The sequence below is a fragment of the Vibrio rarus genome (genome assembly GCF_024347075.1).
Lineage (GTDB): Bacteria > Pseudomonadota > Gammaproteobacteria > Enterobacterales > Vibrionaceae > Vibrio > Vibrio rarus.
In genome coordinates this window covers 230685-288355 of record NZ_AP024901.1, presented here as the reverse complement: position 1 = coordinate 288355, position 57671 = coordinate 230685, and the positions used below count along the sequence as shown (strand labels likewise).

The 57671-nt window shown below is 42.5% G+C and carries 59 protein-coding genes and 1 pseudogene (2 of these 60 cut by a window edge); 30 read left to right on the top strand and 30 right to left on the bottom strand.

What is annotated here, in order from left to right:
- A protein-coding gene (locus OCU56_RS14395) for a transposase (RefSeq protein WP_261875417.1) crosses the window boundary here: on the bottom strand, window positions 1-746 show its 5' portion. It extends 232 nt beyond the left edge of the window; the window shows 746 of its 978 coding nt (coding positions 1-746); it begins with the start codon at window positions 744-746; its stop codon lies beyond the left edge, outside the window.
- Between the two features lie 220 nt (window positions 747-966).
- Here OCU56_RS14395 and OCU56_RS14390 point away from each other — a divergent pair, with 220 nt between their 5' ends.
- Window positions 967-1584, top strand: a complete 618-nt coding sequence (locus OCU56_RS14390; protein WP_261875416.1) for a beta-phosphoglucomutase family hydrolase — start codon at window positions 967-969, stop codon at window positions 1582-1584.
- A 51-nt stretch (window positions 1585-1635) separates the two neighbouring features.
- Here the strand turns inward: OCU56_RS14390 and OCU56_RS14385 are convergent, their stop codons facing one another.
- The 4 genes and pseudogenes from OCU56_RS14385 to OCU56_RS14370 form a co-directional block, all read right to left on the bottom strand.
- The gene (locus OCU56_RS14385; RefSeq protein ID WP_261875415.1) at window positions 1636-2109 is read right to left on the bottom strand and encodes an FKBP-type peptidyl-prolyl cis-trans isomerase; all 474 of its coding nucleotides are present in this window, start codon (window positions 2107-2109) and stop codon (window positions 1636-1638) included.
- Complete coding sequence (locus OCU56_RS14380) at window positions 2102-2746, bottom strand: DsbA family protein (RefSeq protein ID WP_261875414.1); 645 nt, start codon at window positions 2744-2746, stop codon at window positions 2102-2104. Before OCU56_RS14380 ends, OCU56_RS14385 begins: the two co-directional genes overlap by 8 nt.
- A 59-nt stretch (window positions 2747-2805) precedes the next feature.
- The gene (locus tag OCU56_RS14375) at window positions 2806-4110 is read right to left on the bottom strand and encodes an inosine/guanosine kinase (RefSeq protein WP_261875413.1); all 1305 of its coding nucleotides are present in this window, start codon (window positions 4108-4110) and stop codon (window positions 2806-2808) included.
- Window positions 4111-4331: 221 nt separating this feature from the next.
- Window positions 4332-4784: pseudogene (locus OCU56_RS14370) on the bottom strand (CreA family protein); the annotation flags it as partial.
- Between the two features lie 150 nt (window positions 4785-4934).
- Here OCU56_RS14370 and OCU56_RS14365 point away from each other — a divergent pair.
- The 3 genes from OCU56_RS14365 to OCU56_RS14355 all read left to right on the top strand — a co-directional run bounded on the left by OCU56_RS14365 (window position 4935) and on the right by OCU56_RS14355 (window position 6924).
- Window positions 4935-5486: a hypothetical protein gene (locus tag OCU56_RS14365; RefSeq protein WP_261875412.1), complete on the top strand. Its 552-nt coding sequence runs from the start codon at window positions 4935-4937 to the stop codon at window positions 5484-5486.
- Between the two features lie 174 nt (window positions 5487-5660).
- Window positions 5661-6317 carry an HAD-IA family hydrolase gene (locus OCU56_RS14360; protein WP_261875411.1) on the top strand — a complete coding sequence of 219 codons (657 nt, stop codon included), beginning with the start codon at window positions 5661-5663 and terminating at the stop codon, window positions 6315-6317.
- A gap of 115 nt (window positions 6318-6432) precedes the next feature.
- Complete coding sequence (locus tag OCU56_RS14355; RefSeq protein ID WP_261875410.1) at window positions 6433-6924, top strand: LabA-like NYN domain-containing protein; 492 nt, start codon at window positions 6433-6435, stop codon at window positions 6922-6924.
- Between the two features lie 303 nt (window positions 6925-7227).
- Here the strand turns inward: OCU56_RS14355 and OCU56_RS14350 are convergent, their stop codons facing one another.
- Window positions 7228-7914, bottom strand: coding sequence for a YoaK family protein (locus OCU56_RS14350; RefSeq protein WP_261875409.1), 687 nt, complete (start codon window positions 7912-7914; stop codon window positions 7228-7230).
- Between the two features lie 119 nt (window positions 7915-8033).
- Window positions 8034-8231, bottom strand: coding sequence for a DUF2986 domain-containing protein (locus OCU56_RS14345; protein ID WP_261875408.1), 198 nt, complete (start codon window positions 8229-8231; stop codon window positions 8034-8036).
- A gap of 242 nt (window positions 8232-8473) precedes the next feature.
- On the opposite strand from OCU56_RS14345, the gene OCU56_RS14340 reads away from it, so the two are divergent.
- The 3 genes from OCU56_RS14340 to OCU56_RS14330 all read left to right on the top strand — a co-directional run bounded on the left by OCU56_RS14340 (window position 8474) and on the right by OCU56_RS14330 (window position 11074).
- The gene (locus tag OCU56_RS14340) at window positions 8474-9565 is read left to right on the top strand and encodes a ketoacyl-ACP synthase III (RefSeq protein ID WP_261875407.1); all 1092 of its coding nucleotides are present in this window, start codon (window positions 8474-8476) and stop codon (window positions 9563-9565) included.
- 663 nt (window positions 9566-10228) lie between these two features.
- Complete coding sequence (locus tag OCU56_RS14335) at window positions 10229-10651, top strand: YeeE/YedE family protein (RefSeq protein ID WP_261875406.1); 423 nt, start codon at window positions 10229-10231, stop codon at window positions 10649-10651.
- 3 nt (window positions 10652-10654) lie between these two features.
- Window positions 10655-11074 carry a YeeE/YedE family protein gene (locus OCU56_RS14330; protein ID WP_261875405.1) on the top strand — a complete coding sequence of 140 codons (420 nt, stop codon included), beginning with the start codon at window positions 10655-10657 and terminating at the stop codon, window positions 11072-11074.
- 79 nt (window positions 11075-11153) lie between these two features.
- Here OCU56_RS14330 and OCU56_RS14325 read toward each other — a convergent pair whose 3' ends face one another.
- Complete coding sequence (locus OCU56_RS14325) at window positions 11154-12071, bottom strand: endonuclease/exonuclease/phosphatase family protein (protein WP_261875404.1); 918 nt, start codon at window positions 12069-12071, stop codon at window positions 11154-11156.
- A gap of 273 nt (window positions 12072-12344) precedes the next feature.
- On the opposite strand from OCU56_RS14325, the gene nrdD reads away from it, so the two are divergent.
- The 7 genes from nrdD (at window position 12345) to modC (ending at window position 19573) form a co-directional block, all read left to right on the top strand.
- A complete protein-coding gene (gene nrdD / locus OCU56_RS14320) occupies window positions 12345-14465 on the top strand; it encodes an anaerobic ribonucleoside-triphosphate reductase (protein ID WP_261875403.1) in 2121 nt (706 codons plus the stop codon).
- An 18-nt stretch (window positions 14466-14483) separates the two neighbouring features.
- The gene (nrdG, locus tag OCU56_RS14315) at window positions 14484-14954 is read left to right on the top strand and encodes an anaerobic ribonucleoside-triphosphate reductase-activating protein (protein WP_261875402.1); all 471 of its coding nucleotides are present in this window, start codon (window positions 14484-14486) and stop codon (window positions 14952-14954) included.
- A 154-nt stretch (window positions 14955-15108) separates the two neighbouring features.
- The gene (locus OCU56_RS14310; protein WP_261875401.1) at window positions 15109-16290 is read left to right on the top strand and encodes an amino acid aminotransferase; all 1182 of its coding nucleotides are present in this window, start codon (window positions 15109-15111) and stop codon (window positions 16288-16290) included.
- A gap of 35 nt (window positions 16291-16325) precedes the next feature.
- Window positions 16326-16973, top strand: a complete 648-nt coding sequence (locus OCU56_RS14305) for an ATP-dependent zinc protease family protein (protein WP_261875400.1) — start codon at window positions 16326-16328, stop codon at window positions 16971-16973.
- A gap of 62 nt (window positions 16974-17035) precedes the next feature.
- Window positions 17036-17800 carry a molybdate ABC transporter substrate-binding protein gene (modA, locus tag OCU56_RS14300; RefSeq protein ID WP_261875399.1) on the top strand — a complete coding sequence of 255 codons (765 nt, stop codon included), beginning with the start codon at window positions 17036-17038 and terminating at the stop codon, window positions 17798-17800.
- The gene (gene modB / locus OCU56_RS14295) at window positions 17790-18482 is read left to right on the top strand and encodes a molybdate ABC transporter permease subunit (RefSeq protein ID WP_261875398.1); all 693 of its coding nucleotides are present in this window, start codon (window positions 17790-17792) and stop codon (window positions 18480-18482) included. Before modA ends, modB begins: the two co-directional genes overlap by 11 nt.
- Window positions 18479-19573, top strand: coding sequence for a molybdenum ABC transporter ATP-binding protein ModC (gene modC, locus OCU56_RS14290; protein WP_261875397.1), 1095 nt, complete (start codon window positions 18479-18481; stop codon window positions 19571-19573). The genes modB and modC overlap by 4 nt, the downstream gene beginning before the upstream one ends.
- A gap of 105 nt (window positions 19574-19678) precedes the next feature.
- Here the strand turns inward: modC and OCU56_RS14285 are convergent, their stop codons facing one another.
- The gene (locus tag OCU56_RS14285) at window positions 19679-20113 is read right to left on the bottom strand and encodes a DUF3069 domain-containing protein (RefSeq protein WP_261875396.1); all 435 of its coding nucleotides are present in this window, start codon (window positions 20111-20113) and stop codon (window positions 19679-19681) included.
- 281 nt (window positions 20114-20394) lie between these two features.
- Between OCU56_RS14285 and OCU56_RS14280 the strand changes: the two genes are divergently transcribed.
- From OCU56_RS14280 to OCU56_RS14240, 9 genes are all read left to right on the top strand, one after another.
- Complete coding sequence (locus tag OCU56_RS14280) at window positions 20395-21378, top strand: Solitary outer membrane autotransporter beta-barrel domain (RefSeq protein ID WP_261875395.1); 984 nt, start codon at window positions 20395-20397, stop codon at window positions 21376-21378.
- Between the two features lie 149 nt (window positions 21379-21527).
- Window positions 21528-21809 (top strand): HlyU family transcriptional regulator, encoded by a 282-nt coding sequence (locus tag OCU56_RS14275; protein WP_261875394.1) that lies wholly within the window; start codon window positions 21528-21530, stop codon window positions 21807-21809.
- Between the two features lie 157 nt (window positions 21810-21966).
- Window positions 21967-23505 (top strand): Re/Si-specific NAD(P)(+) transhydrogenase subunit alpha, encoded by a 1539-nt coding sequence (gene pntA, locus OCU56_RS14270; RefSeq protein WP_261875393.1) that lies wholly within the window; start codon window positions 21967-21969, stop codon window positions 23503-23505.
- A 10-nt stretch (window positions 23506-23515) separates the two neighbouring features.
- Entirely contained in the window at window positions 23516-24895 is a 1380-nt protein-coding gene (pntB, locus tag OCU56_RS14265; protein ID WP_261875392.1) for a Re/Si-specific NAD(P)(+) transhydrogenase subunit beta, read from the top strand.
- 154 nt (window positions 24896-25049) lie between these two features.
- Complete coding sequence (gene vxrA / locus OCU56_RS14260; protein ID WP_390904877.1) at window positions 25050-26504, top strand: sensor histidine kinase VxrA; 1455 nt, start codon at window positions 25050-25052, stop codon at window positions 26502-26504.
- Window positions 26479-27141, top strand: a complete 663-nt coding sequence (gene vxrB, locus OCU56_RS14255; RefSeq protein WP_261875390.1) for a response regulator transcription factor VxrB — start codon at window positions 26479-26481, stop codon at window positions 27139-27141. Before vxrA ends, vxrB begins: the two co-directional genes overlap by 26 nt.
- Window positions 27141-28025: a DUF2861 family protein gene (locus OCU56_RS14250; RefSeq protein ID WP_261875389.1), complete on the top strand. Its 885-nt coding sequence runs from the start codon at window positions 27141-27143 to the stop codon at window positions 28023-28025. Before vxrB ends, OCU56_RS14250 begins: the two co-directional genes overlap by 1 nt.
- 22 nt (window positions 28026-28047) lie before the next feature.
- Window positions 28048-28203 (top strand): YoaH family protein, encoded by a 156-nt coding sequence (locus OCU56_RS14245; RefSeq protein WP_261875388.1) that lies wholly within the window; start codon window positions 28048-28050, stop codon window positions 28201-28203.
- A gap of 284 nt (window positions 28204-28487) precedes the next feature.
- On the top strand, window positions 28488-28895 hold the full coding sequence (locus tag OCU56_RS14240; protein WP_261875387.1) for a bleomycin resistance protein: 408 nt from the start codon (window positions 28488-28490) through the stop codon (window positions 28893-28895).
- Between the two features lie 424 nt (window positions 28896-29319).
- Here OCU56_RS14240 and OCU56_RS14235 read toward each other — a convergent pair whose 3' ends face one another.
- The 16 genes from OCU56_RS14235 to yciH form a co-directional block, all read right to left on the bottom strand.
- Window positions 29320-30756, bottom strand: coding sequence for a TadE/TadG family type IV pilus assembly protein (locus OCU56_RS14235; protein ID WP_261875386.1), 1437 nt, complete (start codon window positions 30754-30756; stop codon window positions 29320-29322).
- The gene (locus OCU56_RS14230) at window positions 30746-31381 is read right to left on the bottom strand and encodes an OmpA family protein (RefSeq protein ID WP_261875385.1); all 636 of its coding nucleotides are present in this window, start codon (window positions 31379-31381) and stop codon (window positions 30746-30748) included. The genes OCU56_RS14235 and OCU56_RS14230 overlap by 11 nt, the downstream gene beginning before the upstream one ends.
- A gap of 2 nt (window positions 31382-31383) precedes the next feature.
- The gene (tadF, locus tag OCU56_RS14225; RefSeq protein WP_261875384.1) at window positions 31384-31947 is read right to left on the bottom strand and encodes a tight adherence pilus pseudopilin TadF; all 564 of its coding nucleotides are present in this window, start codon (window positions 31945-31947) and stop codon (window positions 31384-31386) included.
- Window positions 31928-32452, bottom strand: a complete 525-nt coding sequence (locus OCU56_RS14220) for a TadE/TadG family type IV pilus assembly protein (RefSeq protein ID WP_261875383.1) — start codon at window positions 32450-32452, stop codon at window positions 31928-31930. The genes tadF and OCU56_RS14220 overlap by 20 nt, the downstream gene beginning before the upstream one ends.
- Before the next feature lie 11 nt (window positions 32453-32463).
- Entirely contained in the window at window positions 32464-33252 is a 789-nt protein-coding gene (locus OCU56_RS14215) for a tetratricopeptide repeat protein (RefSeq protein ID WP_261875382.1), read from the bottom strand.
- Complete coding sequence (locus OCU56_RS14210) at window positions 33252-34145, bottom strand: type II secretion system F family protein (RefSeq protein WP_261875381.1); 894 nt, start codon at window positions 34143-34145, stop codon at window positions 33252-33254. The genes OCU56_RS14215 and OCU56_RS14210 overlap by 1 nt, the downstream gene beginning before the upstream one ends.
- Window positions 34145-35080: a type II secretion system F family protein gene (locus OCU56_RS14205; protein ID WP_261875380.1), complete on the bottom strand. Its 936-nt coding sequence runs from the start codon at window positions 35078-35080 to the stop codon at window positions 34145-34147. Before OCU56_RS14205 ends, OCU56_RS14210 begins: the two co-directional genes overlap by 1 nt.
- Before the next feature lie 11 nt (window positions 35081-35091).
- A complete protein-coding gene (locus tag OCU56_RS14200) occupies window positions 35092-36381 on the bottom strand; it encodes a CpaF family protein (protein WP_261875379.1) in 1290 nt (429 codons plus the stop codon).
- 1 nt (window position 36382) lies between these two features.
- Entirely contained in the window at window positions 36383-37609 is a 1227-nt protein-coding gene (locus OCU56_RS14195; RefSeq protein ID WP_261875378.1) for an AAA family ATPase, read from the bottom strand.
- Window positions 37610-37618: 9 nt separating this feature from the next.
- The gene (locus OCU56_RS14190) at window positions 37619-38155 is read right to left on the bottom strand and encodes a hypothetical protein (protein ID WP_261875377.1); all 537 of its coding nucleotides are present in this window, start codon (window positions 38153-38155) and stop codon (window positions 37619-37621) included.
- The gene (locus OCU56_RS14185; protein ID WP_261875376.1) at window positions 38152-39498 is read right to left on the bottom strand and encodes a type II and III secretion system protein family protein; all 1347 of its coding nucleotides are present in this window, start codon (window positions 39496-39498) and stop codon (window positions 38152-38154) included. The genes OCU56_RS14190 and OCU56_RS14185 overlap by 4 nt, the downstream gene beginning before the upstream one ends.
- Window positions 39495-40331 carry a Flp pilus assembly protein CpaB gene (gene cpaB / locus OCU56_RS14180; RefSeq protein ID WP_261875375.1) on the bottom strand — a complete coding sequence of 279 codons (837 nt, stop codon included), beginning with the start codon at window positions 40329-40331 and terminating at the stop codon, window positions 39495-39497. Before cpaB ends, OCU56_RS14185 begins: the two co-directional genes overlap by 4 nt.
- Window positions 40332-40364: 33 nt before the next feature.
- Complete coding sequence (locus OCU56_RS14175; RefSeq protein WP_261875374.1) at window positions 40365-40787, bottom strand: A24 family peptidase; 423 nt, start codon at window positions 40785-40787, stop codon at window positions 40365-40367.
- A gap of 57 nt (window positions 40788-40844) precedes the next feature.
- On the bottom strand, window positions 40845-41087 hold the full coding sequence (locus OCU56_RS14170) for a Flp family type IVb pilin (protein WP_261875373.1): 243 nt from the start codon (window positions 41085-41087) through the stop codon (window positions 40845-40847).
- A 1391-nt stretch (window positions 41088-42478) separates the two neighbouring features.
- A complete protein-coding gene (locus OCU56_RS14165; RefSeq protein WP_261875372.1) occupies window positions 42479-42865 on the bottom strand; it encodes a tautomerase family protein in 387 nt (128 codons plus the stop codon).
- Between the two features lie 394 nt (window positions 42866-43259).
- Window positions 43260-43571 carry a stress response translation initiation inhibitor YciH gene (gene yciH / locus OCU56_RS14160; protein ID WP_261875371.1) on the bottom strand — a complete coding sequence of 104 codons (312 nt, stop codon included), beginning with the start codon at window positions 43569-43571 and terminating at the stop codon, window positions 43260-43262.
- A 154-nt stretch (window positions 43572-43725) separates the two neighbouring features.
- Between yciH and OCU56_RS14155 the strand changes: the two genes are divergently transcribed.
- Window positions 43726-44691, top strand: a complete 966-nt coding sequence (locus OCU56_RS14155; protein WP_261875370.1) for a tyrosine-type recombinase/integrase — start codon at window positions 43726-43728, stop codon at window positions 44689-44691.
- Here the strand turns inward: OCU56_RS14155 and OCU56_RS14150 are convergent.
- Both OCU56_RS14150 and OCU56_RS14145 read right to left on the bottom strand, forming a co-directional pair.
- Window positions 44675-45679, bottom strand: a complete 1005-nt coding sequence (locus OCU56_RS14150) for a D-alanine--D-alanine ligase (protein ID WP_261875369.1) — start codon at window positions 45677-45679, stop codon at window positions 44675-44677. The two genes, OCU56_RS14155 and OCU56_RS14150, sit on opposite strands and share 17 nt — an antisense overlap.
- A 30-nt stretch (window positions 45680-45709) precedes the next feature.
- Window positions 45710-46291 (bottom strand): SPOR domain-containing protein, encoded by a 582-nt coding sequence (locus OCU56_RS14145; RefSeq protein WP_261875368.1) that lies wholly within the window; start codon window positions 46289-46291, stop codon window positions 45710-45712.
- Window positions 46292-46493: 202 nt separating this feature from the next.
- Between OCU56_RS14145 and OCU56_RS14140 the strand changes: the two genes are divergently transcribed.
- Window positions 46494-48890, top strand: a complete 2397-nt coding sequence (locus OCU56_RS14140) for a bifunctional acetate--CoA ligase family protein/GNAT family N-acetyltransferase (RefSeq protein WP_261875367.1) — start codon at window positions 46494-46496, stop codon at window positions 48888-48890.
- Window positions 48891-49287: 397 nt separating this feature from the next.
- Here OCU56_RS14140 and galE read toward each other — a convergent pair whose 3' ends face one another.
- A complete protein-coding gene (galE, locus tag OCU56_RS14135; protein WP_261875366.1) occupies window positions 49288-50301 on the bottom strand; it encodes a UDP-glucose 4-epimerase GalE in 1014 nt (337 codons plus the stop codon).
- 241 nt (window positions 50302-50542) lie between these two features.
- Between galE and OCU56_RS14130 the strand changes: the two genes are divergently transcribed.
- From OCU56_RS14130 to OCU56_RS14120, 3 genes are read left to right on the top strand one after another with little or no spacing between them, the layout of a single operon-like run.
- Window positions 50543-51274, top strand: coding sequence for a 5-oxoprolinase subunit PxpA (locus tag OCU56_RS14130; protein WP_261875365.1), 732 nt, complete (start codon window positions 50543-50545; stop codon window positions 51272-51274).
- Window positions 51275-52009 (top strand): 5-oxoprolinase subunit B family protein, encoded by a 735-nt coding sequence (locus tag OCU56_RS14125; RefSeq protein ID WP_261875364.1) that lies wholly within the window; start codon window positions 51275-51277, stop codon window positions 52007-52009.
- The gene (locus OCU56_RS14120; protein WP_261875363.1) at window positions 52006-52944 is read left to right on the top strand and encodes a 5-oxoprolinase subunit C family protein; all 939 of its coding nucleotides are present in this window, start codon (window positions 52006-52008) and stop codon (window positions 52942-52944) included. The genes OCU56_RS14125 and OCU56_RS14120 overlap by 4 nt, the downstream gene beginning before the upstream one ends.
- Window positions 52945-53318: 374 nt before the next feature.
- On the opposite strand, the gene OCU56_RS14115 is transcribed toward OCU56_RS14120, so the two are convergent.
- Together OCU56_RS14115 and OCU56_RS14110 are read right to left on the bottom strand one after the other, a co-directional pair.
- Entirely contained in the window at window positions 53319-55775 is a 2457-nt protein-coding gene (locus tag OCU56_RS14115) for an ABC transporter permease (RefSeq protein WP_261875362.1), read from the bottom strand.
- An 8-nt stretch (window positions 55776-55783) separates the two neighbouring features.
- A complete protein-coding gene (locus OCU56_RS14110) occupies window positions 55784-56488 on the bottom strand; it encodes an ABC transporter ATP-binding protein (protein ID WP_261875361.1) in 705 nt (234 codons plus the stop codon).
- Here OCU56_RS14110 and OCU56_RS14105 point away from each other — a divergent pair.
- Window positions 56487-57083, top strand: a complete 597-nt coding sequence (locus OCU56_RS14105) for an arylesterase (RefSeq protein ID WP_261875360.1) — start codon at window positions 56487-56489, stop codon at window positions 57081-57083. The genes OCU56_RS14110 and OCU56_RS14105 overlap by 2 nt on opposite strands.
- A 69-nt stretch (window positions 57084-57152) precedes the next feature.
- Window positions 57153-57671, top strand: the start of a protein-coding gene (gene fabV / locus OCU56_RS14100; RefSeq protein ID WP_261875359.1) for an enoyl-ACP reductase FabV. The gene runs 675 nt beyond the window's last position; 519 of the gene's 1194 nt are visible here — the first part of the coding sequence; its start codon is at window positions 57153-57155; its stop codon lies off the right edge, out of view.

Below are 57671 nucleotides of genomic sequence, written 5' to 3'. Positions count from 1 at the left end.
TCATCAACTAAAGTTAAGTAATCTTGTAGCGAAAAGGCAATACCTGTAGGCTGATTCTCTTTTTCGTGGCCAATAAAGGGAAGTAAATTGGGTGGCGTTTCACCTTTTAGTGCACTTTGTATACGCAGTTGAATACTAGTGTGATCCGATTGTTGAGGCGTTTCGGCCATTTTCGCTCTAATTGGGTTTAAATCTACATAGGCCATGCAAGTTAATAAAGCTGCATCATCGAGCAGTGCTTGCGACTTAAAACGCCCCTCCCAGAACCGACCAGTGCAGTTATCTTCTTTATTTGCTCGCCTTGCAATAGGTTCGTTTAAGCATCGCATAAACCAGCTGATATCACATAACCTACTGCGATACACCGCAATGAGTCTCTGCAAGTTTTTGATTTCATGTGATTCTAATACATCTCCATTCAGATACTTCTTGGTTAGGTCATCCCCTTTAAATAAGGTATGCCATTGTTCAAGAATTTTTCTATCGCTCCATCTATTGGCCGTTTCGATATCAACTCGTAATATAACGTGTAAGTGGTTGGACATCACAGCAAATGCGGCAACGTCAATGGCAAAGATGGATTCAAGTTTGAGTAATAGTGACTGAACCCAATCACGTCGATGATCGTAATTAATGCCTGAGAAGGGGTCATTACCGCAAAGGTAAGCGCGTCGTACCACACGACTACAACAATGATAGTACAATGTATCTTCGATGCTGATCTGAGTTTTTCGAGGACGGGGCATAGTGTTTATCCTGCTTCGAGAACTGAGAATATTTTAGTCAATGATAAAGAAGATGACGAACTGCACTTAGTGTAGTTAAAGTGTGAAATTTATAATGGGTGTCTAGATTTAAAATGAGATTTAAAGTGTGGGTGTCTGCATTTTAAGTGAATGTTGTTTTGTCATGTTGGGTTGATATTGTATGGTTTGTTATTTTAATAATCTGAGGTAGGGGTGGTTTATGTTGCCAGAACTTGGGCGATACCAGGGTGTGATTTTTGATATGGATGGCACCCTTATTGATACTATGCCTGCGCATGTAGATGCGTGGCAGAGAACGGCTGATGAGTTTGGGTTTGAATTTGACCCTCAGTGGTTGCATAGCCTTGGTGGGATGCCGAGCCCTAAAATTGTATTAGAGGTGAATCGACGATTTGGCTTACAATTGGATCCAGTCCAAGTGTCTGGTTTCAAGATGTTGCAGTTTGCTAATAATAAAAACAAAGGTGAGCTTATTGAGATCACCTACCAAGTTTTATTGCAGCAAATGAAGCATAAAAAAGTGGCTATTGGCACTGGGGCACAGCGAGATAGTGCTGTGGATTTGCTAATGGCTCGAGGTGTGTTTGATTATTTTGATGCGGTGGTAACGGCAACCGATGTGGAACGGCATAAACCTTTCCCTGATACATTTTTGATGGCCGCAGAGCAGATGAATTGTGCTGCGCAACACTGCGTTGTTTTTGAAGATACTTTATTAGGCTTACAAGCGGCGCACGCTGCGGGGATGGATTGTTACCTTGTAACTGAGAACGGGTTTCTTTTTAAACCTTTAACCGAGTCTGCTTTTACTGAATAAACGAATACAGTGAGTAAAAAGGACTGTAAAACAGTCCTTTATGCTACGTTTCTATTTGATTTCTAGTAACTCGACATCAAAAATCAAAGTGGACGAACCCGGAATAGGCCCCGTGCCTTTTTTGCCATAAGCCAACGTACTTGGAATGTACAAGCGGAATTTATCGCCAACAACCATTAACTGTAAGCCTTCTTGCCAGCCGTGAATGACTCGATTTAATGGGAATTCAATAGGCTCTCCACGATCAACTGAGCTATCAAAAACAGTTCCATCAATGAGCGTGCCATGATAATGCACTTTCACTGTACTTGTTGGGCTAGGATGAGTATCCCCATTACCTTTTACTAAAACTTCATACTGTAACCCACTTTCGGTGGTGGTCACTTCATCACGCTGGCCATTTTCTTGTAAAAATGCCTGACCAATTGCAAAGTTATCTTGGCCCGCTTTATGGTTTGTCCAAACTCGGTAAATCATAAAAGCGGCCAATATGGCGACGATGGCAGGAAATAAAAACTTAGACATTGTTGGCATTATCCTTTTTAACTAAATAATTGATGGTGCTAATAATTGAGGGTAAGTCATTGTGAGCAGAAGTGATGACCATATATTTTCCGTTAACCACAAAGGTGGGGACTGAGTTGATCATAGCTTTTCCGGTAATTTGTTGGGCTTTATGCACCTGAGAGAACAACTGCTGTTGTTGTGCTTCACTAAGTTCATAAGGTGAAGTCATGCCTCTTGCTTGAAAAGCACTCACTAAGTTTTGTTGGGTTTGCTCTTTACTGAGATCGCCACTAGCGTGATACACATTAAACAGTGCCGTCATCATACCTTGATCAGGTTTACCTGATGGTGATTGCATTGCTGCTGCATAATAAAACAGGGCGGCGGCTTGTGCACTTTCGTTAAAGGTAACGTGTATTTTACCAATAGGTTGACCAATTCCCTCTTCAATTTCTGGAATGAATTTCTCCATTTGCAGACAATGGCCACAGGTTAAGGAGAACACTTCCACGACGGGTTGGGTTACTAAGTCACTGACATCATTGGCAAGCTCAGAGTAATGTGTGTTCAATTGTGGGGTTTGATTATCACTGCAAGCCGTCAGTAAAAATAAGGAAGCAAACAGTAGGCTAAAGGTTTTAATTATTTTTTTCATAGTCCATTCAGTCTTTGTTGTAGGGAGAGCGATAGGGATTATCGCCCTAGAGGTTGTGTTTATCTATCCCAGTAGGCTTCTTCCAGGCTATCTTCACGCTCTGGAAGTGCGCGAGAAAGGCGAGGTGAGTGCTGGGTTAAAAGTTCATAGCTAACACGGTTAGCGTATTTGCAAATTTGAGATAATGAAGAATAGGTTAAATATGTAGCACTGTGTTTTTTTGACGATGGCACGTTCGTTTTGTGATAGCTGTTGGCTGCAATATCATGCAATAAAGCGGACAAAGCACCATCTCCAGCACCATTGGTATTCTTAATTTTCAATGGCCCACCTAAATAAGGTGAAATATGGGAATAGATACGCACAGGGGTTGTGCAGTCGGTAAAACGCATGGCACGGCTGTATTCGTATTGATTAAACTCTGGAATATTACCTGGTAATAGGGTCATTTCTGTTTCGCGTTTACGATCATTTTCCGTATAACCTGCCATATACAAACCAACAGGGCCTGCGGTACACAAAACCAAATCTGCCCAGTTTAAAGCAGCATTCGCCGCCAGTAATGGATCTTTTTCCCCAGTTAGCGCCTCACCTTCTTCTTCATTCATCGCCAAAATAGTGACATTACTCTTAATGAAGCTTTGCCACCACTGGGCATTACCTTCAATCACATATTTAGTACCCAGCGTTAACACCACGGGAATGTGTCGCGCTTTGGCCAGTTCAACCGCTCGCTGAACGGCTTTTGGCATAGGGTCTTCTGGTTTTCCGCGCATTAGATAAGAGGAAATAACCAGAGCACTCGCTTTATTGAAAGCCGATTGCGGAATGCTTTCAGCCTGTAGTTGGTTCATATCACCTTCATTAATGGCAAAGGTGCGCTCTCCATCTTGGGTGATTAAGGTATAACAACGGCCAATAGAGCCATCGACTCTTTGTAAGTGATTTAAATTAACTCGTGAAGAGGTGTTGCATAAATAGCGGTATGCGTAACTGCCAACATCAATATTTTTCGACATCACGCCAAGTAGCACCGACTTACTGTCAGCCAGTACAGAATAGTTGTGTAGAGTATTGCCAATGGTATCGCCAGGGTGTTCGTGAGAGATGAGATCTTTCTCGATTAACTCTTGATACAGAGCGTCAGCCACATCTTGAGTGACGACTAGGGAGTGTCCTTTACTAAGAGAGTATTTACTTAAAAAAGCGTCATCAACTCGAGCTTCAATATCAACAATGGTTTGTCCAACGCCAATAATGGATGGCCTAGATAGCTTAGGCGTTTGGTGGATTTGATTCACCAATGGATCTCGAGAATGAATAGGGAAGTAATGTTTTGACTTTCTTTGACCAGGAAACTTCATAATGGGGCAATATAAAAAATGGATATGCAGAGTATATCACAGGGAATACTCTGCATATGTGCTAACTGATTAATTTATCTAAAGTTAGCTTATATATATTGCGGTTAATACGCCACATCGCTGTTTTTTTCAGCCGCTTCTCCAACCGTAGGGGGTGTCGGTGTAGTCTGCTGCGCCGGCGTAATGGTGTGATGGTGAGTGTGATTGGCCGAACCATCGGTTGATTTATAGGCTAGGGTATCCCATAGAGGTACAGTGGAAAGACTGTGTTTATAACTGCCAGAGGTCTCTTTTGTTGAATAAGAGATATACATGAGAGTTTGTGATGATTTATCGAAAATACGACGGATTTTCATTGTTTTAAAGAAGATACTTTTGGATTTTTTAAAGACAATTTCACCGGATTTCGAATCATCGATGGCCGCAATCATTTGTGGGGTAATTTCCCCTGTTTGTCTGCATGAAATGGCAGAATCTGAAGGGTCGGAGAGATCAAGGTTAGCCTCAATACTGGCCACATGACAGGTGACACCGGTCACAATAGGGTCAACCAGAATGTTGATTTTGATATCTTTCGTTGTGAACAAGCCTAGAGAGACGTCACCCACTTCATTATTATCACACCCACTAAGAGCAAGGGCGAGGATTGGAGCCAAAAGGGCTATTTTTTTCATTGCTGTTTCCGTCAAATTAAAAGGCTTACGCGTAATATAGAGTCTAACACATACCGACAATCTTGTTTAAATAAGCAATTGTTTGATAAAGAATTGTTCGTCCTATTATCCGGGTGTATCCTTAATGAAATTCCATAATGAGAATACCCTATGAGTAACACGACAACCCTGTCTGACGCAGAGCAAATTCAGCAACTGAAAAATCAATGGATGTTGTCTCAGATAGATGTAGATTTCCCCACTCGCGAAAGCCAATTAGGTAGTGCGTGTTACCTCGATGTGATGGAACAAAACAGTGCCATCATGGCATTTGAAGGCCCAACTGACCCAGCGTTAACCCCTAAGGGCAAACTGAATTGGCTTAAAGTGGATTTTCATAAATTAACCGTATTATTTAGTCAGTTTTATGCCAGTCACAGCGCCGTTGCAGAGGCTTCTCGTGACTATTTACAAGAGTTTTTAGCGCAAATTATTTTGGATGACAATTCAGGACATTCGTTATGGGTTGGCCTATCCGATAGCGCAGTATCAGGCTGTTGTATCGTTTCAGAGAAAAATCAGCATCTGTTGATCTCTGATTTATTGCTCAATACCGAATACGATTTAGCTCAAGAGGTGCCGTCTATCATCACAGGATACACCGCCATGGGGCATGGGGTTACTTGGCCTGTTATGGTTTGCCCAATTTCTCATATAGAGTGATCTAAGTCGTTTTATAGACAATTAAATACGATGCATTTAACAGTAAATTGTCATGCCTTTTCACTAATTTCAATGAGTTCGCTATAACAGAGTTTGCGATAAAAAAGTTCGTCAAAACAAATGTACCGCCAGGCAACATGGTTTAATCGGTAAAATACTGTGGAAAGATAAGCAATGAAATGTGTGATTTTTGATTGTGAAGGAACATTAGTTGATAGCGAAAAATTATGCTGCCAAGCCTTGGTTAGTGTGTTTACTAGCTTTGGCGCAACCCTCACTATGGAAGAAGTACAGCGTCATTTTAATGGTGGCAAGCTTGCGGATATTCTGATGGAGACTAGCCAACGCTTAGGCGTACAGGTTGATATCGACCAACTTGAATCCCTGTATAGAGAAAAAACCAAGGTGTTGTTTCAAGCAAAATTAGCCCCATCCCATAATGCCCATTCGGTGTTAAAAACACTCAATAAACTTGGTATAGAAGTGTGCGCAGTGTCCAATGGGCCTCGTAGTAAACTTGAATCTACATTGGAAATTAGTGGTTTAGCTCATTATTTCACAGGCGCTATGTTTAGTGCATTTGAAGCCAATAGTTGGAAACCTGAACCGGATCTAATTCAGTATGCGGCAATGCGTATGGGGTTTCGAACTAGTGAATGTTTATTTGTAGACGATACACTGCAAGGCGTTCGAGCCGGAGTGGCGGCAAATATTACTACATTGCATTATCGTCCCAATCCAATATCGCCCAACTGGAGCATTACTGGAGTTAGCCGTATCAATGACTTACAGGAAGTCTTGAGGTATTGTCCAGAAACCTCTGCCGTTTAGCCTCGCCAAACTGCTTTTAAACTTAGACACAAAACACTGCACTTATGGATAATAGTTAAAAAGACAGTGCGTAAATCACGTATACTCGAACTCCGTAGGAATTTTAGATTTTATTATGAGCTCATTAGTGTCGAAACCACGCGTTGCTATTTTTGCCGATGTGCAAAATATCTATTACACCACACGAGATGCCTACCAGCGTCATTTTGACTATAACGCGTTCTGGGCGTTAGCGATGGAATATGGGCACATTGATTCTGCTCAAGCGTATGCCATTGCCAGTCACGATCCTAAACAACGTCAATTTCATCACATTCTTCGTGGTATAGGCTTTCAAGTGAAGTTGAAACCTTATATTCAACGCGCAGATGGCAGTGCCAAAGGCGATTGGGATGTGGGCATCACCATTGATGTTATGGAAAAAGCCGAGCAAGTAGATACCATCATTTTACTGTCTGGTGATGGCGATTTTGAGTTGTTAGTGCAACATGTTGCGCAGCGTTATAACTGCAAGGTAGTGGTTTTAGGTGTTCGTCAGTTATCCGCTACAAGCTTAATTCAAGCCGCCACAGAATTTATTCCAATCAATAGCGCGCTATTGAGGTAACATCTTGTAAAGTAAAGTCTAGGTGATTAAAACTTAGGCTTTTAATGCCATACCAATCGTACTAAATAACGGGTCATTCTAGCTTGTTAAAATACTCGATAACTGCGTTAGAATTTTTGATTGTAGAATAACGACTTATTGAAAAATTCTGCCTTGTTTTCGAGCATTTTTCCTGCGCTATTTCTGATCACTTACTTAGTGTGATTAATGGAATGGACCCTCTCTACCTAATCGGCTTAAAATGAGCCATATTTATTGATGATAAAACAATAACAGTAAGAGAGGATCCATATATGGTATCACTTATCGAACGGAGCGTGAGCCGTGCAAATGTCGGTGTTGTTTAGAGTAAATTCGATAAGCAACCGCTATCAAAAAGCAGAGAACTGCAGGCAGTAACAAGGCGGTAAATTGATATTTCTGATAGAGGTCTACCCCCATAGAGCCACCGAGAATGAAACCGATGATAATATAGGCAAACAGCTTTGCCTTGCGTCTATCTAGGTTTTCCCCTTTTAATATCTTACCCAGCATCATTCCCAGATCGGTAAAAATCCCAGTAAGGTGTGTGGTTCGTATGATAGCGCCACTGTAGGTAGTGGCCATGGCGTTTTGCAGGCCACAGGCTATGGTTAAAAAATAGACGCCAATATAGAGGTTATTCGAGAGTAACCATATAGCTATAAATAGGCTCGCCGACTCCAGAAATAACACCCAATCGTAATATCGCCCCAACTTTAGTGTGCAGCCATGCAATAAATAACCAGCTATCGCTGAGCCAAGCATAAATGACAACAACACCCCAAGTAGGTGCAAGATATGGTTAAGGGAGGCATCAAACAGACTAATACCGAGTAGTGTTGCGGTGCCAGATAGGTGGGAAACGGCCTGATGCTCAAAGCCGAGTAAGCCGATAGCATTGATGAAACCGGCCACCAAAGCCAAAATTAAAGCCCCCATTTCGACCCATTTGGGCAGATGTGATGTCACTGTGGTTGTCCTTAGGCAATAAATGTTAGCCCTAGCGTGCGTTTAAACACAGGGCTGTTGAGCAAAATTAACAGAGTTCTATAAAGAGGAATAAATAGAGTGATTTAGCGCTCTGTAGATTATTTTTCTACTTCTGAGGATGTTTGTTCTGTTTCAACACATCCTTGCTCGGTCTCAGTAAGTTGCGCTGCATCTTGAGCTGCTTTTTCGCGATCCGCTTTAGAAATGTATTTCGGTTTATTGGAAGTATGTAATTTAGAGTTTTGTTTTTTGATTTTCTTTTTCAAGATTTGATTGATTTTTTTCTTGCGGTTCATTGCATAACCTTGTTTAGGTGTGTCTGAATGGGGCTAAGACTACCATAAACTGGCGGTTTGAGTGGTAAAAGTTACGAAAAGATCAATAGAAATTATTGGCATGGGAGCGATTGTTGTTACACCTATTATGTGGGTCACGCTTTACAAAAAACATAGATAAACCAATAAGCTAATCTCTATTCGTATCCCCATAATGGACGTATAATTAGTTCACTAATCATAAAGGTAACAAAGCAGGTTATATGGCACAAACGTACGCAGAAATATCCGGTTGGGGAAAGTGTTTACCTCCTAGTGTATTGAGCAATGATGATCTTAGTACATTTTTGCAAACCTCTGATGAGTGGATTAAACCGCGCACTGGGATCTCTGCAAGACGGATCAGCCATGTGCAAACCTCTGATCTGGCTACGGTTGCGGCAGAAAGAGCGATGGCGTGTGCGGGCATTGAAGCCTGTGACCTAGACTTAATTATTGTGGCCACTTGCTCACCGGATACATTGATCCCTAACATTGCCTCCAAGATCCAAAATAATGTTGGGGCTTTAAACGCTGCCGCTTTTGATCTTAATGCAGCCTGTACGGGTTTTGTTTATGGCTTAGAAACCGCAACGCGAATGATCCAAGCGGGCAGTTACAAACATGCTTTGGTGATTGGAGCGGAAAGGTTAAGTTTCTTTATCGATTGGACACAGCGTGATACCGCTGTACTGTTTGGCGATGGGGCAGGAGCGGTGGTGCTGTCACAAACCACTGAACCTGTTGGTTTACTGCAAAGTAAATTAGGCTGTGATTCACAAGCCCGTGATATTTTAGCTGTGCCTAGTTTTGGTACCGCGATGGATAGATTTGCCGCAGATAATGGCTATTTTAAATTTAACTTTGTTGGGCGCGAGATTTTTAAGCGCGCAGTTAAAGGAATGGGCAGTGCTGCACAACATGTGTTGCAAGACGCGCAATTGCCGACCTCTGAAATTGACGTAGTTATACCTCATCAGGCCAATATCCGAATTATACAAACATTGTGTGACTTGGCAGGCATTGAGCAACAAAAAGCATTTATTAATATACAAAACTACGGCAATACATCCGCCGCAACTGTGCCCATTGCGCTCTGTGAAGCGGTAGAGCAAGGGGCCATTAAGCCAGGTTCTAACATCCTTACCGCTGCATTTGGCGCAGGACTGACTTGGGGCGCCGGGCGTATTCGATGGGGAAAACGAGTCACTCCTATTGCACTTAGTGATGCAGAACTCCCCCCTTGTGACGAGTCGGCCTTACAGTTATTGCAACAGGCCATAGTGCATTGCAAAAACCCGCCGATGAGTGAGTAACAGCAGGGTCAGTTAATGCTTAGCCATATAGCGCTAATGACCAAACGCTAACTACCTAGAGGATCTTAGTGATTCTACAGCAACTCTTTATAGCCTAGTGATTGAAAAGCTAGGCTTTAATTTATCTAGTGGAATATCGCCTAGCCAATCCTTTAGCATTTTTATCAAGACACCCATTGTTAATTTACTCATTCTTTATCGAGACCCCCATCATTCTTTAATGAGATGCCCAATGTTACTTTTCATCGTTACTTCGTCCATTTTTTAACGAGACACCCATCATCCTTTAATGAGACACCCATTGTTACTGTTCGCCGTTACTTCGCCTATTCTTATTAAAAAGTGCTGTTGCGTTGTTTACTTGTAACAGGTCAAACAAACAGATCAACATTCCTGCCAGTAGAGTAAGGTTACCGCGTAACGCGAGGTGAGCTGTATAACCATTATTTTATGTATTCACTGTGGGATTCATCTATTTGGCTTAATAGGCGTCCCCCTTAATTAGTAATTGCTAAATTAGCATTGACTGATTATTGTGTTTGATTACACTGATTCATTATGAAGTTATGGGTTGCATGGTAGGAATGTATCCAACGCACTCAGGTATATCTGGTATTTTTAGCGTAATGGGCATCAAGTCCACTGCAAATAAAGGAGAGAAATGTGGAGTTTACAGTTCCTTGGGCATCGCTATTGGGCGGCATGTTATTAGGTGTGTCAGCCTCAGTGTTGTTATTGTGTAACGGCAAAACCGCCGGTATTAGTGGCATTGTGTCGGGTTTAATGAACAATGTTGCGGGTGATAGAAGTTGGCGTTGGTTATTTGTTGTGGGTATGGTGAGCGGAGGCGTCATCGGCTCACAAGTGTTTGATGCCTATGTGCCAACGAGCTATAACAGCCATCTTATCACTTTACTCATTGGCGGTTTGTTAGTGGGTCTTGGCAGTAAACTGGGTAATGGGTGTACTTCTGGGCATGGCATATGTGGCATTGGTCGCCTGTCAATGCGCTCTATTGTTGCCACTGTCGTGTTTATGTGTGTTGCCGCTATAACGGTATTTGTTCGATTACATTGGGTGGGGTAGGCGATGTTTAGATTCATTTCTTTAGTAAGCGGCCTATTATTTGGATTAGGTATGGCGGTGTCAGGAATGGTCGATCCTAACAAAGTCATTGCATTTTTAGACGTAGCAGGCCGTTGGGATCCAAGTCTTGCATTTGTCATGGGGGGAGCGCTTAGTGTCTTTTTACCTGTCTATTTTTTGCTGATTAAACCTCGTAGTAAACCGCTGAACACTGGCGTTTTTTCATTATCTTCCCGTCGTGATATTGATGCGCCATTATTGACCGGAGCGGCCTTATTTGGTGTGGGCTGGGGATTAGTGGGAGTGTGTCCAGGTCCAGTAGTGTCCTCTTTAGGGGCAGGAAACATGCAAGCATGGTTATTTTTGCTAGCGATGCTCAGTGGCTTTTATCTAGCCAAATTTATTCCGTTGGCGAGTAAATAATCGCCCACCTAAGCATATCCCTAATAAGGTGGAGGGTTATATGGTATGGCTTATGTCGTTACGACCTATAGTAAAAGGGTTATAGGGCTTCTTTTATCGTAAAAGACATAGGGCAGTGATCACTTAATTGATAGTTGAGCAAATCTTGTTTGGAGTAAAGGTGTTGCTTGGGCCGAGAGAAGTGAAGATCTCCACTGACCATTGCATGGTCAATTAATCGTTTAAATTGATGTGTTTGTTTAGGATGGCGGTTTGAGCGAATAACGCATTGTGCGGTGGAATATTGGGTGGCCAAGCGTACATTGTGTACTTGATGCGTTAATGCTTGCCATAACCAATCCCCTTTAAAGGCAAGATCATGGTTAAAATCCCCTAATATTATGTAGGATTGAGCAAGAGATTCCCTTTGCTTAATCCACTGATTGAGCTTCTTACCTTGGGTGGCTAACAGTTTGCATGAGCGTTGCTTGGTTCTTTTCCCAATACACCCGGCCTTTAAATGCACCGATAAGATATGAATGCCCTTGGCGTTTTTTGTGGGTTTGAGTTCAATATAAGTGGCAAACCTTAGTTTGCCATTTTTGTTGCTATTAAGATTGAGATCAGGGTGCTCCACCACGGTGATGCTTTTATCAATAGCAAAGCCGGTATATTGGTTAATATCAGAAAATTGCGTGGCGGCATTTCGTGATAAGGCCCGTTCAGAGAGAATGATCTGGTAGTTTGAGCCCACCACTTGTTGGATAGCGGCAACATCATTGACTTCTTGGAAGGCGAGTAGATCCGGTTGGATCTTAGTGAAGTATTTGGACAGTGCATTAAAGTCATCTAAGTGGCGTTGGCTTTGCGTAAATTGTGGATAACTATGGCTAGAGAGCCATGCCAAATTCCAACTGGCCAGTCGCAGCTGTGTTGCATAGGCACTGTTAGGCACACCAATAATCAGCAATATTAGCCAGCTAAATGCAAGGTTTATTTTTCTAAATTTTAATTGCAAAATTTAATATTCCAGTTAATAGCCCATCGTTAAAGCACTTCAAAAAATGCAACCCATACACAAAAAAAAAAGGCTTTTTTTTCGTTATGTGAGTAGCGTATTTTATTCGTAAAAGATCGTTCTCAAAATAATAAACTTGAACCTTATATTGATCTAGATCAAGAACATCTCGTGGCGCTTCTCGTTAAATACAGCCACAATATGTAGTGTTAATTCGTAAGTTAAATACCCTATATAGTGTATCTGTGCATATGCTGTGGGTAAGGAGAAATTGTGAAACCAGTTGTGTTAAAAAGAGATGGCTCTCTTGCCCCATTCACCAGAGATCGCATTGTGGCCGCTATTCAAAGTGCAGCGCCAGATGTTGATGAAAACTTATCAACTTATGCTGAAGGCGTTGCGTTATCTGTTGAGGGACAACTGGCGGATAGCCAAGAAGTGGATATCCAACAAATCCAAACATTAGTCGAAAATGAACTGATGCAAGGTTCTTATAAAGGATTGGCACGTTCATACATCGAGTATCGTCACGACCGTGATATGGCTCGTGAGAAAAAAAGTGCGCTCAACAAAGAAATCCAAGGTTTAATAGAGCAATCGAATGCGGATCTTCTTAACGAAAATGCCAACAAAGATGGCAAAGTGATCCCGACGCAACGTGATCTTTTGGCCGGTATTGTGGCCAAGCATTACGCTAAAACGCATATTTTACCTCGTGATATCGTGCAAGCTCATGAGCACGGTGAAATCCATTACCACGATCTTGATTATGCGCCATTTTTCCCAATGTTCAACTGTATGCTTATCGATCTTAAAGGCATGTTAACACATGGCTTTAAAATGGGTAACGCTGAGATAGACACCCCGAAATCTATTTCTACAGCAACGGCGGTGACAGCGCAAATTATCGCTCAAGTGGCCAGTCATATCTACGGTGGTACCACCATTAACCGTATTGATGAAGTGCTCGAACCTTATGTGATGCACAGCTACGATAAACACCTACAAGTGGCGAAAGAGTGGGATATCCATGATCCTAAAGCTTTTGCACGCTCACGTACGGAAAAAGAGTGTTACGACGCGTTTCAATCCCTAGAGTATGAAGTCAACACTTTGCATACCGCTAATGGGCAGACACCGTTTGTCACCTTTGGTTTTGGTCTTGGTGCATCTTGGGCATCAAAATTAATTCAAACCTCTATCCTTAAAAATCGTATTGCAGGACTGGGCAAAAACAGTAAAACGGCGGTATTCCCTAAATTGGTGTTTGGCATTAAAGATGGGTTAAACCATAAGCCGAGCGACCCAAGTTACGAAATTAAGCAACTGGCCTTAGAGTGTGCGACTAAGCGTATGTATCCTGACATCTTAAACTACGACAAAGTCGTGGAAGTAACAGGATCATTTAAAACGCCAATGGGCTGTCGCAGTTTCCTTGATGTGTATGAAGAAAATGGCGAGATGATCCATGACGGTCGTAATAACCTTGGTGTGGTGAGTCTTAACCTGCCACGCATTGCCTTACAAGCTAAAGGCAGTGAAGCGCGTTTCTATGAACTGCTTGATGAGCGCTTGAGCACGGCTCGTCGCGCTCTAGAGACACGCATCACTCGCTTAGAAAATGTCAAAGCACGCGTTGCGCCAATCCTATATATGGAAGGGGCATGTGGTGTACGTCTGCAACCTGATGATTCAGTTGCTGAGATATTCAAACATGGTCGCGCTTCTATTTCTCTAGGTTATATCGGTATCCATGAGACGATTAACGCCCTGTATGGTACCGAAGAGCATGTGTTTGATCAGGCCGCATTAAGAGAGAAAGCGTTAGCGGTGATCTCTTACTTGAAGAAAAATGTCGATCAATGGACTGAAGAAACCAGTTATGGGTTTAGTCTTTATGGCACCCCAAGTGAAAACTTATGCAGCCGTTTCTGCCAAATTGACACTAAAGAGTTTGGTGTGATTAAAGGAGTAACGGATAAAGGTTATTACACTAATAGTTTCCATTTGGACGTCGAGAAAAAAGTTAACCCGTACGACAAAATTGATTTTGAAATGCCATATCCTCACATTTCAAGTGGTGGCTTTATTTGTTATGGCGAGTTCCCTAACATGCAACGTAATGTTGAAGCATTAGAGAATGTCTGGGATTACGCGTACAGCCGCGTACCGTATTACGGCACTAATACGCCGATAGATGAGTGCTATGAGTGTGGTTATAACGGCGAGTTTGATTGTACAAGTAAAGGGTTTACTTGCCCTAACTGTGGTAACCATGACTCATCAAAAGTGTCTGTGACACGACGTGTGTGTGGCTACTTAGGCAGTCCTGATGCGCGTCCATTTAACTTCGGTAAGCAAGAAGAAGTGAAACGTCGCGTTAAACACCTTTAATAACAAGCAGAAGTCGTGATGAATTATCATAATTATTATCCGATAGATGTGGTCAATGGACTGGGTACGCGTTGTACCCTGTTTGTTTCTGGTTGCATCCATCAATGTCGAGGCTGTTATAACCAGTCCACTTGGTCTCCTAGCTCAGGGCATCTGTTTACCCAAGAAATGGAAGATCAAATTATTGCGGATCTTAACGATAGCCGAATTAAACGTCGGGGCTTGTCACTGTCTGGGGGCGACCCACTATTTCCTGGTAACCTTGATGCAGTATTAAAACTGGTGAAGCGGGTCAAAGCATCGTGTCCGGGTAAGGACATTTGGCTTTGGTCTGGCTATGTACTTAGCGAGTTGAGCGAACAACAACAAGAAGTTATGAGCTACGTCGATACTTTTATTGATGGCAAATTTGAAAAGGACCTTTTTGATGCTCGTTTAGAGTGGCGTGGCAGTTCTAATCAAGTGATTCATCGATTTACCTTGGATTAGAGCCTAAACGTATGGGGCAGGGTGTAACTTGTCTCATACGTGCTCAACATAAATGCTCTGTGTAGCCAGTTTAACCCTGATTAGCTATTTCGATTTTCCCCCGCAAGTGATAACGTGACACTCTCCAAATGAATTTCAAAGGGTTGTGACTTTCATGTTTTCAAATTTACCTGCACCTGTACAGGATCCTATCCTGTCTTTATCTCAAGCTTCTCGTCTAGATCAACGTGACACAAAAGTGGATCTGGGGATTGGCGTCTACAAAAATAGTGACGGTGTCACTCCAGTAATGCAATCGGTGCTGCAAGCGCAAAACATTGTGTTGCAACAGCAAACAACAAAAGCCTACGTGGGCATGGCCGGTGACGAAGAGTTTAATGCGGCAGCATTAAGTCTGGTATTACCTGATAGCGCTATTGCACAGCGTGCGACATCCATACAAACACCGGGAGCCAGTGGCGGCTTACGCATGTTGGCGGAACTGATTGCATTTTCTCATCCAAATGCCACTGTGTGGCTGAGCAATCCGAGCTATGTGAATCATCAACCAGTGATGGAAGCGGCCGGACTCAAAGTAAAACATTACCGCTATTTTGATGTAAAAACTAAGCAAGTAGATACCGCAGCAATGCTGGATGATCTTGCTAAAGTCAAAGCCAAAGACGTGGTTCTGCTGCATGGCTGTTGTCATAATCCCACTGGCGCAGATTTGTCTCCAGAGGCTTGGAAACAAGTGACTGAACTGGCGCACAAACAAGGCTTCTTACCTTTCATTGATATTGCCTATCAGGGATTTGGTGACGGTCTTGAGCAAGATGCGTTTGGGGTTAGGTATATGGCTGAGCACTTACCAGAGCTATTGGTGACCAGTTCTTGTTCTAAGAATTTTGGTTTATACCGTGAACGAACAGGCAGTGCCATTATTGTTGCCAAAAACGGGACTCATGCGGCAAATGCACGAGGCAAAGTACTACAAATATCCAGAACTTCTTATACTATGCCTCCGGCTCATGGGGCGTCTATAGTTAAAACGATACTGTTAGACAATGACTTAAAAGCAGCATGGTTTAATGAACTTGAGCAAATGCGTTTGCGTTTGGTGAGTTTGCGACACAACTTGTGCCTTGAACTGGAAAAACGTACTCAAACCAACGACTTCGACTTTATTAAACAGCATAAGGGCATGTTTAGTGTGCTGGGCTACACTTCCGAGCAAATGATTCGCTTGCGTGAAGAGTTTGCTGTATATGGTGTAAATGATGGACGAATTAATATTGCTGGCTTAAGAGAGCAAGATCTCAATTATGTTGCATCTGCCATAGCAAAAGTGCGATAAAATTATGACAACTTAAATATGACGAGGTGGATTGGATGAAACATTGGAAAATTTTAAGTATCGCTTTAGCCACAGGCTCTCTAGCCGCTTGTTCCACTACGCAGGATCAATCACAAAAGGATGTGAAGTTTGAGCCGCCGGTAATGGAACAAGAAACCGAAGAAGGCATAGAGGAAGTGGTGGAAAAAGACGAACCTATAATGGTGGAAGAGGAAAAAGAGGTGAAGCCTGCCGTTGCCGCTGCCACTAAAACAGCAGATGGTAAGTTGATTCTTGGCGAACAAGAGTGGGTCTATTTTCCTGAGTTTAAAGCCACCGCTAAAGCGCGCGTAGACTCCGGTGCTACCACTTCATCATTGTCGGCTGTTGAAGTAAAAGAGTTTGAACGTGACGGTAAACAATGGGTCAAATTCAAGCCTGCACAAAAAGGCAAAGTAGGCAAAGAAATCAGTTTGCCTGTGGTTCGTTTTGCTAAGGTAAAACAGTCCAGTTCCGATGCGCCAGATAAACGCCCTGTGGTTGCAGTGTGGATTCAAGTGTCAGATCTAAAAGAGAAAACTGAATTTACATTGGTGGACCGCTCTCATCTTGATTTTCCCGTATTACTGGGCCGCAGTTTTGTTCGTGATGTGGCCATTGTCGACGTGAGTCGTAAGTTTATACAACCAAAGGTGAGCAAGTAATTCATTATGAGTGCCTTCATTAGAGGGCATATTGACTTTATTTAATCATTACTTAGTACTTTATGCGTTGTATTCTGATTGTTTTATTGAGCCTTTATTCTTGGTCATCTTTTGCTAAATCAACGCAAACGGTGTATGTGTACGCGGCTTCGTCGATGACGCAAGTGGTGCAGCAATTAACTGCAGTAGCGGCAGAGCAAGGTATTGAGGTTAAAGGCGTTTTTGGTTCATCTTCCTCTATAGCAAGACAGATATCCAATGGGGCACCTGCGGATATTTTTATTTCGGCTAATCAACAATGGATGGCGTATGTAGAGCCTCAATATGGGGTTCAGCCGTCGCATATTATCGCCAGTAACCGTCTGGTGGCAATTACCGCTGACCATCTCCCTACCATACCTATTGAGGATCTTAGCAAGCCTGAACGTTGGCAACAGATTATTGGCCATGGCCGAATCGCTGTTGGTGAAACTCATACTGTTCCGGTGGGGATTTACGCCAAGGAGGCGCTGCAATCCATGGGGGTATGGCCTGTATTGCAACAGCAGATTGCGCCAATGAAAAACACTCGCGCGGTCTTGGCCATGGTGGAGCGGGGGCAAGTGCCTGTTGGCATCGTTTATGCCACTGACGCAAACTTGTCTACAAAAGTCAAAGTATTAGCGCCGATCCCGCGTCGCTATTATTCACACATCACCTACCCAATGTTGTTATTAAGTGATAAAGCACACGCTCACGAGGTTTACCACATTATGTTAAGCCCTTTAATGCAACAGAGGTTATCTGAACTAGGATTTAGCCCAATAGAGAACGCTAATGCTAACTGAGCTTGAGATCATTGCTCTCACCCTAAGTTTAAAGGTCGCGATAGTGGCCAGTATTTCGATTTTGCCTGTGGGCATCGCTTTAGCTTGGCTATTGGCTAAAAAAGAGTTTTACGGCAAAAGCTTGCTCGATGGGATCATCCATCTACCGCTGGTGTTGCCTCCGGTGGTGATTGGTTATGTGTTACTGATCTTGTTTGGTAAACAAGGGGCATTAGGACAGTGGCTCAATACCTACCTAGGCATTGATTTTTCATTTAGTTGGAAAGGGGCAGCATTGGCTTCAGCGGTGGTGGCGTTACCACTAATGGTGCGCTCAATTCGTTTAAGTATTTTGGCGGTAGATCGCAAACTTGAAGAAGCAGCCATGACCTTAGGCGCGAGTCCATTTAAGGTTTTTTGGCGAATTACCTTACCGTTGATCATGCCCGGAGTAATATCGGGTTTGGTGCTGGCTTTTGCGCGAAGTTTGGGGGAGTTTGGTGCCACTATTACCTTTGTTTCAAACATTCCAGGGGAAACCCAGACGATTCCTCTGGCGATGTTCAGCTTTTTGGAAACTCCTGGAGCGGAGTTTGAGGCCATGCGCTTATGTTTATTAGCGGTGGCAATTGCGCTTATTTCTTTATTTGTTAGTGAATGGTTGTCTCGTCGCTCTCAGCAAAAATTGGGGTTAATACAATGACCTTTCAATTCTCATTTCAACATCAATTTGCAGAGCAACACTTTTCTATGGCTGCGCACCTGCCAAATAATGGAGTGACTGCTGTGTTTGGTCGCTCTGGGAGCGGTAAATCTACATTATTGAATGTGTTGTCAGGGTTACTCGCCCCTCAATCGGGCAAAATAATTCTCAATGAGCGCCTGTTACTTGATAGTGAAAGTAAGTGCTATGTTCCGGTATGGAAGCGCAAAGTGGCGATGGTGTTCCAAGATGCACGCTTATTTCCTCATTTGTCCGTTCAACAGAATTTACTGTTTGGCGCAACCAATTCGGCCATCACCTCGCGCTTTACACAACTGACGACCCTATTAGGCATTGCCCATTTATTACAAGCAAAGCCGAATACCTTAAGTGGTGGAGAAAAACAGAGGGTGGCCATTGCCCGTGCCTTACTCAGTGAACCTCAACTTCTGTTAATGGATGAACCATTAGCGAGTTTAGATTTGCCACGTAAGCGTGAGGTTCTCAAATACTTAAATCAATTGTCTGCAACTATTGATATTCCCATCGTTTATGTCACGCATAGCTTGGAAGAGGTGATGCACTTAGCGGATCATCTTTTGGTGTTAGATAAGGGGCAAGTCGTCGACTTTGGTACAGTGGAAGAGGTTTGGAATGGGCCGAGTTTGGCATTATGGCAAGAGGGGGAAAGGCACAGTACGTTGCTCACCGCTACTGTCGCCGAACGTCATCCTAACTACGCCATGCGAAAAATGAATATAGCGCAACACTCCTTATGGGTGCCCGAACAAGACTTTACAGATAAAGTGGGTCAAAGTATGCGTATCAGAATTGATGCGCAGGATGTCTCTGTGACGCTGTCACCGAATTTGGTCGGGTCAATTCGTAATGTGTTGCCGGTGGTGATCACGGGTATTTCACCATTAAATAGCCATTCAAATTTGCTGACATGTTCATTAAATGAACAACTGTTATTAAAGTCGAATTTAACTCAGTGGGCGACCGATGATCTTGGCTTACACGTGGGGCAAAAGGTGTATGCACAAATAAAAGGGGTGAGCTTTACTCAGCAAAATCTGGCCAACTATTAACTTTCTAATGACCCATTACCTAGAGCAAAAAGTGTTGCAGTAGACGGCCTTATTATGGTGAACGTGCGCTCGAGCTGTTTTTGATCATCCCGAGCGCTGTGACGATTAGTCTTTTATAAATACGTTGTTAAAATCGCGCTTTAAGATAGGGTCGCGACGTGCTTTTTTCATCTGTTTACACATGTCTTTAATACAATTCATCAGCACTTGATCTAACATCTGTGCTTTGTAAGCATTGACCTCTTCCTCAGACATATCTTTAGGGATATTTAAGCTAGGAAACTCTTCTAAAAGCCCAACTCCGGCAAAAGATTGGCTTACTGAAGTGAGTGCATGAAACTGCTCAAAGTTATCAACCACATTTTGTGCGCTGGCAGGGAGTTCGTCCCAAGCTTTACGTACTTCTTCTTCACCTGCCTCATGTATGGAAACAACCATTTGGAACATTTGCTCTGGCACTTCATCAAAGATGATGACTTGGCGTAGTTCGGCTGAAACTTCACTTAGATCGATGGTTTGATCTTCAATTATTTCTGACATAAGGATATACCTAGTTGTAATGGTGTATTCATCGTAAAAAGTTACTTAAAAATGTCAAACTAAACAAAGCTATTGGGTGATGGATCTTATAAAAATAAACAGAGGTTCATCAATGTGGTGAAATTTCCAACATTATTAGGGTAAACAAACGGCATACGGTATGTAATCTAGTTTCATTGCGCTATATGCAAAGAAAGAACACAAAAAAAATTAGTGAAAGCTCGCCTTAAACTGGTTATTGTTTAGTAACAGTCTTAACGTTGCTTTTATATGGAGTATGCTTGAAACGTTACCTAGTTTTTCTTGTCACTATGCTGATATGTTTGACCTCTCATGCGGACCCTGTATTACGGAAGGTACTGGAGCAGAACTTTGCAACCGCGGTATTGCTCAGTGACAGCGAAGCTATCTCTTTTGGTTTCCAAGACTTTGACCCCAACAGTTTTATTACCACAGATAACGACAATATAGGCAGTGAAGAATCCTTAGAGCTGCGCAAGCAAATTGCTATTTACACTATTCCTTATACGATCAAATTACACGACGTTCCGCTAAAAGGTGACCAAGTTTTACAACAAAACATCACCTTTGTTGGCTCATACCTGAAAACAAAACGGGATATCGCCTTTGGTGACACAACAATAGAGCCAGAGGATACCAGCGTCGATCAAACGTTTACCTTATCGGGAAAATATTGGGTTAACTATCCTTTGACTGAAAATTTGAGCTTAAATTCGGGCTTAGATACCAACTTTATGCATTATCGCAATGATTACACTTACCGAAATTCCTTTACCCTATTTTACAAGGACCAATTAGAAGGTCGGGCCTTTAACACCAATGCGTGGGCGGTGACGTTTAAGCCAAGTGCCGAGCTTCACTACACCAAAGAGCAAGACTGGGGTCATTGGGAAGCCTTCACTGAGATGAAATACTTCTATGGCGTAGGTTGGGGCGAAGCCAACGAGGGCGACGTAGGTAACCCTGAGGGCTGGTATTGGATTAACGGCATTAAAGGATTTTATGATGTTACACACTGGGGTGGCTACGGGCAAACCCTATTCAGCAGTATACGACGTATTGATATAGGCAAAGATCTGCAAGAGCCAATGGGAACCACCAGTTATTATGAATGGAGTGCTGGTTGGTTGGTCAGTCCTCCCTATTTTAAAGATTTTATCGATAATATCGGTCTTGGTATCAACATCAATTATGGCAGCAGTTTAAAGGGGGGAACCATAGTTTTGTTGATCAATGAGCACTAGTGGTTATGTGTTATTTCCAGTCAGTCTTAAGGCATTATCTTTAAAATATTAAGACATTCATAGTTACAAATTTAAATAATTAACAGTGGCCTTTAAGTAGCCCGTAACATAGATTATGTAACGGTAAGCCTATTCATTTTGGAGTGTTTATGGGGTGGTTGAGTCGTTTATTTGGTTCATCAAATAATGAGAAAAAGCAAGAGGTTGAACCGGTAGAGTATAAGGGCTATTTAATTTATGCAGACTCTATTGCAGAAGGTGGTCAATTCAGAGTTGCTGGACGTATTACCTCAGGGGAAGGTGATGCACTGAAAACACATCAGTTCATTCGTTCTGATGTATTAGGCAGTAAAGAAAGCGCCAATGAATTAATGTTGAAAAAAGCGCAAATGTATATTGATCAAACGGGCGAATCTATTTTCGACCAATGATGCGAAAGAAAATTGTATACACGTTCGTAGATGGTGTTTAGTGAACTAAGACGCTTTTTGGTGTCATCGGCGTACGCTGATAAGCGTACCATTTGACCTTCTTAGCACGCACTAAAAACGGACTATGTTTTGTTTTGGTTAATTGTAGGGAATAACTATGCAGATTGGTGTACCTAAAGAAAGCCTGTCAGGTGAAACTCGTGTAGCCGCGACACCTAAGACGGTTGAGCAGCTAATAAAATTGGGATTTGATGTTTGCATTGAAAAAGAAGCGGGGGCGTTAGCCAGTTTCGATAATCAAGCCTATCAACAAGCAGGAGCCAGTGTTGTTGACCACACTGAAGTTTGGCATTCACCCCTGATCCTTAAAGTGAACGCACCATCAGAGGAAGAAATTGCCCTGATCAATGAAGGTGCAAGTATCGTCAGTTTTATTTGGCCGGCGCAAAATCCTCAGTTAATGGAAAAACTGTCCTCGAAAAACATCAATGTGATGGCAATGGATGCGGTGCCACGTATTTCTCGTGCTCAAGCGTTAGACGCATTGAGCTCTATGGCGAATATCGCAGGCTATCGCGCTGTGGTAGAAGCCGCTCATGAATTTGGTCGTTTCTTTACAGGACAAATCACAGCAGCCGGTAAAGTACCGCCAGCAAAAGTATTAGTGGCAGGGGCCGGTGTTGCCGGTCTTGCGGCTATTGGTGCTGCGGGTAGTCTTGGCGCTATTGTTCGTTCGTTCGATGTTCGCCCTGAAGTTAAAGAGCAAGTGGAGTCTATGGGGGCTCAGTTCTTGGAAGTCGATTTTCAAGAGCAATCTGGTGCGGGGGACGGTTATGCCAAAGAGATGTCTGAGGAATTTAACCAAAAAGCGCAGCAACTGTACGCCGCTCAAGCAAAAGATGTGGATATCATCATCACTACGGCATTGATCCCAGGACGCCCAGCCCCTGAATTGATCAGTAAAGAGATGGTGGATAGCATGAAGCCGGGTAGTGTGATCGTTGACCTTGCCGCTGCAAACGGTGGTAATTGCGCTTATACCGAAGCTGATAAAGTGATCACTACTGCCAATGGTGTCAAAGTGATCGGCTATACGGATATGGTGGGTCGTCTGCCAACGCAATCGTCCCAGTTGTACGGTACTAACTTAGTTAACCTGCTTAAATTGTTGTGTAAAGAGAAAGACGGCACCATCAATATCGACTTTGACGATGTTGTGTTACGTGGTGTGACCGTGGTTAAAGAGGGGGAAGTGACTTGGCCTGCGCCACCGATTCAGGTGTCGGCTCAACCGCAACCTACACCTAAAGCGACAAAAGTAAAAACAGAACCTAAAGTGGAAAAACCGTCATCGCCCATTAAAAAATTGCTGGGTTTGGTGGTTGGCATTGGGGCATTTGCTTGGGTGGCCTCTGTGGCTCCCGCTACCTTCTTAGCTCACTTCACTGTGTTTGTTTTAGCCTGTATTGTTGGTTACTACGTGGTGTGGAACGTCACCCATGCATTACATACTCCTTTGATGTCGGTCACTAATGCCATTTCAGGCATTATTATCGTTGGTGCCTTGTTACAAATAGGACAAGGAAGTGGCGTTGTCACTTTTCTCGCCTTTATCGCCGTATTAATTGCTAGCATTAACATCTTTGGTGGATTTACTGTCACCAAACGCATGTTAGAAATGTTTCGTAAAGACTAAGGAGTAACATATGTCTGCAGGATTAGTTCAAGCCGCATATATTATTGCTGCTGTTTTCTTTATTATGAGTTTAGCTGGGCTGTCGAAGCAAGAAACGGCCCGCTCCGGTAATTACTACGGTATCACCGGCATGGCCATTGCGTTGTTAGCCACTATTTTAGGGCCTCATTCTGATGGTGTGCCGTGGATTCTAACGGCCATGGTGATTGGTGGTGGTATTGGTATCTATTTCGCTAGAAAAGTGGAAATGACAGAAATGCCCGAACTGGTGGCCATTTTACACAGTTTTGTGGGAATGGCCGCGGTGCTTGTGGGTTACAATAGCTTACTGGATGCCCCTGTGCTGGCCACCCATGCCGAGCATATGATCCACTTGGTGGAAGTGTATTTAGGTGTGTTTATCGGTGCGGTGACTTTTACAGGTTCTATCGTTGCCTTTGCCAAATTGCGCGGTCTCATTTCTTCTTCTCCATTAAATTTACCTAATAAACATAAGCTGAATTTAGCCGCTATTATCATTTCAGCGTTACTTATGAAGTGGTACCTTGGCGGTGATGGGGCGTTATTTCCTCTACTACTAATGACGGTTATTGCCTTAGCATTTGGTTATCATTTGGTTGCCTCAATTGGTGGCGCAGATATGCCAGTAGTTGTGTCTATGCTTAACTCTTATTCCGGTTGGGCTGCCGCTGCCGCAGGCTTTATGCTCGCCAATGATCTGTTGATCGTCACTGGTGCTTTGGTGGGTTCATCGGGTGCGATACTGTCGTACATCATGTGTAAGGCGATGAATCGCTCTTTTATTAGTGTCATAGCCGGTGGTTTTGGACAAACGGTGTCGGTCTCGTCGAGCTCTGAGGCGCAAGGGGAGCATCGAGAGTCTAGTGCAGAAGACGTAGCGGAACTGTTGAAAAACTCAAAATCAGTCATTATTACTCCGGGGTATGGCATGGCTGTAGCTCAAGCTCAGTACCCAGTGCATGAGATCACGGAGAAACTGAGGGCGAAAGGAGTGAAGGTACGCTTTGGTATTCATCCTGTTGCAGGTCGCTTGCCCGGTCATATGAACGTGTTGCTTGCGGAAGCAAAAGTTCCTTATGATATTGTATTAGAGATGGATGAGATCAATGATGATTTCTCTGAAACTGATACAGTACTCGTCATAGGCGCAAATGATACGGTGAACCCGGCCGCCCTTGATGATCCAAGCAGCCCCATTGCTGGTATGCCTGTGTTGGAAGTTTGGGATGCTAAAAACGTGGTGATTTTTAAACGTTCAATGAATACAGGTTATGCAGGGGTACAAAACCCGTTGTTCTTTAAAACCAATTCATCGATGTTGTTTGGTGATGCTAAAGCATCTTGCCAAAAAATAATTGAACATCTCTGATCTAGTACGATTTTAGTCGAAAGAAAAGGGAGCTTACGCTCCCTTTTCTTTTGCCCGATCTCAGTGGATATGTGTCATTTCATTGTCAATTATGGCGTACGGTTTGGAATGGATAGCCGTTTACGAGTATAGTGAACAAATTGCAGTTTAAAACATGTTGTACTCTTTGAGAATTTTATTAATATTCATCAGCTTACTGGCTGTTAGCCCAGTTTCAGTAGCCAAAACATTACCCCAAAGGTTGGATTCTTTGGTGGGCTTGTTTGTGTTTGAAGAGGCAAAAGATGTTTATGATATGCAGGTTATTCAAGCAGACTTTCCCACAGCGTTAATCGACCCAAACTCGATGTTACCGCAAACCAGTAAATATCCGCTAAAAGACATACAGCTGTTATATCGTTTAGAGCAAAATTGTAAGGGAAAACTTCCGTTAAGCCCTGCAGTGACTGAGCCGCTAGTCTTTACACGCGCTATGTGTCGTGGAACGCAATTACCACTCAAATGGTTTGCTCGGGCGAATCCTATCCACCCCGGTGGCGGTACTTATGCGGCACGCTACGTGAAAGCCCATCCTGAGCGCTTTGAAGAACTGCAACCTTATATGCATATAAGTGAAAGGAAGTTTGCCAAGCCAAGTACTTTGCTCGGTCGATTACAGGTGATGCACAGTGATGGAATTGCCTCTTTGCTATCGGGCGCACCTATGTTTTTACAAGACAAAGAGTTCTGGTTACGTAAAGGTGACAGTTACTTTGTGTTTGATATTGATGTGTTAGCCCGTCATGCCAAAAAGGCTGAATTGACATTTCGTCCGGTATCGCAGGTCAATGAATGTTTTTTTGAACGAGGCAATATTTGTTGGCAACAGCACGATGATAATCACTTAATCAAATATTTGTTATATGTATTGGGGGCATTAAATGTCGTCTTAATCATTGGCTGGTCCTTGTATCGTTGGAACAGTAAAAGACAAGAAATGCGCAGCCGCATGCTAGTGCTACAAATATTAACCCATGAATTGCGCACACCTATTGCCAGTTTGTCGATGACCGTAGAAGGCTTTAGACGTGAGTTCGAACGTTTACCTGAGTCTGTTTACGATGAGTTTCGTCGTTTATGTGAGGATACGAGACGATTACGCCAATTGGCAGAAGCAAGTAAAGACTACTTACAGTCAGATAATAAACCGCTGGCTACTGAGTATTTGCCTTCTATGCAAGAGTGGTTGGAATATAAAGTAGAAAATTATGCAGGGGATGTGTCATTGATTCTTGAAAGAGACATTGATGCGCAAGTGAATATTTATTGGCTGGGTACCTGCATAGATAACTTAGTGAATAATGCGATTAAATATGGTGTTGGCAAGGTGAGTTTGAAAATATATCGCAACGCTGACACGCTGAAAATTGAGGTTCAAGATGAAGGGGACTTATGTGCGAAAGATTGGAAGCAACTACGCAAACCCTTTGTCAGTAAAGCAGGGTTAGGCCTAGGTCTAACGATTGTAGAATCAATGGTAGGAAGAATGGGCGGCAAAATGAAACTGGTTGGGCCGCCAACTAAATTTGTTATGGAGATCCCTTGTGGAAGAGACGTTACTGCTTGTTGAAGACGATAAAAATTTGGCCGATGGCCTACTGGTTAGCCTAGAGCAGGCGGGTTACACCTGTTTGCATTCAGAAACTATTGCTGACACGACTAAATTATGGGACCAAGCAGACTTGGTTATCCTAGACAGACAATTGCCTGATGGCGATTCAATTGCAAAATTAGCAGAATGGAAAGAGATTAAATCCGTTCCAGTGATTCTGTTGACCGCCTTGGTTACGGTAAAAGATAAAGTGTCTGGTCTAGACGCTGGCGCAGATGATTATTTGACTAAACCCTTTGCGGAAGCGGAGTTGTTTGCACGCATTCGTGCCAATTTACGTTCTCCAGGTGGCGAACCCGAAGCAAACGACTCTAAAGTCATTACGGAAAATTTGGTGATTGATAAAGCCACCCGTGAAGTCTACTACCAAGGTAATAGCATAGTGCTGACTCGAACTGAGTTCGATTTACTGACGTTTTTAGCCAGTAACCTTGGCCGTGTATTCACTCGTGATGAATTGCTTGATCATGTTTGGGGTTATAATCACTTCCCAACAACACGCACTGTGGACACCCACGTTTTACAATTACGCCAAAAACTAGCGGGTATTGATATCGAAACGTTACGCGGTGTTGGTTATAAGATGAAAAGCTAATGAAAGCTTGGTTAGCCCCGTTACTTTTGCTGCCGCTGGCCGTTGCACCCATGACGGCTAATGCGCAATGGTTTGAAGAAAGCAATATTATTACGCAAATGCACAAAAAATTATTAGAAGATGACCTTAGTGGCATGTTCGATTTAATGGTGCAGGTTTGGCAGCAGGAGTCTACAGAGCATATTGAGCCTCATTTAGATGCTTTGTTGAAACAAGCAACGGAAAAAGATTGTGGTAAAGGGTTGATTGCTGAGGGGTTACCCACTTGGATTGATTCTATTACCATTGAAAAGGTGGCGATACAGCGGCCGGGACGTTTATCCAACAAGCTGGGTTTGAGCATTTTGACCGAGCAAGCTTTAAAGTCTGTTCGATTAACCGCTTGGCCTGATGCGACGGTATCGAAAAATGTCATCGATCAAAGAGCCTTTGCACAAGTTACCGATGACAACCGTACTTTGCAACGTACGGAAGCGACATACAGTTTAAATAAACCTTTAAAGTCCGGTTTGTACCAACTGATTATCGAAGACAATCAGATGCGAAAGTGGACTCATTGGCTAATAATGAGTCATCCCGATCCTGTGCATGTGGTGCGTTGGGCTTCAAATGACAGTTGGGTGGTGGATAAAAAACGTTTACTCAATCGTTATTGCCCATTACCAGTACAGAAGGTGACGGTCTACGACTATAAAGATGGTCAGTATAATACAGTGTGGAATAAGTCGTATGAATCTAACTATCCTGTTAAGCTACCGTCCAATGCTTTGCCACCTGACCGTTATGTTGTGAATGTTTCAATGACACAGTCTCAATGGCAAGGCCCAATCCTGTTTCAAGATAAACGAATTATTAGTAAAACCATCGATTTTACAGAAGAGTAGGTCGTGATAATTAGGAGTTACCATGTTTGATGATTTACCCCCGTTGACCCATGAGGAACAACAAAAAGCGGTAGAGCGTATACAAGCTCTTATGGCTGAAGGGATCAGTACAGCGCAAGCCATAAAAGTGGTTGCAGAAGAAATAAGAGCTGAATTTAACAAGCAACAAGAGCAATAAGGCTCTTGTTTTTTACCTTACTGACGCACTATAACTAATGGTATTTATGTCATAAACCCAACCGTGTAATACCAAAACAATCAATAAGTCATAAGCTAATTTAACCATGAATTACTAAAAATCTTTATAAACCAATGCGTTGGTTGGTTTATATTTAGGCGATGTAAATCTTATATGAAATTAAATTACATGCTACTTTTTGCAATCATTAGCGCGTTTAAACAATAACAAAGATGATAATCTAAGTTTTTCACCGCTTATAAAAATGCTCTGATGAGGAATGAATGACGTTACGTGTCGTGCCAGAACTGTATTGTTTTGATGTAGAAGTGAGCAAACGTTTTTTTATTAACGTGTTGAGGTTCTGCGTAAAATACCAACGTCCACAAGATAAATTCGTGTTCTTAAGCCGCCAAGGTGTTGACTTGATGCTTGAACAAATTGACAGCAACAGCAGGAAATGGATAAGTGGTGAAATGCAATTTCCATTAGGCCGTGGCATGAATTTGCAATGGGATGTGGATGATATAGACGCCTTGTACCATCATGTCACACTAACGGAACCCAACTGCATTTATCTAGCAATTGAAGATAAGCCATACCAATGTGGCACTAAGCGGATAACACAACGGCAGTTTATAATTCAGAGTCCCGATGGATACTTATTTCGATTTTGCCAAGATCACATGTAGTTCGCAAAATTGGATTTACCGTTAACGCTACTCGATGCTTTACTCCTATGAATGAGAAAGAGCAGGGCACGGTTATTGGTAGGCATACAGAACTAAACATTTATGTCTCTATCGCTAAACGATTATTATCTTCGTTTCCAGTACCTTTAATGGTTGTAGAGAACTGACGGAGTTGATCATTACTTTGCCCAGCGCTACCATTTTTCGCTTACGCTATAAGTGCGTATAATGTATGTTATGTTAAATAAGATTTTTTATTAATTAAATTGGTGAGTAACCTATCAGCTTAAGTGCTGCCCACAACGTACTGGACAGCACTTAATAAAGTGACTCGTCGATGACTCATTACGCTGCCATCACTGCTGAGCATGATGGATACAATCCATAAACTCATATAACGGCTATGATTTACACCAAGATAGAGCTAATTAAGATGCCCTATTTCTTCACTGATTAGCTCCAAAATTTTGTCCTTGATCGCGTCCTTATTTTCGGCATCGTAAATATTATCTTTACCCACACAGTCTCTAAGCCCAGTATTACTGTTTACAGGATAATCAAAACCTATAACCGCAAGGCGAGCTTTGACTTCTTTATGAGTGCTTGTCCAATGACTGGTAGAGTGTGATGGATTATTAAAATGGTCACGAATTTTGTCACATAAACCAATATGATGTGAACCTGGGTTTGCCAACTTACGTGTTATCCCTTGGTGAGAGTCTTGTCCATCAGAAAGCAAAATAATCAGTCTACGCGGTTCATCAGCCTGCGGACTATCGGCAAGTTGTGCAGCTCGAATCAATCCCACATACGAAGCTGTACCGCTTCTAGGACTAAAGTTCTTAATTCCGTTATTAAATGTTGTAAAATTAGCTGTCATGGGCATATTATGAAAACTAGGGTTCGACGTATAACTACTTGGTTTATATATACATCGGTAGTTTTTACCCGCATCACTCCCCCAATAAGATAGATCAAAAATATGATCAATCGTATGTATTGCTACTGTTTGGCTGATACTACGAATACTTTGATTATGGCCATAAAGAAAGTTCTGATAACAAGTATTCGTTTTACTATGGTAATCATTTGAATGACGAGAACTGCCGTCATTTTGGTAAAAATAGTGTTGCGGATGGTATTGCTGGGTTAATTGCTGCACGTAGTTATTGTACCCAATAAACGCCACTTTATTCTTATGATTCCCCGACAAATTACTATTAAATTTTTGCAACTCATCAGTGATCTCTTTAATGATCTCAATCACCATCTTATATTTAGCTTGACCAGGATGGTAGTGAGTACAATGCCCATTTGGACAGGTACTTTTCAATGAACTAGCCATAGACCCTGAAAAGTCAGCCGCAAAAACAACATCTACGGCTTGAGATTGGTATTTACGCGCCGAATCTTCCGAAGCAACGTCATAATCGTTACCCATATCCACAAAAGTAGGATTGATAAACCACGCTTTCTGATTGATCTGAGCATTCACTCGATATTCAAAAAAACGTTTTGCATTATGATTGCGAGCTAAATTTTGCGTACATGCTGAGTTGTGTTCACAGGCAATCTTAGTGACATGCAGATGCACATCTTGATAATCAGGAATGTATGCTCGAAGATATCGCTTAACAAGTGCGTCATTTTCAGTGTTGTCATCACTGTTGTGAGCGGCCACCGCATAAGTAGCAACTTCAACCGCATCATTCAAACGAGCCTTCGTCTGTATCGCACGACCCCCTTCAATGCCCCAGACAAAGATCGACATAATGAAAGGGATCATAATTGCAAATAAAATGCCGGCATGCCCGCGCTGTGATGATGGGCTAAGTGGCGTACAACCTCGACTACTGTACATCAATCTCTACTCGGCGATTTTTCTCTCTGCCACTAGCAACAGCATTACTTGCAACAGGATCAGCTTCGCCTTTAGAACTCGCCTGCATTTTGTTTTTCGCTAAACCATGCTCAGACAAATACGCTAATACGGACTGTGAACGACGCAAACCCAACTCGTAGTTATACTGCTTACTGCCCGTGTTATCGGTATAACCTTTTAATAGTAAGTTTTTATCTCGGTTAGCGACTTTTTTTAATACTTGAGACAATATATAACGAGATTTATCCGTCAGTTCACTTTTATCCCATGAAAAATACACACGGGATAGTAACTCAGGTGTGTTACTTTTTTCAGTCTTTGAATGTGCCTCAAGGTACTCAATACACTGCTGGCTCAAGCCTGAGCGATCAAGAGAATCTGCTAGGTAATCCAATGCTGATGAATCTTGATTCGGTGACTCAATCTGCATGAAAGCCCCCTGAGAGACTCGAACCTCAGTCGCTTTCCCCACTGAGATTGTCTCCTTAAATTCTAAGTCACCTTGACCACAATAATACTCGGCTTGATGGGCTGCCATTGCTGTATTGGCCATCAAGCAAGTACTCAATAAAAAAGTAAAACGAATAAATGTATTTGAATGCATGATTAACGTCCCATAATGACAGAGCTAGAAGAAACAGAATTAAAAGTTTTACCGACCAAATCGCCAAACCAATTCTCAGTTTGATAACACACAGTGACTCGATAAAGAGTAAAGCGTCTCCCCCATGAACTTTTAAGGGATAGATTTTGCATGCTATGTAATGACTGTTTTAAAGTGCATCCTGCCGAATGCATAGACGCGTGTATTGTCGACAATGGTAATGCTTGTCCGTTTGAATTAAATCGTTGTTCTTCCACAACAAACCCCAGTTTATTCTCATCAAAATTGCCGACTGTTCTGGCTAATGAACGTTCAACAATACGATAAACATTGTCTACTTCAATAGGTGTTAATGGCACGATGTCATGTTGCGAACTAAATTGAGTTCGTTCTTTTAAAATGCTGACAGCTGAAAATGACATACGATCTAACTTGCCATGTGTAGCAAGCTTAACCACCAAATCAGAGGTAAACACCAAAAGAAGAGCGAACACAACGCCTACAATGGCAAACTCAACCGTAAAGTTCCCTGCTTGTGCACGATTTTTAGTAGTTAAATTGATCACGTTCATTCTCTTGAATTACCAACATTTCGCGACTAAACAGTTGCGCCCCAGGATTGAACACATCAAAAATTGTGCTCCCTTTGTACTCAATGTGGTAAATCGCAATAGGACTGTTATTTTGGCTATCACCACATTGTCTGAAAAACTGGTGAGGATGCGCAGGATCAAAACCACAATCTGGTGCTTGCGCCAATTTTTTATAGTCATGAATAAACGTAATCGACGCCATAAAGTCGTTTGGCTCAATAAAGTTGCTCCATAAGCTATCACTACGTTTAATTGCCGTTAAAAATGCCTTTTGATACATGGCACTGTACTGAGCCTGATTGCCACTATGAGTGTGTTTGAGTTTTTTAGCCGCTTGGGTAGCTTCAGATATGGCCAAATCACCTAATGACGATACATAGTTGACGTAACTCAGTTCAATCCAAAGCACTACCATTAGCCAAAAGAAGACAAAACCCATAGCAAATTCTATTGTCGCGATTCCCTTTTGCTTTCTCATATTGCTAAACATCACTTCGACACTTTAAAATCATTGATGCTATTGCTTTGCAGTTGTTGCAAATACTGATAAAGCTCAAATATTTTTTGTTCATCATACTTTTTGCTAAATAATTGCTTCAACTCTTCGTATTTATTTAATTTAGCCATAGAAATCGCAAGATTAGCTTTAAGTTGATCGTCTGCATCACTATCAAGATAAAACAGCATTAAACGGTCATATGCAGACTGGTAATCATCATTGAGCATGTCAATAACGGCTAAGTTATTCGCTATTTTTACATCATCATACATATAATGTTTAGCTTGAATAAAATCAGCCTTAGCCGATTTTAAGTCTCCTTGCGAAGCCTCTACAATCCCTTTTAAATTATAGATATCACCGGAAATATCTTCCGTAAGGTGAGAAGACTCTCCTTGGTATTTATTTATTTCCAGTGCTTTTTCTAAAGACTCTTTGGCCGAAATAAAATCAGATGCTTGGTAGTAAACGAGGCCATCAAGATAATAAATGTTTGGATTAGGTTTTGATTGTTTTTTAATCAACTCATTCAGATAATATCTAGCAGAATTAATATCGTTAAAATTAAGATAAGTTTGAACTAACTTAGTTTGCAACTGGGTGTTATTGGGATCTTTTTTAAGTTCATTTTTGTATAAATCTATCAACTTTTTATAGTTATGGCTGACCATATAAATCTTTTCACTGGTAGCAAATGCTTTTTGCTCGTTAGTAGGTTGTGATGCACAACCTACTAACAAGACGCAAATCAATATCGCTAAACTTCGAATAATCACCATTACAATAGCATCCTCATAACACCTGGAGCCGCTATCAAAATCACAATAGGCACCATAATAAATAGAATTAACGGAATTGACATTTTAGAAGACAATTTGCCTACCTTTTCTTCAAGCTCAAGTATTTGCACTTCTCGCATGTCCGAAGAGAGCGTAGAAAGCACTTGGTAGATAGATGTACCATGGTGCATGCTTTGCTTTAATGTCATCACAAAGCTTTGAATTTCATTGCTCGGCACACGAATGGCCAACTCATCAAGAGATTGTTCCATCCCAACAATACGTGCCCTATCATTGGTTTTATCCAATAAATAACTGATGTCATTATCAAACCCTTTCATCTCTTGAGATAGGTATTGCATTGCAGCTTCAATCGTCATGCCGGTTTGTACACAAACTGCCATCAAATCTAATAGATAAGGTAAATTTGATGAAATCTTATGCTTAAGATTTTTTGCTCTACTGGCTAAAAAAGAATCGGGAAAGATTAAGGTAAACACTAACCAGAGACTACCGTATACAATATAGGAGGTACTTGACCAATCCCCTTCTGTACCTAATAGGTAAATAATGAAACTACCTAAAATAAGGAAACCGTATTTTATAGGCATAAAATAACTTGCGAATTTTGCGCCATTATAAAAACCTGCCGCAATAAATTTAGCCGAAATCTCATTTTCATCACCTGAAAATACTTTATTTAGTACTCCAGATAAGGATTCTAACCACTGTTGATTCTCTTGATTAGAATTGGCTTTTCTTAAATTAACCTGTTCAAGTACTTTCTTTCTCTTTATTGATAAATAGAGTAAATCGCCAATTAAAAATACGACTGCAAGTATAATGATAACAATCCAAAACTGACGATTATAAATAATAGGTATAGAGGGCATTACTTAACCCCCTTCATAAGCCAGACAATGATCGATATGCCAATAAATTCACTCACTAATAAATAATATAGAATATAACGCCCCGTGGGATCGGTCATAACATAATCAAAATTATCAGGGCTAAATACTTTCATAATCACCATGAAAATACAGGGAATTGCCGCTACGATCTTAGCGGATGCTCTAGCCTCTGAAGTCATCGCCATTTTCTTTTTGTCAATCGCTCTAGCATTAAACATGATTCGATTTAATTTAGACATGACATCTTTCAATTGTCCACCACGGCGCATATTGGCCCGTAACGTGATAACAAAAAAGTAGAAAGCTTTGTAAGGAAAACGTCGACAGGACTTACGAAACACCTCATCGGGGGCTTCACCCATTTGCAGACGGTTTCCCATTAAACGAAACTCTTTGCCTACCGGTCCTTCAAGGTTCTTTCCAACATGAATAACTGCGTGCATAACACTTTCACCCGCAGAAACTGCACTGGTCATAATATTAAGAGCAATAGGAAAAGAGTCTTCAAATGCGTTCATTTCACGCTTTTTAAGCCAGCCAAGCATGACATAACTGGCAATGATCTCGCCTATAATTATGATAATGACTAAGTTTGCTTTCAATATTGCACTGTTTATTTCGTAGCAAGCAAACGCAACCAGCAATGCAAATAGGATGATTTTTAGCTCTGACTTCGATCCTAGTTGTTGCTTAATGTTGCGAAACTTCTGCTCAATGTTCTGCTTAATCGTTTGATCTGAAAGTGATAATAGATCCACTGCTTGGTGATCATCCATCATCGAATTAAGATACACAGTTTGATTAAACTTCGCGGCTTCATCTATATAGTCATGATGACGCTTTGGGTTTACTATTCGATAAAGTAAAAATGCACAGCAAGCTAATAGTATGCAAATAAGTAATTTAATTAACACCGTGATCTCTCTTACACATTAACTTGCAAGTCAAGTGAACCAAAGGCTGCAGAGAGTTTGTCTTCTAGGCCGAAGAAGCGGGCTTTTTCCATTAACACGGAACGCTGCATAAGACCGGCTGTGACAAAATTCCCCTGCACTTTGCCTTCTGAAGAGTGACCTTGTGCCGGCTGAAATTTGAAAATTTCTTCTAATACAACACTTTGACCTTCAAGACCCACCACCTCGCAGATACTCATGACCTTACGAGTACCATCATGTAAACGGCTAACTTGGACAATAACATCTACCGCGCTAACGATGGTGCGACGAATCGCTTCTAAAGGTAAGCTGTTGGTTGCCATCATGACCATTGACTCAATACGAGATACCGCATCTCTTGGTGTATTGGCATGCAAAGTGGACATTGAACCATCGTGACCTGTATTCATGGCTTGCAACATTTCAAAGGCTTCACCGCCTCGACACTCACCCATAATGATTCTATCCGGGCGCATACGAAGTGAGTTTACGACCAAATCACGCTGAGTAATCATGCCCGTATTTTCGACACTGGCTGCGCGAGTTTCTAACCGCACAACATGAGGTTGTTGCAATTGCAGTTCCGCCGCATCTTCAATCGTTACAATGCGTTCTCTTTCAGAAACAAACTGCGACAAAGCATTGAGCATGGTCGTTTTACCAGAACCGGTACCACCAGAAATAATAATGTTTAAACGGCAGCGAGCGGCAATCATTAATACCTGCGCAATTTCAGGGCTCATAGCTCCAAACTCACACAATTTTTTAAAATCTATACGGCTTTTTTGAAATTTACGTATGGAAATTGAAGTGCCATCAATTGCTATTGGTGGAAGCACAATATTAACTCGACTGCCATCCATTAGACGAGCATCACAGGTCGGTGAAGTGCTATCCACACGGCGTCCAACTTCGGTTGCAATGCGTTTTGCTACCGTTTGCAGTTGCTCTTCATCAATAAAAGTGACTGGCACTTTTTCAACAATACCGTTACGTTCGACAAAAATATTCTTCGGCCCATTGATCATGATATCGGCAATAGAATCATCATCCATTAGGCTTTGTAGCGGTCCTAACCCAACTAACTCATTAGTTAAATTTTGTGCATACTCTTGTCTAATGACGTTGGGTACCGATAAACGCTCTTGCTGAATAATAGAATCAATCGCACTGGCAAGTTGCTGACGTAACAAATCTTTAGATAAATTGTTTACCGCCTCGGCGTCTAAAACAGTAAAGATCTTATTGCGTATATACAGATAGGCTTCACTTGCGTTCATGTTACTTAGTCCTGCTAAATATTTTTATGCCACGTTTTTTGATGACCACTTGACCTAAGATCAAAGACGTCAGTTGCTTTAATCCTTTGGCCAATCGCGTTTTTCCTCTCGACACGGACTTTCCTTCTAACTTGATCGCTCGGATATGTTTATCAAAAGGCAATTCAATATTAAGCTGGGTATCTAATAGTTTCTCCACCTCCACCTTAGTCACGGTGGCAAATTTAGCCGGCATAGTGTGATTCATCACTAGTAAAAATCGTGTATTGTGTTTGGTCACCATCTGTTCAATGCCACTCTTTATGATGGCTGCGTTTCGTAAAGCCGAAACAGTAGAATCAAATACCAACACCACAATATCGCTATCGGCCAAAAACTGACTGGCATAGAGCTGATTATCACAAGAAAATTCTTCAATAATAAAGTTCGCTTCTGCGGACAATACATCGGCAATGGCGTCGGAGTACTGTCTTAACTCCGTGCTATTACGGCGCTCGTCTTGTTGTAACGCCAAAACAGAAAGTAACGGCGTGACTTCTTGTGTAAGGTTTTTTGCTGATGAAACATCAAGATTGGATAGCATGTTTGATTCAGTTAACGGACGTCGCTGAAAGTTCTTTAACGCTAACATGATGTCAAGATTACTGGTCAAATAGTGGTTATCGACTAATAAACACGAAGACTTTTTCTCATGACTCAATTGATAAGCCACCTCAGAGGCAATCAAAGTACTGCCACAACCGCCTTTACAACCTACAATAGAAATTTTCTTCGCTTTACGCGCTTGGCTAAGCCCTTCACTTGAAAAGCTTTCACTGCGAACCAGTCCGACAAGTTCAATCACGTCACGCTTTTGTGAAGGCCAAAGTAAGTAGTAAAAACCTTTACTCTGCACTTCTCGCTTCAACAATATCGAATCTTGAGCACCCATAATGATGACTGAAACCGTATTGGGCAATAACAGCTGGATCTCTTCCACATCCCCAATAAGGTCGATACTATCGGTAAAATCAAGGATCACAACTTCTGGCGTTTGCTCACGGATATAATCGGCAAGCTTTTGAGTCTTCAGTACAAAGAATTCAGGCGCTTTCCAACCCTCAAATTCAAACGCTTCCTTGATACTGTGCATGCACTCTTCATCACGATAGAACATCGCGCTAGAGAGATTATTTAATTCTTCGTCTCTTCCATCTTTACTAGAGACAAGATCCATAAAATCGAACATGAGGCTCCCCTATTCTTGCTCAGGTGACGTTGATGAACCTAATACGCGCTCTGGATGATTCATCATCTGCCAGCGATTGCCTTCAACCACACATCCATTAGGGTAACGGCCGTATTCTTCTATTTGTTCATAATGACAAATACTAGAAACCGCCTGATATCGCTGCGCAAACAGTTCTAAATCAAAATAGGGCTTATCACGTTTAACATTGCCTTTAGTCAATAACACACTATCAGAGCGAAACCCTTGTGAAATTAAATAACTTTTTACTTGAGTAACCACCTTATACGCCGTCTTGCTATACCAAGTCAGCTCAATTTTATGATCGACTAACTCATTACGATGAGAGTTAACATACGCCACCACTTTATCCACCGACTTTTTCAAACCCGGTGAGTGCACTTTTAATTGCAAATGATAATTGATAGGAACCACATCAATGGTGGCAGCGTTGCGTTCGTGGATATATTCACTACAGCCGGTCATATTCATCAGCATAAATAGAGTGAAAAGGCTAAGCACTTGACTGATTTTTAAAGAGATCATTTCTTAAACCCTCCCGCTGCTAAAATTTCACGTCCCCACTGCTCTCCGGCCGATTTTTGCGAACTGCGAACCCCTAACCAACGCTCTAACGTATGAGTTTTGCGCATGGTAGGTAGCTGGATTTTTGCGCCATCAATAGGGTGAACTAAGTTAACGGTTGCGACGATAATCAGTTCGGTTTTATTACGCTCAGATTCGGTATGCCTAAACAGCGCACCTATGATTGGAATTTCAGAAACAAATGGGATTTTCTTTAAGCGTTCAACATCTTGAGAGTCCAATAGACCACCAAGAATAAAGCTTTGACCATCACCTAGCTCAACGGTAGTTTCAGCACTGCGGGTTTTTAGGGCCGGAATATCAAACTTATCATTGCGATGTTGCTCATCAATGGAGCTCACTTCTGGGTGAAGCAGTAGCTTGATTTTATCATCACGCTCAACCAGTGCTTGCAGTTCAAGATTGACCCCGTACTTTTTAAAATCGACCGTGATATTGTCGTCTGTTGAATAAACGATAGGCAGTTCACCGCCTACCATGAAGTTGGCTTTTTCACCGGAAATAACCGACAGGTTTGGTTCGGCCAGTATTTGTCCAACATCTTCTGAGTTAACCGCACTAATCACTGAGGTAATATCACTAGCGCTGAAGTTTTCAATATGATCAACAAACACACCCATTTGTCCGCCAGAGCCCACTTGTACGCCAAGTTTCTCCGCAAAATCATGAGTCACTTCAGCAATGGTCAGTTTGACATTGACTTGGCGAGTTAAAATCACTTCAATGTTGTTCACAACGCCAGGATATTGTTTCTTTTGAACAAAATGACCAATAGCCTGCTTAGGTTGATCAACTGCTGTCTTATCCGCGCTAGTATGTTTATCACTTGAGGCGGTGGCCTTGCCATCACCTTGCGCCATAGAGCCTACCAACTGGTAAATACCGTCACTAATGGCATCACTGGATACGTTGCCACTAAGGACAATCGATGATCCCACGGAAGATACCGTGACTTGGCTATGCGGGTAACGCATTTTTATTTGCTGACTGATATAGGAAAGATCTTGAGTAATATGCACTTTACGGCTAATTAAGGTTTGACCGTCATGGTTAAACACCAACAGACTGGTATCTCCTTCCTTCTTGCCATACACCACTAATTTGTTGTTATCGATCACCTTGTAGTCTGCCACTTTCGGGTTTACCACAAACACTGAACCAATGGCCTGACGAGAGGACAAAGACTGTGCCTGACCAACTTGTAGATTCATGGTGGTTGCTAATGCAGATAGTGACGTTAAACTCACAACCATTGCTAACATAATGCGAGCTATTATTGTCATTTGCTCGTATCTCCTCGCATTTCACGAACTTGATTAAGGTTAGGTAAAACATCATCCACATCCGCGCTCAAATCACGGCTTCGCTCTGTACCAAGGGAATGTTGAACTTCAATATCGGATATGTGCCGTGCAACCGTCATTTTCGCCACTTGCTTTTCGGTTAATTCAAGGACTAAAGTGGCCTTTTGCGTCATTAAGTCCCCTTTAACTTCATCACTGTCTTCATCCGTTGATTTACGCGGGTAAGCAACCTTTAACACTTTAACGTGCATGAGTAGCGGAGAAATGGACACGTCACGAGCATCACGCTCATCCAGATATTCAACATCTTCCTCGTCATCAGCAATGTGGCTGTTGTTAGATGCGGTATACGCCAACACATCCACAAAACTGTTCGCTTGAATGCCGCCGCCAATTAATACTGCCGGTGAGAGCGAAATGGGATAAGGAATAAAATTGGGTTGGATAATCAAGTTCACGTATTCGTCTTGATCTGGCGTGACTAACATCTCAGGAAAGATAAAGGCACCTTTATCAAGATCTCTATCAACGACCATCTTCGGACTCACGGTAATTTCTACATCATGATCGATGGCATGGTCGAACGCTTGTTGCTGTTTTAAAGAAACGATTTTAAGCTGATCACGAGTGATCTCGTCACCACGATGCACCGCTTGAGTGGTCATCCAAACTTTAAACGTTTTTTCTACTTGAACAGGTTCCGGTGAATTGGCCTGACTAGATGGTGTAGATTGAGAATGAAATTGATTGCCAACTAACAGGTAACCAACGATCCCCAACAACAACACCAATATGAAAATTCTTAGTTTCACGTTTCCCCCTAAGGAAATAAACCAAAAAAAGCATTAATGAATTGAGACAAACAGCGCCCATGCTGCCGAGATGACAATTGGCAATCCATAGGGAATGCCTCGTGCTCTTACCTTATTAATATCGGTACAATAACCGTAGATGAGATAACCTATTGCCAGTAGCCCTCCTAGTGAGGTGATACTAAACAAGAATAAAAGAAAGAAAGCGGGTTTCACCGCTAGGCTAATGACTGCGAGTAGTTTGACGTCGCCTGCACCGATGATTCCAAACGATACAAATACAAAACCGATAATTAATACTTCAAAAAAATGAGCGATAACATCTAGTTCAATTGTGTTTTTCAATGTTGGGACAAGACAAAGTAACAATGTCATTAACATCAAATTCGGTATACGACGATGCTTCCAGTCAAAATATGCAATACAAAATAGATTTAAAAGTAATATATAAAACATAATTATATTGGAATAGAGCCAATACAATGTATTGACTCAAATTCTAAATATAGTTTCTTATTTACCAGCTTTAATAGCGTTTGCATTATCAATATTGTTTGACACATGACCCATTGCACTTGTTAGTGCGTCTTTTAATGTACCATTTTTGAATATAGCTAAAACAAGCGCAGACATTGCAACAGCAATAATTGCATACTCAACTGCAGTCACACCACGCTCATCTTTGATGAAAGATTTGCATTTGTTGATCATGTTTTCTGTTGCTAAAGAAGATTTTACATATAAAGAAGTAATCATATTTGGTTCGCCCTAATTTTTGCACTAATTGCAATTAACAATAAATAATATTAAATATTCACAGTAAAGACATGTGAATATATGCAAGCAATTTCAACAGTTACAACACTTTAATACTGGTGAGCATTGTGCATATTTTAATCAATGGTTGAAATCGGGGTAGAGTTTATAGATAAAAGCGACTTAAATTCAACACCTTAATTACGCTCTCAGCTATTTCTTATATGATTAAGTAATTAACAGCAGAAGTTAAATTCAAACAGGAATGTTTTTGTAGGGTTTTGTATTGAGAAATGGGCATCTTGCAGTCTTTTAGGCTTGCGAAGGCAGATTTTACAGCATGGGATATGTATATGAAATGTTACATTGCAAAATCAACAGGTTATATTGCGTCGAAAATACAATAATTATAATGTTGCGCAACAATATTTACTTATTAATTTTAGCTTTATATTTACATATTTTGACGGGGGTTAAAATAAGCATAATTCATATCAATGATACATCAATTAATATATAGGTCACGAAATTAGATTTAAATCCAAACGCACCTAACTCAAGGAATTAGAGTAATTATTCTACTCATTTTATTAATTTAACAGCGTTTTCTATAGTTTCTTTTATTTTTTTTAATCACATCACACTTTTGGTGCAATCAAATGAAAGCATGGTCATATTGCACTTTGTTTTTTACAACATTTTTTACACAAATAATTTTGCCTGTAAAATGCGCCTAATTATTTGCACACCCTCAATAAAGCCATAACTTCATCCATTTCAACCCTTCAAGGCATTTGCTCTACCCTATCATCGCTTGCAAATCCCATTGGCAAATCAGTAAATAGAGGCTAGAAGTCATACCATTATGAGCGGTGAATGCCTCATGGGATGTCCTTTCCCTTTGTCTCTTCAATGTTAGGTCAAGTGAGTCCTTCACTTTTTAGGCTTCAAAAACTGTCGGAGCTAAAGACTTCGCTCCCAGGCGCATAGGAAACCAAAACCGTTCTTAGCCGAGCAAATCGCCATCAGGGTAATCAGTAAGCAACGACTGATTGGATGTGGTTTTGAGCAACGGTAAAAATGCTTTCTGATTCAGTACCTGTATAGAGCATCATGGTAGATAGGAAAAGCACATCAAAGACATAGTGATATGACAGACAACGTCTGCTGCTAGATTGCGTTTGAATCGGCTAGAATAAATATAGACGGGGTGTGTTATGAGCATGGAGGAAGTGGTACATCATCAAATGTACTGAGTTTATCTGCTAAGTTTGCACTGTGTTGGCGTACAAATGGAACGCTGCAACTCAGTGCAAGTCTTTAATATTAAATGATTACTGGTCGCTCTTGGTGGTTAGTGACATTGTAACGTACTAAATCTAAATAATACCTTACACGTCTACCCTATATTTCAAGTCTTGTGCCTCATCGCCTGTCATGCCTCTAAATCCCCAGCAATGCGCTGGCTGTTCATGGATGGTGATTTCAATATCAATAGGCAATATGCCTAATTGAGTTTCAATTTCATTGAACAAGGTCTTAATCAGTTTCTGCTTTGTCTGCACTTGTCGCCCTTGCATCATATTAATTTCAATGACGGTGTAGGCATCCGATCTTCCTTGTGGATAGTAAAAATCTTCTTTATTCATTGCGATGAATCGATGAGCTCTTTTGTCATCGGGCAATCCTAAGGCGCTCGACATGGACTGCTGGATTACGTCTGATAGTAAGGCTTTAATGGGGTTTAAGTGCTCTTTAATTCCGTAAATGACAATCATCTGCTATTTCCTTTAGTGACTGCTTTGATCATACCAATCACACTAAGTAAGTGATCAGAAATAGCGCAGGAAAAATGCTCGAAAACAAGGCAGAATTTTTCGATAAATTGTTATTCTACAATCAAAAATTCTAACGCAGTTATCGGGGATTTTAACAAGCTAGATGATCCGTTATTTAGTACGATTGATATGAGATAGCTCCGAATTCAACGTTAAGTACAACAGTAACTTATAGTACGCTCATAATAGATGCTTGTTTACACTTTAACTTGTGTTCATCTATTGAAACTATGTTTATTTCTCTCTAAGAATTTAGTTATAGTGCATTACATATGCATAAATAAAGGATATTGACATAACAAACGTAGGTTTGTATTAAATATCCTTATGCTGATTAGCCCCCTGCTAGTTTGACCGTATGGCCTTTCTTCTCCAGATGGGTTTTGATTTTATCGCGATTATCCCCTTGAATTTCGATAACCCCTTCTTTAACTGCGCCGCCGCAACCACACACTTTTTTAAGCTCTGCTGCCATGAGCTTTAAGCCAACATCATCAAGATCTAAACCGGTGACTAAGCAAACCCCTTTTCCTTTGCGGCCTTTGGTTTGACGTTGGATACGTACAATGCCATCACCTTTAGGACGTTGTTCTTTTGTTTGTTCGGGCTTAATTCGCCCTACTTCCGTTGAATATACTAGAGACATTATTCAGCCTTTATATAAGAGTGTTTGTGTTATTTTAGCACCCTTCTTATGCGAGGTTAACCGCAGGATGAGTTGTTAGTAAAACTAATACTTTTCAATCAGTTGCTTAGCAACTATCATATCAACACCACCTAATTTAGTTATAGTGCGTCACATGCGTAAAAAGTGTATCCCCATCACCGATAGTAAGCGTAAACAACAAAGCTGTCAGCGGTTTAGCCAATTGGTCACTGTTGATGACTTTAACCAATTGACGCATCAGCAATATAGTCACAATTCTTTGTTATCTATGTTCAATGATTGGAATCACTTTGTCGAGTTCTGTCAGCGCCGCCATGTGTCTTGCATTCCTGCATCTACCACTGCGGTACGTTTATTTATTGAAAAACAGAGTGAGACACGTAAGTACGCCACATTAAAAAGAATGGCTATAACTATCGGATTAGTTCATCGTTTTCATGAGTTTAGTGATCCTTGCAACCATCGCCAAACCAAGATGTTACTAGCACAACTGCGCGTAGATAAACGAGGTGACGCCAAACAAACAAAAGCCTTTAATGCCAGCCACTTGTCTCAAATCCAACAGCAACTCAATAGCGAAAGCAGTGTAAAGCAATTAAGAGATGCGGCGATTTTGTCGGTTATGTTTGAATGTGCGATGAAACGTAGCGAGTTACGAGAGTTGTCTTTTTCTCAAATTCAATGTGATGTCATCGAGGCCACATCCATTCAAGTGAATATCAATCAGCAGCACTACCAACTGTCGTCAGCCAGTAGTGAAATTGTGCAGCGCTGGATTTTGATGGTGCCTGAGCATATTGGACCACTTTTTAGGCGTATTGATCGCCATGGCAATATTGGCGAACAACCTTTGGATGCCTCCTCTATCTACCGTGTCTTCCGCGCCTCAGAAACTCAGTTGGGGTTAAGTTTGCAACTGTCAGGACAGTCTGCTCGGGTGGGTGCGGCAAAAGAATTAGCAAAACAAGGGTATGATGTGAAAGACATTAGCGATTTTGGACGTTGGCTCAGTCCTGCAATGCCTGCTCAATACCTAGGCAAACAGGTATTGGCAGACAATGAAAGGCTCAAATTTAAAGTGATTAAGCCTTGGGATTAACGGCGCGTGTTACTGCTTGAGCTAAATATTGAGCAAAAGAGTGCCCATTATTTGCCAGCATTTTAGGGAACATCGAAATTGGGGTCATTCCTGGGAAAGTATTCACCTCATTGAGGTAGATCTCTCCATCTTCCGTTAAAAAGAAGTCGATTCTGGATAGATCTTTCAAACCCATTTGCACAAAGACTTTATGTGAATAATCCGCAATTTTTTGTCGCTGTTCGTCGCTTAACCCTTTCGCCACAATCTCAGTTGTAGAGTGGCTATCAGAGCTGTATTTCTCTTCATAAGAATAGAAGGTGCCCGAAGGTGCAATGACTTCCCCTGGGGCTGTAATGAATAACTCACCTTGATATTGATAGGCGGAAACTTCAAGCTCTCTTGGAGTCACGGCTTTTTCTATCAGCACTTGCTCTGAGTAGCCAAACGCATCATTGACCGCCTTTTCAATACCCTCGCAGTCCGTGACCTTGTAACAACCTACAGAGGAGCCTTGACGAGCCGCCTTTACAAACAAGCTGCCCCAACGATTAAATGCATCATGCACTTGTTGGTGGCTTTGGCCGTTGTTTTCGGTGAGGAACACATAAGGGGTATTTTCTACGCCAATTGCGTCGTACCACAATTTTGAAGTGATTTTATTAAAGCTATTACAACTTGCCTCAACCCCACAACCAAAATACGGAATACCAGCCAGCTCAAACATAGATTGAATGTCGCCCGTTTCACCTGGGTAGCCGTGAATACAAGGAACAATGTAGTCGATGCCCGATCTAGTTTGCCCTTCCACCAATTCTTTTGAATGAATGTCTAGATAGCATTCGTTGTTCGCCTTGGTGAGCCATGAATTGTTTTTTATCTCAACGCGAATAACAGTAAATTCTGCGGTTAATTCTAACTGTTGTTGCACGTAATCAGCTGAAACTAAAGACACCTCATGCTCTGAAGAACCGCCACCACAAAGCAAAAGAATAGTAATGTTCGACATCTATATAGACCTAATAAATTGTATTCGAGATTATTTTAACAGCTCAAAGCTATCTGTTGCTGCCAATTCTTTGTCAGTAAAGTTCTTAACAAACGGTTTCAGCTTCTGTAAGTCAGAAGGCAGTGCCGTCACAGCCGCTTTAGCCTGATCATAATCTTCATAATCCCCCATCACTACCGAATACACCTGTTTTTGGTGTAGGGTTTTGCTTTGGATCCACAACGTTGTCGTGGCCATAAGAGATTGGGCAAATGTTTTGGCGTGCTCTTTATCCGATAACGTGGCTAATTGAATAGCAAAGCCTTTTTTAGGCGTTAGCGCAGAGGGCGTAACGTCTTCGGTGACGGGGGCTTGTGTTGACTGCTGCGCTGTGGCTTCTTGCACTGGTGTACTTTGCGGTGCACTGTCTGCACCTTGTGCATCCGTAGTATTCACTGTTTCATCTGCGGTGACGTCTTGCTCTTCAATTTTAGGCGCTTTGGCATCCACCTCAGCTTGAGTGGTTTGATAGTTTTCTTGATAACTTTCCGATGTGACGTCTGTTTGATAATCACTAGAACTGCTGCATGCGGTAACTAGTAAAGCTAAAGAAACGATAGCGATCTTTTTCATTTTTATGCTCACTGCCTAATTGTTGACAAAATCATGCCCATCATCGACTCCACAATCAAGAAAAAGCCTGATGCTAATTGCAATTGGACGTGATCAAAGACTCAGTTTTCATGCATTATCCTACAAACAAAATAAAATTGTCACACTGTAAAGCCATTCCACCTTAAAATTAAAAGGATTATTCAAAAATATAAGGTGATGCATGAGCTCAATGGATTCGTTGTTTAACCCAAAAGCCATTGCCATTATTGGCGCATCCACTCGGCCAATGTCATCGGGAAAAGTCATTGTCGACAATTTATTGCAATCGGGCTTTAGCGGTACCGTACTTCCGGTTAACCCCAAGCACACCTCGGTTTCTGGTGTCTATTGTTATCCTAACCTTGCCTCCCTACCTTTAGTGCCTGAATTAGCCGTCATTTGTGTAGATCATCATAATCTCAGTACGCTTTTTTCAGAACTGGATAACAAAGGGATTCGAGCGGCTCTATTAATCGCTAATGCTTTATATGATGAACCGCTGGCCACCGAACTTAAGCAACTGTCTAAACGGCACAATATCCGGTTGATGGGCCCTAATAGCTTGGGGATCTGTATGCCTTGGGCCAATATTAATGCCTCACTCTCTCCGGTGACGGTTGAGCCGGGTAAAATTGCTTTTATTTCGCAATCTGGCGCTATTGCCACCACCATGCTGGATTGGGCCAAAGATAAAAAGATCGGCTTTTCTGCTTTTGTTTCCATAGGTAGCATGGTGGATGTCAGTGTCGCCGAAGTCATTGACTACCTCAGCATGCATAGCAAAACGGAAGCCATTTTGCTGTACGTTGAACATATTCAAGATGCCCGGCGATTTATGTCTGCAGCGCGAGCCGCAGCACGTAACAAACGGGTATTAGTCCTTAAAGGAGCACGCTCCAACATTGGCAAAGAGCTCTCTATGTTGCACCATGGGGGCAGTAAATCATTAAATATTGTCTATGATTCTGCCTTTGAGCGTTGTGGATTACTTAGAGTCCACTCCACCCATGAACTTTTTGCCGCAGCGGAAACCCTTACTCACTCCATTCCGTTAAAAGGCAAACGTCTGGCCATGATAAGTAATGGCGCAGGTCCTGCCGTTATCGCCAGTGATGTATTGCATCACTTAGGCGGTAAACTGGCGCAGTTCAGCCAAGAAACAAGGCAACAGCTTGCCCAAATTTCTACAGAGTGCACCACAAATCCCATCGACTTATCCGGAGATAGGCAAAGCGAAAAACTATTACGTACCTTTACGGCACTATTAGACAGTAAAGAAATGGACGCCATACTTATCATGTATAGTCCCACAGCCATTGCTGATTCATTAACCACGGCCAATAAGTTACTGCAGATATACCATAATCACCCATATAAACGCAGAGTAAACCTTTTGACCAACTGGCTTGGGGAAACTTCTGCGAAGGAAGCGCGGCATCTTTTCTCAGCACATGGGATCCCAACGTATCGCACCCCCGAAAGTAGCGTGATGGCTTTTATGCATTTGGTTCGCTACCGCGCCAGCCAAGTGCAATTGATGGAGACCCCCCTCTCTATTGAGCATGCCCTACAAGCTGGACAAAAAGCCAAAGCGATACTGCAACAACGCATCGCCAACGCATTGCCCGTTGAAAAAGTTCATGATCTACTGCGCTGTTACCACATGCGCACCACAAAGGTTGAGCTAGGAGAGTTTTCACTACACATGCAATGTGACCCAACCTTTGGCCCGGTAATTTTACTTGGTCACTCTCCTTACCTTACGCCATTGCCCTTTAATCGCTCACAAATCAATGATCAGCATTTTGAAGCAGGCTTTCCTCCGCTGAATGAAAAACTGGCGCAATTGCTGATCAAAAAAACCGTTAAAAAAGCCAAAATAAGACCATTAACAGAGAAAAACTTTACTTCACTAACCAACAATTTGCTTCGATTCTCCCAAATCATTATCGACCAAGCGACCATCCAATCTTTACACTTAGTGGGACGTTTTGATGAGCAGCAGCGATGTCAGTTCTCACCTACTGCCATCACATTAGGGGAAACCAGTCGCAGAACGCTAGCCATTCGCCCCTATCCTGTTGAGTTGGAATCTCAATTCACACTCCACAATAATCAATCGCTATTACTACGGCCTATTAGGCCAGAAGATGAACCGCTGCACGCCCAATTCATTAATAACGTTAGCAAAGAAGATTTGTATAAACGCTTTTTCAGTGATGTAGGTGAATTTGACCATCAGGCTCTGGCTAATCTCACACAAATTGACTATGACCGAGAAATGGCACTGGTATTAGAAAGTGACGCAGGAATAGTCGGCGTTGTGCGGGCCATCACTGACATACGCAGTAACAGCGCAGAGTTTGCGGTATTAATTCGCTCCGATATGAAAGGCCAAGGTCTGGGGCGAATACTCATGCAATCCATTATCGATTATTGCCGAGACAAACACATCACTCGCCTAGAAGGCATGACCATGCCATCTAACAAAGGTATGGTCTCTCTGGCGCAAAAGTTGGGGTTTTCAACCCAAATAGACTTCGAGGAAGGCGTGGTGGAAATGGCGTTGCAACTGTAATACCTATCACAGTAAGTAAATGGTCAGAAATAGCGCAGGAAAAATGCTCGAAAACAAGGGAGAGTTTTTCTATAAGTCGTTATTCTACCATCAAAAATTGTAACGTAGTTATCGAGTATTTTAACAAGCTAGAATGACCCATTATTTAGTACGATGGGTATCGTATTCCTATAAACGAAAAAACCAACTCTATGAGTTGGTTTATCTATTTTGCAAGGTCATGCAAGGCTATCTTTGTGCTTTTATTTCTTTAACTACCATAACAGTACATACTGTAATAAACATGACGATTAGCGCAAGTTCCATATTTCCTACCTATAATAAGTATGTTAATGACATCCCCGATACGCAACAAGTTTAACAGCATGTTAGCTAAAGAACATATGGTTATTCGGAATTACTCAGGGTAACCCTTCGGATTTTCCGATTGCCAGTGCCATGTGTCTTCACACATTTGTTGCAAAGAGCGCGTTGCTTTCCACTGTAAAATGGTTTCTGCTTTGCTTGAATCTGCCCAACACTCGGCAATATCGCCCGGTCGGCGTGGTGCAATTTTATAAGCGACAGTTTTACCACTGGCTTGTTCAAATGCCTTCACCATATCTAATACACTAGAACCATTTCCGGTACCTAAGTTAAAGATGTGTAGTCCGGCTTGTTGCCCTACTTTATTTAAGGCTGCAATATGGCCATCGGCCAAATCCATAACATGAATATAATCACGAACACCCGTACCATCCGGTGTTGGGTAGTCATCACCAAATACCGATAAAAACTCACGACGCCCTACTGCCACTTGAGAAACAAATGGCATTAAATTATTGGGAATACCTTGAGGATCTTCGCCTAAATCACCACTTGGATGCGAGCCAACCGGGTTAAAGTAGCGTAGTAAGGTAATGCTCCACTGTGGATTAGCGGCATGAAAATCGGTTAAACACTCTTCAACCATCAGTTTGCTTCGTCCGTATGGATTGGTGGCACTGGTTGGGAAATCTTCAGTAATCGGCACTGAAGCAGGATCACCGTAGACCGTTGCCGATGAGCTAAACACTAAGCTTGTGACTCCAGCATCGCGCATCGCATCCACTAACACTAATGTGCCACTGACATTATTATCGAAATATTCTAACGGTTTGGCGACAGACTCACCTACCGCTTTTAAGCCTGCAAAATGAATAACTGAATCAATGTTATGACGTTTCATTGTGTCGACTAACAAGGCTTTATTACGAATATCCCCTTCAACAAACTCCACTGATTGACCCGTCACGCGCTGAATGCGTTCATTGACACTGACTTTACTATTGTAAAGGTTGTCGAAAATTACAGGAGTCATTCCAGCTTCTAATAGCTGAATACAAGTATGGCTACCAATATAGCCCATACCACCAGTCACAAGTACTTTCATGAATTTACCAACTCAATGCTTAATGGTTCAAATCATTCCATTCTAACTCAGTTTAAATTCTTTGGCGGTAGCAATTTTGCTATCTTGCGTTATTTTCTGCATTAATTAGCCCACTTTTGCACTGTAAGCCAAGCAAAACCCTCCCCCTAGAACTGAATAAAAGGCATGATAATCATGAAGCTGCATAATTGTTGCTATATAATGACCTTATGCAATAAGCACTTCGAACAGGACGTCGACAATGAAGTTAAACTGCGACATGGGTGAAAGCTATGGCTCTTGGTCCATGGGATACGATGCGCAGATAATGCCTTACATTCATATGGCAAGTATTGCCTGTGGGTTTCATGCCTCCGATGCCAATACCATGGCTCGTACCGTTGCGTTGGCGCAATCCCATAATGTCACCATTGGCGCTCATCCTGGATATGCTGATAAAGAAGGGTTTGGCCGCCGAAGTATTGCCCATAGCATGGATGAAATCACCCATTTAATTCTCTACCAAGTTGGCGCACTACAAGGCATTTGCCAGTTGCATCAAGCACAGGTGGAATACATTAAGCCCCATGGGGCTTTGTATAATGACATGATGAAAGATACCACAGTCTTTCAAGGCGTTGTTAACGCGGCCGCACATTTAAAGTTACCCTTAATGATACTGTTTACTTCCCAGCAACAGTACTTACAACTAGCCCATCACGCGCAAGTGCCATTGATACTAGAAGGGTTTGCTGATCGGCGTTATCAGGACAATGCTCACCTTGCACCCCGCTCTATGCCCGGCGCGGTTATCGACAATGCTAACGACATGCTCCATCAAGCGCATAGCATCATCCACCATCACCCTTTTCACTGCATTGATAATGGGGCGAAGATTCAACTGAACGTGGATACACTTTGCCTTCATGGGGACGGGGCAAATGCGTGCACATTTGCCAGACAACTGCGCCAACTAATAGATGGGCAACTATAAATGTCGTCTGCCAAAGATCCATTGTCCAACGCAATAACACCGACCGTGCAGCGCCCATCCATCACACGTATCGGTGAGTGCGCTATTATGATCCAATTTTCCCATCAAATTGATCGCAATCTGCCGGCGCTAATTGCGAAGCAAAGGGAGCGCATTCAACAATTTCTTACGCCTAACCCTATTAATTATGTGCCCAGCTATAACACCCTGTTACTTGAATTTTCACCCTTTGCTTTTCACTGGCCACAATTGCAGTTAAACCTTGCACATCTATTGCAACCACCATTAGCAAGCTGCGAACATCAAGTAGGGAAAAGCATAGAAATACCCACTTATTATGGGGCAGAAGTGGCCTTAGATGCACAGCGCTACCAGCAGTTGTCTGGACTGTCCTTAAATCAAGTGCAAACCCTGCACACCTCGGTTTGCTATCAAGTTTGCGCGTTAGGTTTTGCTGCAGGATTTGCTTTTATGGCCGAAGTTCCGATGCCACTACAACTGCCTAGATTGCCAACCCCAAGACCTAAAGTGGCAAAAGGAAGTGTCGCCATAGCGGGAGCACAAACGGCAATTTATCCAAATCAAAGCCCTGCTGGGTGGAACATTATTGGCCGAACACCGACTTCCCTTTATCATCCACAATCTGATCCTATGACTTTACTGGCTCCCGGTGATCGGGTGCAATTTGTGGCCATTAGCAAACAGCAGTTTATTCAGTTAGGAGGCCAGTTATGATCCCCTGTCTGAACATTATAAAAACAGGCCCAATGGCCAGCATTCAAGATATGGGCCGTAAAGGCTATGCTCATTTAGGTATCACTCAAGGTGGGGTCGCAGATGAATACGCCTTCCATTGGGCCAATAAATTATTAGCCAACCCATTTGCCTCACCCGTCATCGAAATCACCCTTGGCGGATTTGAAGCGCAATTTACGCAACGCACCGCCTTTGCCATCACAGGGGCCATCAACAATGCATTTTTAGACGAAAAACCCATTCCGAATTGGAGCGCGTCTCTCGCACGCAAGGGACAACGCCTAACCATTAAAGGGCCTCGGGAGGGGTTAAGAAACTATTTGGCATTACTCGGCGGTGTGGCAACGCCTCTTCATCACAATAGCGCCGCCACTGTGACTAAAGATGCTTTAGGGGGACTGCATTGTGATGGACGCAACCTCAGCAAGCATGACGTCATAGGTTGTGAACGCCCGCTAAACCCCACCTTTAAAAAACGCTCAGTGGATCCACGTTATATTCCACCACTGTCAGCAACACAGATCATCCCCCTAAGGGTTATGCTCGGCTCACAGCACTCCCTATTTAGTGCCGATTCCATTACCTCTTTCTTCAGTCACATTTATCAGGTCAGTGCGCAAAGCAACAAAATGGGTTATCAACTGACCGGCCCTGCTATTGAAACGCCATCACACTCACTTATTTCAGAAGCCATCACTCAAGGTGCCATTCAAGTACCCGCCAATGGTCAACCCATTATTATGCTTTGTGAGCATCAAACCATTGGTGGCTATTTAAAACTGGGCAATGTCGCCAGAATGGATTTGCCTAAATTGGCACAAGCCAAACCGGGGGCCTTGATCCGATTTAGCGAGGCCGATCCTGAGTCATGTTTGGATATCTACAAAAATTGGCTACGATTTTTTCAAAATTAAACACCACAAAAAAGCACAAAATAGTGAAAATATGTCTTGACCTATTTCCGCCGAAATTCTGATCTATAACTTTTGTGAATAACCCATATACCAAAGCCCAGAATAACTAAAGGCTAAGGGGGGATTACTTCATTTTCCTTAAAAAGTTATCCAACTAGTTATCCACAATTCGTGTGGATAACCCCTTTTCGACAAATCATTGATTCCCTTTAGTTGACCCGTTTCATCAACAAAAATAGTGGATACTATTCTCCATTTATGCTGACGACCCACCTGTAAAGCTCAGCGGACATTAGCGCTGAGCTCAAAGAATGTCAGGGCTGAGCTTACATTTAGAGCGGGGGTTAACTCTGTGTCTATGGCAGACAAATAAGCTAAGACAAGCCCCCGTTTTTCACCGGTTGTAACAACTGCTTTATCAAGCTATTGACCACTAAACTCAGCACCACTAACGTCACCATAGGCAAGGCGATCCACAATAGAGGGTGGAAACGTAATGAAAAATCAAATCCCCAATACAGCAATCCATTGACGCTGGCCTCCGCCCCTAAACTGGCCACCACGCCAGCAATGAGTGCCATTAAGCCATACTCACACCACAAGGTGGTGGAGATCCGCTGCTTACTCGCCCCTAAAGTTCGATATAAACGGATTTCCATTTGACGTTGCGCGATGCTAAGACGAAGCAAAGTGAAAATCAGCAACAAACCGGCCACCACACCTAATACTGCCAACACCGTTATAGACCAAACAATTTGCGATAATAACGACTGTATCTTATCGCCCATTTTACGAATATCTAACAGGCTTACCGTTGGGTATTGCGCAGATAAACTGCGGATCATCGCTTCATGCTGTGGCTCTATACGATACGACACCATAAATGCCCCTGGCATTTTGTCCGCATAAGAAGGGGCAAAAATAAAATAAAAATTGGGTTTCATTTCGCGCCACTCTACGCGGCGAATACTGTTTACCACCGCCTCGATATTTTGCCCGCTAATGCTAAAGCCTAGAGTGTCACCAATACGTAAATTCAGAGCTTCAGCCACTTCAGACTCCACGGAAACCCCATTCTCACTGCCCCATTCACCTTCTAGCGTGTCATTGTAACTGGGTAACTGCTGCGCCCAAGTTAAATTCAGTTCTCGACGCACCGCATCGGTATCTTGTTGCTGTTTAACCAACTTAGCATCCACACCATTAACGCTCACTAAACGACCCCGAATAATTGGAAACGCCTGTGAACGCTCTATGTGGGCGGCATCTAAATGTTGTAAATAGCCCTCTAGTTCGTAAGAGGCAATATTAATGGCAAATGCGTTCGGCGCATTCGCCGGAAGCGTGCTACGCCAATCTTGCAATAAATCCGTTCGCACTAACCACACAATGGCGAGCAGCATTAAAGACAATGACAAGGCACCAAACTGTAAGCCACTTGCCATAGAAGATCGATTGAGCCGACTGACCGCCAGTGCCATGGCAGGGCGCAGTGTAAAGGTGCCGATAAAGCGCGACACCGCAATGGCCACCAAACCTAACACCACAAACAGTAACAACATGCCAGCTAAGACAATCCACACTAAGGTGTTTGAGGCATACACAAACAGCATAGGCAGCAAAGGCACCGCCACCAGCCACCAGCTCTTGCCTGATTTTTGTAACGAAGGTTGCAGCACGTTGCTGGCCGACGTTTGCAACAAATTAATCATTGGAATACCCAGAGCCGGTATCCCAATAAACAAGCAACTCATAATGGAGACAAACAAAGGGGTGACACCGTAACTAGGCAAGGGATCGGGAAGCAAGTCCGCCAGAGGTAAACGAAGCAACACCTCTAATCCATAACCAATGGCCACGCCAAAGACTGCGCCAATGACAAACAACAGCATCACTTGCAACAATAACCAGCGGCCAATCCAACGTTTACTGGCTCCGATACTTTTCAGCATCGCCACTGTTTGGCGACGCCCTGCCACATAATGCTGACAAGTCAGTACTAAAGTAGTGGCCGCCATGATCACAACAATGGCCACGGTTAATGATAAATATTGAGTGGTACGAGTAAACATATCGTTAGTACGACTGCGGCTATTTTCATCTCGCCATCGGTCGCTAGGCGTTAACACCACCTGCTCTTTTAACTGTTGTAATGTTTGTTCAGTGCCGGTAAAAAACTGTTGATAACGCACTCGAGAACCTAATTGTAGCGCTCCGGTTTTATCTATATCACTGCTATGAATCATCGCCGTTGGCATCTGCTGGAAAGGGTTAAAGCTCAACCCCGGTTGCTGCTCTAAAGTGCCACTTAATACAAAATCCGCATCACCAATTGTGACGACGTCACCTTTTTTCACCTGAAGTGCCAACATGGCACTCTCTTCAAGCCATAATTGCCCTGAACTCACATGCGATCCTGTGGTGGAATCCGAACTTAACTGCAAGTCACCACGCAATGGGTAGGCACTATTGACCGCCTTTACCGTCACTAAAAGCATCTCTTGATCACTAAACGCCATGGTCGCAAAACTGACCATAGAAGCACTGTTGACGCCCGCAGGTAACGACTTTACATTGAGGGTTTCAGGAGGCGGATTGGCGGAGCGATACACCAGATCGGCGGTCAGCGCATCTCTACCCTGCTTTACGATCACCTGCTCCATACGTTCGGCTAATGCCGATAACGCAAACACACAGGCAATAATTAAGGTTAACGCCACAGACACAGGCCATAACTGACCATGACGGATCTCTTTAAAGCTCCACGACAATAAACGTCCATTGAGTGTTGCACTTGCTACCGGTTTAAGAGCGCGGGTTGATTGTTGCATAACGCCCCCTACAGCACTTGGCTTGAGTCAGAAGAGGCTAAGTGCGTTTCCAGTTTACCGGAGTTCATATACAGCACTCGATCACAGCGGGCAGCAAGAGCGTTATCATGGGTGACCATAATCAGTGTTGTGCCGTGCTGCTGATTTAAATTGAACAACTGCTCTACTATGTTTTTCGCCGTCTGTTGATCTAAATTTCCGGTGGGTTCATCGGCAAACAGTATTTTCGGGCTCAACATAAAGGCTCGGGCTAAGGCCACGCGTTGCTGCTCCCCGCCAGACAATTGCGAGGGTAGGTGATGCATGCGCTTTTCAAGACCCACAGAGGTAAGCAACTGGCTTGCTCGTTGTTTATCTTCCCCTTCCCCTCGTAATAAGCAAGGCAAAGTGACATTGTCTAATGCCGATAAGCTGGGAATTAATAAGAAACTTTGGAAGACAAAACCAATATGCTGACTGCGTAAATCCGCCCTTTGCTCATCATCTAATTGCGATAACGAATGCCCTAATATTTCAACATCCCCTTCGCTGGCAATATCGAGCCCCGCTAACAAGGTCATCAAGGTAGACTTACCTGCTCCAGATGCGCCCACAATCGCCACACTTTCACCTGCACAGATGTCCAAGTTTACATCTTGTAGGATTGTTAAATGCTCTTGTTTAGTAGAGACTGTTTTAGTTAACGATGTTGCCTTTATAACGGATGTGGTCATGATACGTGTGCTTTCCTTAATTATTCTGTTCTTTTCTTTTAACGCCAGTGCCAGCAATCTTTTAATACTCGGCGACAGCTTAAGTGCGGGCTATCAAATGCCCATTGAAAAAGCCTGGCCCACTTTACTGCGAGAGGAGTTGGCTCAGCGCGGTCACCCAATGACGATTATAAACGGCAGCATTTCTGGAGATACCACCGGAAACGGCTTAACCCGCCTACCCTCGCTCTTGCAACAACACAAACCGGATTACGTGTTAATCGAATTAGGGGCTAATGATGGCTTACGAGGATTCCCTCCCAAGCTGATCAAAAATAACCTCGAAAAACTGATTACGACCAGTCAAGACAACGGCGCTAAAGTGATCCTGATGCAAATACAAGTGCCACCCAATTACGGCAAACGTTATACGCAAGCATTTGCACAAATATATCCTACCGTGAGTAAAAGGGAAAACGTTGATTTAATTCCTTTTTTTCTAACAGAGATCATCACAAATAACGATTTAATGATGCAAGACGGCCTGCACCCAAAAGCAAAAGCGCAACCTTGGATTGCCAAATTTGTGGCCGACGAGCTAACGCCATTGCTGTAATCCGCTTTTTAAGCATGTTTACGTTATAACCTGACTCAAAAACACACTATATAGGGGTAAACAAAACCGATGATCATTGAACCCATAATCAAAGGTGTCGTGGCGCGCAGTGCTCACCCTGCAGGCTGTGAGCAAGGAATACGCCAACACATTGACCTCGTATCTCGCGCCGCTCCCATTACACAAGGGCCCAAGCGGGTACTCATTTTAGGGGGGTCCTCCGGTTTTGGCTTAGCGGCGCGCATCGCTTTAACCTTTGGCGGAGCCGAGGCCGATACCATCGCCGTCTCTTTTGAACGCGGGCCATCAGAGAAAGGGGTGGGCAGTGCCGGATGGTACAACAACATTTACTTCAAGCAGCACGCAACCGCGGCGGGAAGAAAAGCCATCAATATTGTTGGGGATGCGTTTTCCACACCAGTTAGGCAACAAGTGCTTAGCGCCATAGCCAATGAATTTGACGGGCAAGTGGATCTGATCATTTATAGCCTTGCCTGCGGAGTGCGCCCGCAAGGAAAAGACGACAAAATGTGGCATTCCGCCATTAAGCCTATAGGGGGCAACCTTTGTGGTGCTAGCATTAATTTA

Coding starts and splice junctions, on each gene's coding strand:
- OCU56_RS14390 (WP_261875416.1), top strand. CDS start 967: ATGTTGCCAGAACTTGGGCGATACCAGGGTGTGATTTTTGATATGGAT.
- OCU56_RS14385 (WP_261875415.1), bottom strand. CDS start 2,109: ATGTCTAAGTTTTTATTTCCTGCCATCGTCGCCATATTGGCCGCTTTT.
- OCU56_RS14380 (WP_261875414.1), bottom strand. CDS start 2,746: ATGAAAAAAATAATTAAAACCTTTAGCCTACTGTTTGCTTCCTTATTT.
- OCU56_RS14375 (WP_261875413.1), bottom strand. CDS start 4,110: ATGAAGTTTCCTGGTCAAAGAAAGTCAAAACATTACTTCCCTATTCAT.
- OCU56_RS14365 (WP_261875412.1), top strand. CDS start 4,935: ATGAGTAACACGACAACCCTGTCTGACGCAGAGCAAATTCAGCAACTG.
- OCU56_RS14360 (WP_261875411.1), top strand. CDS start 5,661: ATGAAATGTGTGATTTTTGATTGTGAAGGAACATTAGTTGATAGCGAA.
- OCU56_RS14355 (WP_261875410.1), top strand. CDS start 6,433: ATGAGCTCATTAGTGTCGAAACCACGCGTTGCTATTTTTGCCGATGTG.
- OCU56_RS14345 (WP_261875408.1), bottom strand. CDS start 8,231: ATGAACCGCAAGAAAAAAATCAATCAAATCTTGAAAAAGAAAATCAAA.
- OCU56_RS14340 (WP_261875407.1), top strand. CDS start 8,474: ATGGCACAAACGTACGCAGAAATATCCGGTTGGGGAAAGTGTTTACCT.
- OCU56_RS14330 (WP_261875405.1), top strand. CDS start 10,655: ATGTTTAGATTCATTTCTTTAGTAAGCGGCCTATTATTTGGATTAGGT.
- nrdG (WP_261875402.1), top strand. CDS start 14,484: ATGAATTATCATAATTATTATCCGATAGATGTGGTCAATGGACTGGGT.
- OCU56_RS14310 (WP_261875401.1), top strand. CDS start 15,109: ATGTTTTCAAATTTACCTGCACCTGTACAGGATCCTATCCTGTCTTTA.
- OCU56_RS14305 (WP_261875400.1), top strand. CDS start 16,326: ATGAAACATTGGAAAATTTTAAGTATCGCTTTAGCCACAGGCTCTCTA.
- modA (WP_261875399.1), top strand. CDS start 17,036: ATGCGTTGTATTCTGATTGTTTTATTGAGCCTTTATTCTTGGTCATCT.
- modB (WP_261875398.1), top strand. CDS start 17,790: ATGCTAACTGAGCTTGAGATCATTGCTCTCACCCTAAGTTTAAAGGTC.
- modC (WP_261875397.1), top strand. CDS start 18,479: ATGACCTTTCAATTCTCATTTCAACATCAATTTGCAGAGCAACACTTT.
- OCU56_RS14285 (WP_261875396.1), bottom strand. CDS start 20,113: ATGTCAGAAATAATTGAAGATCAAACCATCGATCTAAGTGAAGTTTCA.
- OCU56_RS14275 (WP_261875394.1), top strand. CDS start 21,528: ATGGGGTGGTTGAGTCGTTTATTTGGTTCATCAAATAATGAGAAAAAG.
- pntA (WP_261875393.1), top strand. CDS start 21,967: ATGCAGATTGGTGTACCTAAAGAAAGCCTGTCAGGTGAAACTCGTGTA.
- pntB (WP_261875392.1), top strand. CDS start 23,516: ATGTCTGCAGGATTAGTTCAAGCCGCATATATTATTGCTGCTGTTTTC.
- vxrA (WP_390904877.1), top strand. CDS start 25,050: ATGTTGTACTCTTTGAGAATTTTATTAATATTCATCAGCTTACTGGCT.
- OCU56_RS14250 (WP_261875389.1), top strand. CDS start 27,141: ATGAAAGCTTGGTTAGCCCCGTTACTTTTGCTGCCGCTGGCCGTTGCA.
- OCU56_RS14245 (WP_261875388.1), top strand. CDS start 28,048: ATGTTTGATGATTTACCCCCGTTGACCCATGAGGAACAACAAAAAGCG.
- OCU56_RS14240 (WP_261875387.1), top strand. CDS start 28,488: ATGACGTTACGTGTCGTGCCAGAACTGTATTGTTTTGATGTAGAAGTG.
- OCU56_RS14235 (WP_261875386.1), bottom strand. CDS start 30,756: ATGTACAGTAGTCGAGGTTGTACGCCACTTAGCCCATCATCACAGCGC.
- OCU56_RS14230 (WP_261875385.1), bottom strand. CDS start 31,381: ATGCATTCAAATACATTTATTCGTTTTACTTTTTTATTGAGTACTTGC.
- OCU56_RS14220 (WP_261875383.1), bottom strand. CDS start 32,452: ATGAGAAAGCAAAAGGGAATCGCGACAATAGAATTTGCTATGGGTTTT.
- OCU56_RS14215 (WP_261875382.1), bottom strand. CDS start 33,252: ATGGTGATTATTCGAAGTTTAGCGATATTGATTTGCGTCTTGTTAGTA.
- OCU56_RS14210 (WP_261875381.1), bottom strand. CDS start 34,145: ATGCCCTCTATACCTATTATTTATAATCGTCAGTTTTGGATTGTTATC.
- OCU56_RS14200 (WP_261875379.1), bottom strand. CDS start 36,381: ATGAACGCAAGTGAAGCCTATCTGTATATACGCAATAAGATCTTTACT.
- OCU56_RS14195 (WP_261875378.1), bottom strand. CDS start 37,609: ATGTTCGATTTTATGGATCTTGTCTCTAGTAAAGATGGAAGAGACGAA.
- OCU56_RS14190 (WP_261875377.1), bottom strand. CDS start 38,155: ATGATCTCTTTAAAAATCAGTCAAGTGCTTAGCCTTTTCACTCTATTT.
- OCU56_RS14185 (WP_261875376.1), bottom strand. CDS start 39,498: ATGACAATAATAGCTCGCATTATGTTAGCAATGGTTGTGAGTTTAACG.
- OCU56_RS14175 (WP_261875374.1), bottom strand. CDS start 40,787: ATGTTTTATATATTACTTTTAAATCTATTTTGTATTGCATATTTTGAC.
- OCU56_RS14170 (WP_261875373.1), bottom strand. CDS start 41,087: ATGATTACTTCTTTATATGTAAAATCTTCTTTAGCAACAGAAAACATG.
- OCU56_RS14165 (WP_261875372.1), bottom strand. CDS start 42,865: ATGATTGTCATTTACGGAATTAAAGAGCACTTAAACCCCATTAAAGCC.
- yciH (WP_261875371.1), bottom strand. CDS start 43,571: ATGTCTCTAGTATATTCAACGGAAGTAGGGCGAATTAAGCCCGAACAA.
- OCU56_RS14155 (WP_261875370.1), top strand. CDS start 43,726: ATGCGTAAAAAGTGTATCCCCATCACCGATAGTAAGCGTAAACAACAA.
- OCU56_RS14150 (WP_261875369.1), bottom strand. CDS start 45,679: ATGTCGAACATTACTATTCTTTTGCTTTGTGGTGGCGGTTCTTCAGAG.
- OCU56_RS14145 (WP_261875368.1), bottom strand. CDS start 46,291: ATGAAAAAGATCGCTATCGTTTCTTTAGCTTTACTAGTTACCGCATGC.
- OCU56_RS14140 (WP_261875367.1), top strand. CDS start 46,494: ATGAGCTCAATGGATTCGTTGTTTAACCCAAAAGCCATTGCCATTATT.
- galE (WP_261875366.1), bottom strand. CDS start 50,301: ATGAAAGTACTTGTGACTGGTGGTATGGGCTATATTGGTAGCCATACT.
- OCU56_RS14130 (WP_261875365.1), top strand. CDS start 50,543: ATGAAGTTAAACTGCGACATGGGTGAAAGCTATGGCTCTTGGTCCATG.
- OCU56_RS14125 (WP_261875364.1), top strand. CDS start 51,275: ATGTCGTCTGCCAAAGATCCATTGTCCAACGCAATAACACCGACCGTG.
- OCU56_RS14120 (WP_261875363.1), top strand. CDS start 52,006: ATGATCCCCTGTCTGAACATTATAAAAACAGGCCCAATGGCCAGCATT.
- OCU56_RS14115 (WP_261875362.1), bottom strand. CDS start 55,775: ATGCAACAATCAACCCGCGCTCTTAAACCGGTAGCAAGTGCAACACTC.
- OCU56_RS14105 (WP_261875360.1), top strand. CDS start 56,487: ATGATACGTGTGCTTTCCTTAATTATTCTGTTCTTTTCTTTTAACGCC.
- OCU56_RS14110 (WP_261875361.1), bottom strand. CDS start 56,488: ATGACCACATCCGTTATAAAGGCAACATCGTTAACTAAAACAGTCTCT.